Annotated in this window: 53 protein-coding genes and 1 other RNA gene (1 of these 54 only partly in view); 14 read left to right on the forward strand and 40 right to left on the reverse strand. The window is 65.2% G+C overall.

Annotation, left to right across the window (positions count from 1 at the left end; translation table 11 throughout):
• Positions 1-38: 38 nt before the first annotated feature.
• Positions 39-2,165, reverse strand: a complete 2,127-nt coding sequence (gene scpA / locus KUV26_RS05275) for a methylmalonyl-CoA mutase (RefSeq protein ID WP_222507599.1) — start codon at positions 2,163-2,165, stop codon at positions 39-41.
• A complete protein-coding gene (locus KUV26_RS05280; RefSeq protein ID WP_222507600.1) occupies positions 2,131-3,063 on the reverse strand; it encodes a hypothetical protein in 933 nt (310 codons plus the stop codon). The genes scpA and KUV26_RS05280 overlap by 35 nt, the downstream gene beginning before the upstream one ends.
• Before the next feature lie 177 nt (positions 3,064-3,240).
• Here KUV26_RS05280 and KUV26_RS05285 point away from each other — a divergent pair, with 177 nt between their 5' ends.
• Complete coding sequence (locus tag KUV26_RS05285; RefSeq protein WP_222502806.1) at positions 3,241-3,675, forward strand: DUF4174 domain-containing protein; 435 nt, start codon at positions 3,241-3,243, stop codon at positions 3,673-3,675.
• 22 nt (positions 3,676-3,697) lie between these two features.
• Here KUV26_RS05285 and KUV26_RS05290 read toward each other — a convergent pair whose 3' ends face one another.
• From KUV26_RS05290 to KUV26_RS05345, 12 genes are all read right to left on the reverse strand, one after another.
• The gene (locus tag KUV26_RS05290) at positions 3,698-4,201 is read right to left on the reverse strand and encodes a hypothetical protein (protein WP_222507601.1); all 504 of its coding nucleotides are present in this window, start codon (positions 4,199-4,201) and stop codon (positions 3,698-3,700) included.
• Between the two features lie 147 nt (positions 4,202-4,348).
• The gene (locus tag KUV26_RS05295) at positions 4,349-6,394 is read right to left on the reverse strand and encodes an acetyl/propionyl/methylcrotonyl-CoA carboxylase subunit alpha (RefSeq protein WP_222507602.1); all 2,046 of its coding nucleotides are present in this window, start codon (positions 6,392-6,394) and stop codon (positions 4,349-4,351) included.
• Between the two features lie 131 nt (positions 6,395-6,525).
• Positions 6,526-6,729, reverse strand: a complete 204-nt coding sequence (locus KUV26_RS05300) for a hypothetical protein (RefSeq protein WP_222502803.1) — start codon at positions 6,727-6,729, stop codon at positions 6,526-6,528.
• 472 nt (positions 6,730-7,201) lie between these two features.
• A complete protein-coding gene (locus KUV26_RS05305; protein ID WP_222502802.1) occupies positions 7,202-7,546 on the reverse strand; it encodes a hypothetical protein in 345 nt (114 codons plus the stop codon).
• Between the two features lie 69 nt (positions 7,547-7,615).
• Positions 7,616-7,756: a hypothetical protein gene (locus KUV26_RS05310; protein WP_222502801.1), complete on the reverse strand. Its 141-nt coding sequence runs from the start codon at positions 7,754-7,756 to the stop codon at positions 7,616-7,618.
• Between the two features lie 214 nt (positions 7,757-7,970).
• A complete protein-coding gene (locus KUV26_RS05315) occupies positions 7,971-8,465 on the reverse strand; it encodes a DUF6497 family protein (RefSeq protein WP_222507603.1) in 495 nt (164 codons plus the stop codon).
• Positions 8,462-8,884, reverse strand: coding sequence for a hypothetical protein (locus KUV26_RS05320; RefSeq protein ID WP_222507604.1), 423 nt, complete (start codon positions 8,882-8,884; stop codon positions 8,462-8,464). Before KUV26_RS05320 ends, KUV26_RS05315 begins: the two co-directional genes overlap by 4 nt.
• Positions 8,881-9,261 (reverse strand): hypothetical protein, encoded by a 381-nt coding sequence (locus tag KUV26_RS05325; RefSeq protein ID WP_222507605.1) that lies wholly within the window; start codon positions 9,259-9,261, stop codon positions 8,881-8,883. The genes KUV26_RS05320 and KUV26_RS05325 overlap by 4 nt, the downstream gene beginning before the upstream one ends.
• A gap of 8 nt (positions 9,262-9,269) precedes the next feature.
• The gene (locus KUV26_RS05330) at positions 9,270-10,802 is read right to left on the reverse strand and encodes an acyl-CoA carboxylase subunit beta (RefSeq protein WP_222502797.1); all 1,533 of its coding nucleotides are present in this window, start codon (positions 10,800-10,802) and stop codon (positions 9,270-9,272) included.
• A 167-nt stretch (positions 10,803-10,969) separates the two neighbouring features.
• Positions 10,970-12,184 carry a hypothetical protein gene (locus KUV26_RS05335; RefSeq protein ID WP_222507606.1) on the reverse strand — a complete coding sequence of 405 codons (1,215 nt, stop codon included), beginning with the start codon at positions 12,182-12,184 and terminating at the stop codon, positions 10,970-10,972.
• Between the two features lie 9 nt (positions 12,185-12,193).
• Positions 12,194-12,571, reverse strand: a complete 378-nt coding sequence (locus KUV26_RS05340; RefSeq protein WP_222507607.1) for a hypothetical protein — start codon at positions 12,569-12,571, stop codon at positions 12,194-12,196.
• On the reverse strand, positions 12,568-15,342 hold the full coding sequence (locus KUV26_RS05345; RefSeq protein ID WP_222507608.1) for a hypothetical protein: 2,775 nt from the start codon (positions 15,340-15,342) through the stop codon (positions 12,568-12,570). The genes KUV26_RS05340 and KUV26_RS05345 overlap by 4 nt, the downstream gene beginning before the upstream one ends.
• Positions 15,343-15,520: 178 nt before the next feature.
• Here KUV26_RS05345 and KUV26_RS05350 point away from each other — a divergent pair, with 178 nt between their 5' ends.
• The 3 genes from KUV26_RS05350 (at position 15,521) to KUV26_RS05360 (ending at position 19,063) form a co-directional block, all read left to right on the forward strand.
• Entirely contained in the window at positions 15,521-16,732 is a 1,212-nt protein-coding gene (locus tag KUV26_RS05350; RefSeq protein WP_222502793.1) for a multidrug effflux MFS transporter, read from the forward strand.
• Between the two features lie 75 nt (positions 16,733-16,807).
• Positions 16,808-18,196: a short-chain fatty acyl-CoA regulator family protein gene (locus KUV26_RS05355; protein ID WP_222507609.1), complete on the forward strand. Its 1,389-nt coding sequence runs from the start codon at positions 16,808-16,810 to the stop codon at positions 18,194-18,196.
• Positions 18,197-18,235: 39 nt separating this feature from the next.
• Complete coding sequence (locus tag KUV26_RS05360) at positions 18,236-19,063, forward strand: patatin-like phospholipase family protein (protein WP_222507610.1); 828 nt, start codon at positions 18,236-18,238, stop codon at positions 19,061-19,063.
• 76 nt (positions 19,064-19,139) lie between these two features.
• Here the strand turns inward: KUV26_RS05360 and KUV26_RS05365 are convergent, their stop codons facing one another.
• The 6 genes from KUV26_RS05365 to KUV26_RS05390 form a co-directional block, all read right to left on the reverse strand.
• Positions 19,140-19,400 (reverse strand): hypothetical protein, encoded by a 261-nt coding sequence (locus tag KUV26_RS05365; protein WP_222507611.1) that lies wholly within the window; start codon positions 19,398-19,400, stop codon positions 19,140-19,142.
• Between the two features lie 302 nt (positions 19,401-19,702).
• Positions 19,703-19,942, reverse strand: a complete 240-nt coding sequence (locus KUV26_RS05370; protein WP_222507612.1) for a YdcH family protein — start codon at positions 19,940-19,942, stop codon at positions 19,703-19,705.
• Positions 19,943-20,115: 173 nt separating this feature from the next.
• The gene (gene betA, locus KUV26_RS05375; protein ID WP_222502788.1) at positions 20,116-21,771 is read right to left on the reverse strand and encodes a choline dehydrogenase; all 1,656 of its coding nucleotides are present in this window, start codon (positions 21,769-21,771) and stop codon (positions 20,116-20,118) included.
• Positions 21,772-21,879: 108 nt separating this feature from the next.
• Positions 21,880-23,337, reverse strand: coding sequence for a betaine-aldehyde dehydrogenase (betB, locus tag KUV26_RS05380; RefSeq protein WP_222507613.1), 1,458 nt, complete (start codon positions 23,335-23,337; stop codon positions 21,880-21,882).
• Between the two features lie 57 nt (positions 23,338-23,394).
• Complete coding sequence (betC, locus tag KUV26_RS05385) at positions 23,395-24,903, reverse strand: choline-sulfatase (RefSeq protein WP_222507614.1); 1,509 nt, start codon at positions 24,901-24,903, stop codon at positions 23,395-23,397.
• A gap of 125 nt (positions 24,904-25,028) precedes the next feature.
• Positions 25,029-26,237 (reverse strand): BCCT family transporter, encoded by a 1,209-nt coding sequence (locus tag KUV26_RS05390; RefSeq protein WP_222502785.1) that lies wholly within the window; start codon positions 26,235-26,237, stop codon positions 25,029-25,031.
• Between the two features lie 159 nt (positions 26,238-26,396).
• Between KUV26_RS05390 and betI the strand changes: the two genes are divergently transcribed.
• Complete coding sequence (gene betI / locus KUV26_RS05395) at positions 26,397-26,972, forward strand: choline-responsive transcriptional repressor BetI (protein WP_222507615.1); 576 nt, start codon at positions 26,397-26,399, stop codon at positions 26,970-26,972.
• Positions 26,973-27,197: 225 nt separating this feature from the next.
• On the opposite strand, the gene KUV26_RS05400 is transcribed toward betI, so the two are convergent.
• From KUV26_RS05400 to KUV26_RS05410, 3 genes are all read right to left on the reverse strand, one after another.
• A complete protein-coding gene (locus tag KUV26_RS05400) occupies positions 27,198-28,118 on the reverse strand; it encodes a DMT family transporter (RefSeq protein WP_261398545.1) in 921 nt (306 codons plus the stop codon).
• 94 nt (positions 28,119-28,212) lie between these two features.
• Complete coding sequence (locus KUV26_RS05405; RefSeq protein ID WP_222507616.1) at positions 28,213-29,145, reverse strand: pirin family protein; 933 nt, start codon at positions 29,143-29,145, stop codon at positions 28,213-28,215.
• A gap of 83 nt (positions 29,146-29,228) precedes the next feature.
• Positions 29,229-29,831 carry a LysE/ArgO family amino acid transporter gene (locus KUV26_RS05410; RefSeq protein WP_222507617.1) on the reverse strand — a complete coding sequence of 201 codons (603 nt, stop codon included), beginning with the start codon at positions 29,829-29,831 and terminating at the stop codon, positions 29,229-29,231.
• A gap of 90 nt (positions 29,832-29,921) precedes the next feature.
• Between KUV26_RS05410 and KUV26_RS05415 the strand changes: the two genes are divergently transcribed.
• Both KUV26_RS05415 and KUV26_RS05420 read left to right on the forward strand, forming a co-directional pair.
• Positions 29,922-30,806 carry a LysR family transcriptional regulator ArgP gene (locus KUV26_RS05415; protein WP_222507618.1) on the forward strand — a complete coding sequence of 295 codons (885 nt, stop codon included), beginning with the start codon at positions 29,922-29,924 and terminating at the stop codon, positions 30,804-30,806.
• 26 nt (positions 30,807-30,832) lie between these two features.
• A complete protein-coding gene (locus KUV26_RS05420) occupies positions 30,833-31,693 on the forward strand; it encodes a hypothetical protein (RefSeq protein WP_222502780.1) in 861 nt (286 codons plus the stop codon).
• 131 nt (positions 31,694-31,824) lie between these two features.
• Here KUV26_RS05420 and KUV26_RS05425 read toward each other — a convergent pair whose 3' ends face one another.
• On the reverse strand, positions 31,825-32,565 hold the full coding sequence (locus KUV26_RS05425) for a YebC/PmpR family DNA-binding transcriptional regulator (RefSeq protein ID WP_222502779.1): 741 nt from the start codon (positions 32,563-32,565) through the stop codon (positions 31,825-31,827).
• A gap of 121 nt (positions 32,566-32,686) precedes the next feature.
• On the opposite strand from KUV26_RS05425, the gene KUV26_RS05430 reads away from it, so the two are divergent.
• The gene (locus KUV26_RS05430) at positions 32,687-34,462 is read left to right on the forward strand and encodes an SLC13 family permease (protein WP_222507619.1); all 1,776 of its coding nucleotides are present in this window, start codon (positions 32,687-32,689) and stop codon (positions 34,460-34,462) included.
• A gap of 42 nt (positions 34,463-34,504) precedes the next feature.
• On the opposite strand, the gene KUV26_RS23545 is transcribed toward KUV26_RS05430, so the two are convergent.
• The 5 genes from KUV26_RS23545 to mgtE form a co-directional block, all read right to left on the reverse strand.
• Positions 34,505-34,630 carry a hypothetical protein gene (locus KUV26_RS23545; RefSeq protein ID WP_261399751.1) on the reverse strand — a complete coding sequence of 42 codons (126 nt, stop codon included), beginning with the start codon at positions 34,628-34,630 and terminating at the stop codon, positions 34,505-34,507.
• 116 nt (positions 34,631-34,746) lie between these two features.
• Positions 34,747-36,525 (reverse strand): SLC13 family permease, encoded by a 1,779-nt coding sequence (locus KUV26_RS05435; RefSeq protein ID WP_222502776.1) that lies wholly within the window; start codon positions 36,523-36,525, stop codon positions 34,747-34,749.
• A 201-nt stretch (positions 36,526-36,726) separates the two neighbouring features.
• Positions 36,727-37,539: a TIGR00282 family metallophosphoesterase gene (locus KUV26_RS05440; protein ID WP_222507620.1), complete on the reverse strand. Its 813-nt coding sequence runs from the start codon at positions 37,537-37,539 to the stop codon at positions 36,727-36,729.
• Between the two features lie 115 nt (positions 37,540-37,654).
• A complete protein-coding gene (locus KUV26_RS05445; protein WP_222507621.1) occupies positions 37,655-38,218 on the reverse strand; it encodes a 5-formyltetrahydrofolate cyclo-ligase in 564 nt (187 codons plus the stop codon).
• A gap of 9 nt (positions 38,219-38,227) precedes the next feature.
• Positions 38,228-39,616, reverse strand: coding sequence for a magnesium transporter (gene mgtE, locus KUV26_RS05450; RefSeq protein WP_222502773.1), 1,389 nt, complete (start codon positions 39,614-39,616; stop codon positions 38,228-38,230).
• Between the two features lie 142 nt (positions 39,617-39,758).
• Between mgtE and guaD the strand changes: the two genes are divergently transcribed.
• Positions 39,759-41,054, forward strand: a complete 1,296-nt coding sequence (guaD, locus tag KUV26_RS05455) for a guanine deaminase (RefSeq protein WP_222507622.1) — start codon at positions 39,759-39,761, stop codon at positions 41,052-41,054.
• A 10-nt stretch (positions 41,055-41,064) separates the two neighbouring features.
• On the opposite strand, the gene KUV26_RS05460 is transcribed toward guaD, so the two are convergent.
• The 4 genes from KUV26_RS05460 to KUV26_RS05475 all read right to left on the reverse strand — a co-directional run bounded on the left by KUV26_RS05460 (position 41,065) and on the right by KUV26_RS05475 (position 44,253).
• Complete coding sequence (locus KUV26_RS05460; protein WP_222502771.1) at positions 41,065-41,505, reverse strand: CAP domain-containing protein; 441 nt, start codon at positions 41,503-41,505, stop codon at positions 41,065-41,067.
• A 15-nt stretch (positions 41,506-41,520) separates the two neighbouring features.
• On the reverse strand, positions 41,521-42,858 hold the full coding sequence (locus KUV26_RS05465) for an 8-oxoguanine deaminase (protein WP_222507623.1): 1,338 nt from the start codon (positions 42,856-42,858) through the stop codon (positions 41,521-41,523).
• A 108-nt stretch (positions 42,859-42,966) separates the two neighbouring features.
• Positions 42,967-43,767: a histidinol-phosphatase gene (gene hisN / locus KUV26_RS05470; protein ID WP_222507624.1), complete on the reverse strand. Its 801-nt coding sequence runs from the start codon at positions 43,765-43,767 to the stop codon at positions 42,967-42,969.
• A 114-nt stretch (positions 43,768-43,881) separates the two neighbouring features.
• Positions 43,882-44,253: a helix-turn-helix domain-containing protein gene (locus KUV26_RS05475; protein ID WP_019295723.1), complete on the reverse strand. Its 372-nt coding sequence runs from the start codon at positions 44,251-44,253 to the stop codon at positions 43,882-43,884.
• Between the two features lie 348 nt (positions 44,254-44,601).
• On the opposite strand from KUV26_RS05475, the gene KUV26_RS05480 reads away from it, so the two are divergent.
• Positions 44,602-45,567, forward strand: coding sequence for an NADPH:quinone oxidoreductase family protein (locus KUV26_RS05480; protein WP_222507625.1), 966 nt, complete (start codon positions 44,602-44,604; stop codon positions 45,565-45,567).
• A gap of 58 nt (positions 45,568-45,625) precedes the next feature.
• Here KUV26_RS05480 and KUV26_RS05485 read toward each other — a convergent pair whose 3' ends face one another.
• On the reverse strand, positions 45,626-46,507 hold the full coding sequence (locus KUV26_RS05485; protein ID WP_222502767.1) for a LysR family transcriptional regulator: 882 nt from the start codon (positions 46,505-46,507) through the stop codon (positions 45,626-45,628).
• 125 nt (positions 46,508-46,632) lie between these two features.
• Here KUV26_RS05485 and KUV26_RS05490 point away from each other — a divergent pair, with 125 nt between their 5' ends.
• From KUV26_RS05490 to KUV26_RS05500, 3 genes are all read left to right on the forward strand, one after another.
• A complete protein-coding gene (locus KUV26_RS05490) occupies positions 46,633-46,854 on the forward strand; it encodes a DUF1127 domain-containing protein (RefSeq protein WP_222507626.1) in 222 nt (73 codons plus the stop codon).
• Between the two features lie 197 nt (positions 46,855-47,051).
• Positions 47,052-47,828, forward strand: coding sequence for a Bax inhibitor-1 family protein (locus KUV26_RS05495; protein WP_222502765.1), 777 nt, complete (start codon positions 47,052-47,054; stop codon positions 47,826-47,828).
• An 86-nt stretch (positions 47,829-47,914) separates the two neighbouring features.
• Entirely contained in the window at positions 47,915-48,388 is a 474-nt protein-coding gene (locus tag KUV26_RS05500; protein ID WP_222502764.1) for a GNAT family N-acetyltransferase, read from the forward strand.
• A gap of 2 nt (positions 48,389-48,390) precedes the next feature.
• Here the strand turns inward: KUV26_RS05500 and KUV26_RS05505 are convergent, their stop codons facing one another.
• Positions 48,391-48,786, reverse strand: a complete 396-nt coding sequence (locus KUV26_RS05505; RefSeq protein ID WP_222502763.1) for a hypothetical protein — start codon at positions 48,784-48,786, stop codon at positions 48,391-48,393.
• Between the two features lie 210 nt (positions 48,787-48,996).
• Positions 48,997-49,164, reverse strand: a complete 168-nt coding sequence (gene rpmG / locus KUV26_RS05510; protein ID WP_008554190.1) for a 50S ribosomal protein L33 — start codon at positions 49,162-49,164, stop codon at positions 48,997-48,999.
• A gap of 258 nt (positions 49,165-49,422) precedes the next feature.
• Here rpmG and KUV26_RS05515 point away from each other — a divergent pair, with 258 nt between their 5' ends.
• Positions 49,423-50,988: an adenylate/guanylate cyclase domain-containing protein gene (locus tag KUV26_RS05515; RefSeq protein WP_222507627.1), complete on the forward strand. Its 1,566-nt coding sequence runs from the start codon at positions 49,423-49,425 to the stop codon at positions 50,986-50,988.
• Here KUV26_RS05515 and rnpB read toward each other — a convergent pair.
• From rnpB to gatA, 4 genes are all read right to left on the reverse strand, one after another.
• Positions 50,988-51,393: RNase P RNA component class A (gene rnpB / locus KUV26_RS05520), an RNA gene on the reverse strand. The two genes, KUV26_RS05515 and rnpB, sit on opposite strands and share 1 nt — an antisense overlap.
• A 182-nt stretch (positions 51,394-51,575) precedes the next feature.
• Positions 51,576-52,265: an N-acetylmuramoyl-L-alanine amidase gene (locus KUV26_RS05525; RefSeq protein WP_222507628.1), complete on the reverse strand. Its 690-nt coding sequence runs from the start codon at positions 52,263-52,265 to the stop codon at positions 51,576-51,578.
• A complete protein-coding gene (locus KUV26_RS05530; protein ID WP_222507629.1) occupies positions 52,265-53,044 on the reverse strand; it encodes a hypothetical protein in 780 nt (259 codons plus the stop codon). Before KUV26_RS05530 ends, KUV26_RS05525 begins: the two co-directional genes overlap by 1 nt.
• A gap of 41 nt (positions 53,045-53,085) precedes the next feature.
• Positions 53,086-54,017, reverse strand: partial view of an Asp-tRNA(Asn)/Glu-tRNA(Gln) amidotransferase subunit GatA gene (gene gatA / locus KUV26_RS05535; RefSeq protein ID WP_222507630.1) — the 3' portion only. The gene runs 556 nt beyond the window's last position; 932 of the gene's 1,488 nt are visible here — the last part of the coding sequence; its start codon lies off the right edge, out of view — the gene reads right to left on this strand; its stop codon occupies positions 53,086-53,088.

A 54,017-nucleotide genomic window follows, 5' to 3' on the forward strand; every position in this document is an offset into this window, starting at 1 on the left:
GGGAGGGCCTCCCCTGCCCCGCAGGCGCCGTGTCCGCGTCAGGCGCGCGCTTCGCGGATCAGGCGCAGGATGTCCTGGGCCGCTTCCGGGATGTTGGTGCCCGGGCCGAAGATCGCCTTGACGCCTTTGCTGTACAGGAACTCGTAATCCTGCTGCGGGATCACGCCGCCGCAGATCACGATGATGTCGCCGGCGCCTTTCGCCTTCAGCGCCTCGACCAGCTGCGGCGCGAGGGTCTTGTGGCCAGCCGCCTGGGAGGAGATGCCGATCACGTGGACGTCGTTGTCGATGGCGTCCTGGGCGGCCTCTTCCGGGGTCTGGAACAGCGGGCCGACGTCGACGTCAAAACCGATGTCGGCAAAGGCGGTTGCGATCACCTTGGCGCCGCGGTCGTGACCGTCCTGGCCCATCTTCACCACCAGGAGGCGCGGGCGGCGGCCTTCTTCCTCGGCGAACTCCTCGATCGATTTCTGGATCGCGGCAAAGCCCTCGTCGCCCTCATACGCCGCGCCGTAGACGCCGGCCAGGGTTTTCACCTCGGCGCGGTGGCGGCCGAATTCCTTCTCCATCGCCATGCTGATCTCTCCAACTGAAGCACGGGCACGGGCCGCCTCAATTGCGGCCTCCAGCAGGTTGCCGCCTTCCTTGGCGCGGCGGGTGAGTTCATCGAGCGCGGCGGTGCAGGCCGCCTCGTCTCGGGTCTCGCGCATCTTCTGCAGACGGGCGATCTGGGCGTCGCGCACCGCGTGGTTGTCGACATCCAGGATGTCGATCGGGTCTTCCTTGTCCTTGCGGTACTTGTTGACGCCGACCACCACCTCGTCGCCGCGGTCGATCATCGCCTGGCGGCGGGCGGCCGATTCCTCGATGCGCAGCTTGGGCATGCCGCTTTCGACGGCCTTGGTCATGCCGCCCATTTCCTCGACCTCTTCCATCAGCGCCCAGGCTTTCTCGATCAGGTCGTTGGTCAGGCTTTCGACGTAGTAGGAGCCGGCCAGCGGGTCGACCACATTGGTCACGCCGGTTTCCTCCTGCAGCACCAGCTGGGTGTTGCGGGCGATGCGGGCGGAGAAATCGGTGGGCAGCGCGATGGCCTCATCCAGAGCGTTGGTGTGCAAGCTTTGGGTGCCTCCCAGAACCGCGCTCATCGCCTCATAGGCGGTGCGGATCACGTTGTTGTAGGGGTCCTGTTCCTGCAAGGAGACACCCGAGGTCTGGCAGTGGGTGCGCAGCATTTTTGAACGTTCGGATTTGGCGCCGAATTCGGTCATCACCCGGTGCCACAGGGTGCGGGCGGCGCGCAGCTTGGCGATTTCCATGAAGAAATTCATGCCGATCGCAAAGAAGAACGACAGACGGCCTGCGAATTTGTCCACGTCCATGCCGGCATCCAGCGCCGCACGCACATATTCGCGCCCGTCAGCGATGGTATAGGCCAGCTCCTGCACCAGGTTCGCGCCGGCCTCCTGCATGTGGTAGCCCGAGATCGAGATCGAGTTGAACTTGGGCATCTCGTTCGAGGTGTATTCGATGATGTCCGAGATGATCCGCATCGAGGGTTTCGGCGGATAAATATAGGTGTTGCGGACCATGAACTCCTTCAGGATGTCGTTCTGGATGGTGCCCGCCAGCAGCGACTTGTCGTGGCCCTGCTCCTCGCCTGCGACGATGAAGGACGCCAGCACCGGGATCACCGCACCGTTCATGGTCATCGAGACGGAGACCTTGTCGAGCGGGATGCCGTCGAACAGGATCTTCATGTCCTCGACAGAGTCGATGGCGACGCCGGCCTTGCCGACATCGCCGACCACGCGCGGGTGATCGCTGTCATAGCCGCGGTGGGTGGCGAGGTCGAAGGCGACCGAGACGCCCTGCTGGCCGGCGGCCAGGTTGCGGCGGTAGAAGGCGTTGGATTCCTCGGCCGTGGAGAAGCCCGCGTACTGGCGGATGGTCCAGGGGCGGCCCGCGTACATGGTGGCCTTCACCCCGCGGGTGAAGGGACCGAAACCGGGGAGCGTGCCCATGTGGGGCAGCTCTTTGGTGTCTTCTTCGGTATAGAGCGGCTTGACCTCGATGCCTTCCAGCGTCTGCCAATTGAGGTCGTCAACCGCCCGTCCGCGCAGCTCTTTCTCAGCCAGAGCCCGCCATTCGTCTTTGTTTGTCATCAGGTCTTCCTCTTGTCAGTCGGGTATGGGGCGGGTTCTGGCCCGCCGCCGGTTTGTCGGGATCATGCGCCAGCGCCGCGAGGCCGTCCGCCCCGGCTGCCAGCCACATCATGTCGTCGGCATAAGCTTCGCGCAGGGATGCGGCCTGCGCGTCGTTGAAGGGGCGCCAGCGGCCCGCCCCCTCCGGCAGTTCCGCGGCCGCGGAGGACGGCAGTCCGGCGCGCAGGTCCTGAAGGCAGAGCGAGGCATTGAGGCGCACCCGCGCGTGGGCACGCGGCGCCTCGGCGCCTGTGAGGGCGGCCAGCGCCGCCTCCGGCCTTGACCCGAAGGTTTCAAACGGCAGCACGTGCAGGCGCGCGTCCGGCATCGCCGCAGCGATGTCGGTGATCACGTCGCGCCAGCTGCGCGGCGACTGCGCCAGCCTGTCGAGGCTGGTTTCCGAAGGCAGCTTGTGGCCGCGCGCCACCGCGTAAGCCAGCGCCGAGGTCCAGTAGCTGTCGAGGCTGCGGATGCTGAGTGCAACATCCGTGACCGCACCGCCGAAGGCCTGGTAAAAGCGGGCCATCCGCTCCCCCACGCCGCCGTAGAGATCGCCGAGCCGCAGATTCTGCCGCACCGAGCCGATCATGTTCTCCTCGCTCACCAGCAGCTTATGCGTGCCGTTTTCGCGGCTGGCGGCCATCTGGATCTGCAAGCGGCCCCGGGCGCGCTGCACCAGATCGCGGCCGGACACCGGCGCAGGCCCCGGCTGGATGCCGTGGAACAGCCCGTTGCGGGTGCGGTACGGCCCCCAGAAGCCGATGCCCTGTTTTTCCAGGGCTTGCGCATTGTGGCGCATGTATTCCTGGAACGAGGTGGTCGCGCAGCGGTGCGCGCCGGTATGCAGGATGACTTTCATAGCGTTACGGGACCTCTGATGGAGGGCCGCAGGCCGCAGCCCGGTCAAGGGGAATGGCACGATCATGGCCGGTAACCCCTCATTATCCCGTTAACGTTTATGTTTTTTCGCCAAGTGGCGGTTTTCACAGTCGCATTTGCCGCCGGCGCGCATATATTCAACACAACAGGAGAGATCATGAGAGCAATCCTTAGCGTTGTTTTGGCAGGGTTCCTGCCGCTGGCGGCCGCCGCGGCGGATGGCAGTGCGCCGGAGCTGATCCAGCCCGGATATGATGGCGAGCTGGCGGAGTTCCAGTGGACGCACCGCCCGGTGGTGGTGTTTGCCGACAGTCCCGAGGACCCGCGGTTCCATGAGCAGATGGAGCGGCTGATGGACGGACTGGAGGCGCTGAAGACGCGTGATGTGGTGGTGCTGACCGATACCGATCCGGCAGCCAAGTCCGCGCTGCGCAAGAAGCTGCGGCCCCGCGGCTTCATGCTGGTGCTGGTGGGCAAGGACGGCGGCGTCAAGCTGAGGAAGCCGCATCCCTGGACGGTGCGGGAGCTGACCCGGACCATCGACAAATTCCCCGAGCGGCTGCGCGAAGTGGAAGAGCGGCGCGGCGGGTGAGCAGCCCGCCCAGCAGAGCCGGTCAGCCGTTGCCGCGGACGTAGATCAGCGCCATTGCCTGCTTGTCCAGCACCACCATGGCGCCGCTGTCCGGCACGAAGACCAGGCTGGACGCCGGGTTGCGGATCGCCTGATAATAAACGGATTTGACCAGATCGGTCATGCAGCTGACACCAGCCAGCCCGGAGTTCAGCACCCCCAGCCCCTGCGGCAGATCGCGGGACATGATGTCCTCCGTCACCGCGTTGGGGGATTTGCCGGAAACCGCAAACATCACCGGCTTGCCGGCCTCGAGCATTTTCATGCCGGTGTTGAGCGAGCGCGCGCGGTCCACCAGCGAGGTGATGCGCGGGTTTTCCCCCGTGTGGAACACCGCTGCAGTGCAGCTCATCGAGCTTTCGAAGAAGAACGTCTCCCCCAGCTCGACCCAGGCCGAAAGCTGGGCGCGCAGCGCCTCCTCCTTGTCGAGCGCGCAGCCGGACAGAAGCGCCAGGGCGGTCAGCAGGCAGGTAAGAAGACGGGTCATGCGGCACCTTGGGGTCGTCAAACCGCGTCAGTGTCGCCGGAATTCCTGAAGATTCGGTGCACGGCACCCTGAGCCGCGGGGCAGGCACGGCGCCGGGGGCGGGTGAACCCGCCTGCCCGGCCGCGTATGCGCCTGCCCCCAAGCGCATTACTCGAATTCCATGATCACATCGTCGACCGCCAGGCTGTCGCCCGCGCTCGCGTTGATCTTGGACACCACGCCCTTCTTCTCGGCGCGCAGGATGTTTTCCATCTTCATCGCCTCGACGGTGCAGAGCGCCTGCCCCTCCTGGACCTCCTGACCCACTTCGACATCCACCTTCACGATCAGGCCGGGCATCGGGCACAGCAGCATCTTGGAGGTGTCGGGCGGCAGCTTCTCGGGCATCAGCCGGGCCAGTTCAGCCTGGCGCGGGGTGCGCACCTTGACGGCCAGGTCGGCACCGCGGGAGCGGACGCGGAAGCCCTGGGTCACCTTGCCCACCTTCAGCACCAGGATTTCGCCGTTCACCTGCAGGGTGGCCAGCTGATCACCCGGGGTCCAGTCCGAGGTGACCCGGTAGCTGCCGCCGCCCTCGAAGTTGACGGTGGCGCCCTCGCGGTCGGCGTCGATCACCACGCTGAACGACTGGCCCTGCAGCGCAACGACCCACTCGGTGCCGACCTTGCGCTCGTGGTTGTCCATCCGGCCCGACACGCGGGTGCGGCGGATTTCGGCAACCCGGTGCATCGCGGCGCAGGCGGCGGCGATCTTGCGCAGGTCGTCGCTGTGCAGTTCGACGCCGTCGAAGCCGTCCGGGTATTCCTCGGCGATGAAGGCGGTGGTCATGTCGCCGGAGATGAATTTCGGGTGGTCCATTACCGCCGACAGGAACGGCAGGTTGTGGCCGATGCCCTCCACCTCGAAGCTGTCGAGCGCGGTGCGCATGGCGCCGATCGCCTCCTCGCGGGTCGGCGCCCAGGTGCAGAGCTTGGCGATCATCGGGTCGTAGTACATCGAGATCTCGCCGCCCTCGTAGACGCCGGTGTCGTTGCGCACGGCGGTTTCGCCTGCGGGCGCATCGCCCTGCCATTTGCCGTTGACCAGCATCGGGCCAGCCGCGGTTTCCGCTGGCGGGCGGTAGCGGGTCAGGCGGCCGATGGAGGGCAGGAAGCCGCGGTAGGGATCCTCGGCATAAAGCCGGTTTTCAATCGCCCAGCCGGTGAGTGTCACGTCCTCCTGGCGCATCGGCAGCTCGGCCCCGTCGGCGACGCGGATCATCTGCTCCACCAGGTCGACGCCGGTGATCAGCTCGGTGACCGGGTGCTCCACCTGCAGGCGGGTGTTCATTTCCAGGAAGTAGAAGTTCTTGTCGCCGTCGACGATGAATTCCACGGTTCCGGCAGAGGAGTAACCAACGGCCTTGGCCAGTGCCACGGCCTGCTCGCCCATCGCCTTGCGGGTTTCCTCATCAAGGAAGGGCGACGGCGCCTCTTCAACAACTTTCTGGTTGCGGCGCTGGATCGAGCATTCGCGCTCACCCAGGTAGATGCCGTTGCCGTGCTTGTCGCACAGGACCTGGATTTCGATGTGGCGCGGCTGGGTGACGAATTTCTCGATGAAGATCCGGTCGTCGCCGAAGGAGTTCGCGGCCTCGTTCTTGGAGGACTGGAAGCCTTCGCGGGCCTCCTCGTCGTTCCAGGCGATGCGCATGCCCTTGCCGCCGCCGCCGGCGGAGGCCTTGATCATCACCGGGTAGCCGATCTGGTTGGAGATCTTCACCGCCTCGTCAGCATCGGCAATCAGGCCCATGTAGCCGGGTACGGTGGACACACCAGCCTCCTGGGCGATCTTCTTGGAGGTGATCTTGTCGCCCATCGCCTCGATCGCGCCTTTCGGCGGACCGACGAAGGCAACGCCTTCGGCCTCGAGCGCCTCGGCGAACTTGGAGTTCTCGGAGAGGAAGCCGTAGCCCGGGTGCACCGCCTGGGCGCCGGTCTGACGGATCGCCTCCATCACCTTGTCAATGACGATATAGGACTGGTTGGCGGGCGGCGGGCCGATGTGGACTGCTTCGTCGGCCATCTGCACATGCAGGGCCTGCTTGTCGGCGTCGGAGTAGATGGCAACGGTCTTGATTCCCATCTTCCGCGCCGTCTTGATGACGCGGCAGGCGATCTCTCCCCGGTTGGCGATCAGGATCTTATCAAACATAGGCAGTCCCTTGTTCCTTGGTATTCCGGAATGCAAAACGCCGCGCCTGGGGCGAGCCCAGGCACGGCGTATGCGCGATGTCACCAGCGGCCCCTGCGGGCCGGCTGTTCAGAAAATGAGCGGCAGGCGACTCAGCACCGGCGCGGGTTTTCCTGGCAATAGACGAGGTTGGCCGCAGCGCCGATTGCAGCACCGGTGACCAGGTTGCCATTGAGCAGCGCCGAACCGGCGGCACCGGCGCCTGCGCCGTAGATGAGCCGCTCGCCGGTGGTGTCGCCGCAGGCGGCAACCAGGCCGCAGAGCGAGAGCGCCGCGATGAGAGATTTTGCCCGCATGTCCATGTTCCTTCTTCCGGGGACGTGAGTGTCCCTGCGGAATTTGCAGGCCGGCAAGCCCGGCGCAACGCTGCACGGAGACCGGGCTTCAGTTGAGCGGAGGCTTGCCGCACCCGGGGGGAGATGCGGCAAGCTTCCGCCAATGCCTGAAGGGGATAAAAGACGGGCAGGCCGCGGATGGGGTCGCGTACCTGCCCGTTCAGGCGAAGGGGCCGGAACAGATGCTCGGCACAGCAGCGTGGCTGCGCTGCTTGGCCCACGATGCACGGGGCGGCGGCGGCTGTAAGCCCCTGAGATTCAAGGCCGCCCGTTTGGGCAAATTCCTGCTGAATCGCGCGCGGCCTGTGCAAGTTCACGCCGAAACCGCGGCTTTGCGGACGCGGAGCCGCGCCCTGGCGCGCCGGACGCAGGGCGGGGCTGCGCGGCGCAAAGCGCACCGCCCTGCCCGTGATATGCGTCCGGAGCCCCGGCATCAGTCGAACGCCTCCGGGAAGGACGCGCGGGCGGCCGCCTCGTCGATGACCAGCAGCGCCTCATAGCTTTCGGGATCAAAGGGATCTTCGGCCGGCACCACTTCGCGGCCGAACAGCCAGCTGAGCCGGCCTGCGTCGAGATTGCCGCGCTCGAACGGCTGATCGCCGAAATGCTCCCACAGCGCCTGCATGAAGGTCAGGTCGACGCGCTTGTCGACGTTCTTGCGGTCGCGGAAGCGCTCGCGCCGGATCAGCGGTGTCACCCCCTTCGGGTTGGGGCGGCGGATGGTGAATTGGAAATCGGTGCCGGGCATGCGGCCCGGGAACCCGCGGTGTTTCAGCATTTGGGTGCCTCCGGTCCGGCACCCCACGGGGCGGCGGGGGCCGGCCGCAGGGCCGGACCCCTGGTGTGTTTAGTTGTACTTGCCGGTGAAGACGGGCTCTTCGGAGACCGGCTGCGGTTCGACAACGACAAATTCCTCTTCCTGCTGGGCGCAGGCGGTGACGGCGGCCAGCAGGCCGGCCAGGGCGATAAGCTTGATGCTCTTGGACATTTCTGTCTCCTGATAAAAATAGTGAAACCTGCGGCGGCTGCACCGTCCGCACGCCTCAACCTCAATGCGAAGGCAGCCTGATGGCTGCCCGCGCCGAGGATAGCCGGGTTTGCCGCCGAGTCACATGCAAATCGCGGCAACCGGCTGTTCTGTGGCTGCAATGCCGCAAGAATCCGCCGGTCCGCCCCCTGGTCCGCAAGATATTGTGGAAGCATCAGAAAGCCTCCCACGTGCAGGCCGCGCCCTCGGGGCGGTAGGCTTCGAAGAACTGGGTCGCCTCCGGGTCCTGGGCGCCGAAGGGCACCGCCCGGTCGGACAGCGAGATCACCACCCGCGCGGCCTCCAGCCCGTGTTCGGCCAGATAGGGCAGCGCCAGGGTGTCGCAGAGATGATCCATGTCGGGCGCCGCGGCCTCATACGTGACGCTGCCGGTGCCGCGGGCGATCTGCGGCGCCAGGAAGCGGAACCGCGCCCAGGTCTTGCCGGGCTGGCCAGGGGCATCGTCCAGCAGAACCTCGGCCAGGGTGACGGCCTGGCCCGAGGGCACGGAAATCGCATCCGCCGCAGTGGCGGAGAGGGCGAACAGGGCAATGGGAACCGCTGCCAGATATCCGCAGCCCCGGCCCCTGGCGGACCAGGCTCCTCCGGCCGGAGCTGCAGGCGCTGCGCAAGTGGCGCGCGCTGTCTGATATCGGCTGGCGCAGATCATGACGCTGATTCGGCCTCCATGTCAATTTTTGCCGCGAATCTGTGCGAATCCTTCGCATCTGCCCGGGAATCGGGCTGAGCAGCGCGCCGGCTGGCGTGGCGGATCCAGCGGGCGCGGCGGGCGGGATCTTCCAGCACATCCGCGATCAGCCCGGCGGCATTGGCGGGCAGCCGGCCCATCACCTGGCCGCCGGCACGCACCCGCAGCCCCTGCCCCGCTGCGGTGATTTCCACCACCGGGGCGAAGCCGCGCAAGCGCTGCAGCTTGCGCCACATGTCCTGACGGATCTGATGCGCCAGACGCAGGGGATCAGCGGCGGGCAGCACCGTTTCCGCCGCCACGTCGAAACGCGCAGGCAGGCGGCGCGACAGCGTTAGGACGCTGTCTGTGCGGGTGATATGCCAGGAGGTGCGGGTCATTCAGACACTTCAATCCGGTTCAGATCGGCGGTTTGCCAGCTTTCGTTATCGAGGCCAAAGACCACCCGCCGCGTTGGCGGAATGGTCCGGTAGTCTGCCTCAGGTCCGTCTGCCAGCTCCACGAAGTAGTCGTCAGGAAGGCCAGCGTCGGTCGTAGCGGCAAGCTGCACCATGAGAGAGACGGTTTGGCGTATCGACGCCGCTTCCTGCGGAGATGGCTCACGGGCATTCAGTTTGCTGCCGAGATCAGAGCGGAACACGGCAAGCATAGCTTCGCGTGCATCGGACCCGTTGGAAATCTCAAAGAAATCAAGATACTCCAGCGGCGCACGATCTGCACCGAAAGCCACAGACTCGATTTCGCTCTGATCCGTCATTTACCCACTCACAGCGGAATGTTGTCGTGCTTTTTCCACGGGTTCTTCAGCTGCTTGCCCCGCAGCGAGGCAAAGGCGCGGCTGACCCGTTTGCGGGTGGACTGGGGCATAATCACCTCGTCGATGAACCCGCGTTCGGCCGCCACGAAGGGGTTGGCAAAACGGTCTTCATAGTCCGCCGTGTGGGCCGCGATCTTGTCCGCATCGCCAAGGTCGGCGCGGTGGATGATCTCGGTGGCACCCTTGGCACCCATCACCGCGATTTCGGCGGTCGGCCAGGCATAGTTGAAGTCGCCCCGCAGGTGCTTGGAGGCCATAACGTCATAAGCGCCGCCGTAGGCCTTGCGGGTGATCACGGTGACCTTCGGCACGGTGGCCTCGCCGTAGGCGAACAGCAGCTTGGCGCCGTGCTTGATGACGCCGCCATATTCCTGGGAGGTGCCCGGCAGGAAGCCCGGCACGTCGACGAAGGTCAGGATCGGAATCTCGAAACAGTCGCAGAAGCGCACAAAGCGGGCGGCCTTGCGGCTGGAATCGATGTCGAGGCAGCCCGCCAGCACCATCGGCTGGTTGGCGACGACGCCGACGGTCTGGCCCTCAAGCCGGATGAATCCGGTGATGATGTTCTTGGCGAAATCCTCCTGGATCTCGTAGAAGTCGCCCTCATCCGCAACCTTGGTGATCAGCTCCTTCATGTCGTAAGGCGTGTTCGGGTTTTCCGGGATCAGGGTGTCCAGGCTTTCCTCGATCCGGCCGGGCTGGTCGAAGAACGGGCGCACCGGGGGCTTTTCGCGGTTGTTCAGCGGCAGGAAATCGACCAGGCGGCGGACCTCGGCCAGCGCCTCGACATCGTTTTCAAAGGCGCCGTCGGCGACCGAGGATTTGCGGGTGTGGGTGGAGGCGCCGCCCAGCTCCTCGGCGGTGACCACCTCGTTGGTCACGGTTTTCACCACATCCGGGCCGGTCACGAACATGTAGGAGGTGTCCTTGACCATGAAGATGAAGTCGGTCATCGCCGGTGAATAGACCGCGCCGCCCGCGCAGGGGCCCATGATGACCGAGATCTGCGGGATGACGCCGGAGGCCATGATGTTGCGCTGGAAGATCTCGGCGTAGCCGGCCAGCGCGTCGACGCCTTCCTGGATGCGGGCGCCGCCGGAATCGTTGATGCCGATCACCGGTGCGCCGTTCTGCACCGCCATATCCATGATCTTGCAGATTTTCTGGGCATGGGTGGCGGAGACCGAGCCGCCCAGCACGGTGAAGTCCTGGCTGAAGACATAGACCTGGCGGCCGTTGATGGTGCCCCAGCCGGTGACCACGCCGTCGCCGGCCGGCTTGTTGTTTTCCATGCCAAAGTCGGTGCAGCGGTGGGCGATGAACATGTCGAATTCTTCGAAACTGCCCTCGTCCAGCAGCAGTTCGATCCGTTCGCGGGCTGTCAGCTTGCCGCGCTCGTGCTGTGCGTCGATGCGGCGCTGGCCGCCGCCCAGCCGCGCGTCCTGGCGGCGGTCTTCCAGCTCGGAAAGGATGTCTTTCATGGCTCATGTCCCCTGTCAATTTCACCGCGACCATATATTGCGCTGCGGCGAAGCCAAAGGACATTATCGCAAATTTGCAAACCGTTTGCATACGAGGTTGGCAAAGTTGAAAATCAGCAAAGCCAGGGCGCGGATCCGGGCCTTGCTGCGGAGCCGGGACGGCAGGATCAGGCCGCTTTGGCGATTTCCGCGATCTGCCGCAGCGCGGTGCCCAGCGGCAGCTTCACCGGCGCGGAGATGCCGAAGGGGTTGTCCTCGACCAGGGCAATCACCGGATCGCTCTTGAGAAACTTGCCATAGGCGGCGACCTGCGCCAGCAGCGCCTGCGCCGCTTTCTTGCGGGCATCGCCGGTAGCCGATCTCATCTCGAACAGCGCCTTCATCAGGGCGGTCTGATTGCCGTCGGCGGCACCGGCCAGCCCGGCATCGGCGATCTGCGCCAGCACAGGGTGATTCTGCGAGCGCAGCGCCGCCTGCAATTCGGAGATGCCGCGGTCGACGTCCTCCTTGGCGGCCTGCCAGATCTCCATCACGTCCGGCAGCGGCGCCTCCGCCTCTGCCTCCGCCGGGGCATCCAAGGCCTTCATCAGCGCCTTGAGGCCCTCTGCGGCCTGCGGCAGCGCACCGGATTTGAGGCTGGCGGCAACGGCGCGGGCCTGCTCGGCCAGCGGCGCGGCCTGCTGCGGCGGCAGAACCTTGATCCTTGCCGCCTGAGCGGCCAGCAGCTTGGAGAGCTTCGCGGCCTGCTCCGGGTCGGCCGGGGCCGCTTCCGGCCGGCTTTGCAATTTGGCCAGCGCCGCCTCCAGCCGGTCGAGCCGGGCAGCGCAGCCGTCGAGGCCGCCTTGCCCGAGCAGCTTGGCGGCGGCCTTCACTTCCACCGCCAGCTTGCCTGCAAGCTCAGTGCTGCCCAGCGCCCTCACCGCCTCCGCGGCGGCGGCAATGCGCTGTTTCAAGTCATCCGCGGCACCGTCATCCGCCTGCGCGGGGGCAGCGGTTTCGAGGTCTTCCGCGTCATCATCCGGCAGGCTGTCCTCGTCGATGATGCTGCCGTCGGGGCCGACCAGCACCGGCTTGAACTTGACCATGCCCTCCGCCTTGAACTTCTTTTTCAGCTGCTTGACGATGCCCTTCAGCGGCTTCTCGGGCTGCAGGAAAACCTCGTTCTCCTCCACCCGCAGCGTGCCGAAACAGGTTTTCCTGATTCCCGGCATCTTTTTCAGCTCGCCGCGCAGCACCTTGCCGGGCTTGCGCAGATCGATCATCAGGCCGCAGTTTTCCGGTTTGGCCGCAAGGCCGAAGGCAAAGGGCAACTCGTTGCCGGACGCCTTGGATTTTTTGATGAGCTTCAGGACGGCATCAGCATCAAAAGCCTGGTCGGACATGGCATTTCCCTAGGCGCCGGTAAAGGCGTCCCACTCCTCTGCGCTCATTTCCACGAATTCCAGATCCGCCTCGTCACCGGGCTCGGACAGTGGCTGATCCGGCCAGATCATCCCGTAGGCTCGGCGGAACAGCGCCTCCAGTTCCCGGTCGCTGAACGGGTACTGCTGGCCCGCGAACTGGCTGATGCGGCCCTCCGGGCCGGCGATCAGGGAATCCAGCGCCAGGCGCAGCCAGTCCAGGTTGCCTTCCTTGTAAGCGCGCTTGTGCATGGCGCGGATGTCGGCGTCGAACTGGGACAGATCCGCCATCGGATCAGGCGCGTTCACTGCCCGGCCCATGGTCAGCAGCCGCGTGTAGCCTTCGATCAGTTCCTTGCGGATCTTCATGGGATCATGTTCCCCGGATTGCCATTGGTGTAGGTCTTGGTTTCATTGTCCCAGCCATCGGCGACCGGGTATTGCTGCATCATCACCCAGCGGCCCGGGATCTTGGCCGGAGCGGCGCCGTGGCGGGCCGTGTATTTCGCGACGTAGTCGGCGTTGTCCTGCGCCTTTTCCTCATCATGATGCGTGTTGGGAGCGGGATGATTGGTGGTCTCAGCCGGCAAAAGCTCCGGCTCCCAGATAAAGTTCACGTAGGCGCGGGTCAGCCCCTCGATCTCTTCGAAGGTTTCATAGGTCTTGTCCGGGATCGGCTCGCCGCTGTCGTCCAGCCGCACATGTTTCTTGTGGCCGATGTAAGCCTTGTCGATCGGGCGGCCGTGCTCGACGGTGAAATCGGCGTTTTCCTCCGGGTCTGCCAGCGGATCGCCGGTGAAGGTCATTTCCGTCTCGGTGATGTCGATGCCCTTGGCCAGTGCCGCCTGGGCGGCCAGTTCGCGCCCTGCGAGCCAGTCCTGCGGGCTGTGGAATTTGGAGGACGCCCCGGTGTAGGAGCGTTCGTCGTCGGAATGGGCGTTCGGAGGCTTGCCGGTCTTCAGGCGGGTGATCAGATCCTCGTCGCTGACGTCCGGGCCATGGCGGTCCAGCGAGTGGCCTGCATTGCTGCCCGCGCCATCCGCGGCCTCGCAGTCCAGCGCTGCGCTGGCGCAGAGCGCGCCGAGATCGGTTCTGATGCTGTCGAAATCAGTCCTGGCCTTGGCAAAGTCCGGTTTCCTGGCCTCACTTTCAGCGGCGGAGACCCTGTCCTCAAAAGGAACCAGCTTGTCCGGCCCGGTGCCTGCGCGCTTCAGCGCCTTGATGATCCCCTGCACCTGATAGCGGGCGGTGGCCATCGGCTTGGCCTCTGCCAGCAGCCTTTGGTGCGTATCGAGCATCAGGAAGGCGTCACCGTATTCCCTGTCATTGTCCGCCCGGTCCGTGGCGGTCTTCAGCGAGGCATCCAGTGCCGCTTCCGCCTCAGGCAGCTTCAGATACTTTTTGGCGCGGGCATGCTCCTTTCCGACCTTGGCAAGCTTGGCGCGGTAGTCGGTCATTTCCAGCATCAGATTCAGGTAGTCGGTGCCGTCCAGCACCGCCCGCAGGTCCGCCGTTGCCTTGACCGGATCGCCGCCGCGGGCGGTGAGTTCTGCCGCCTGGATCGCGCCGTCCAGCGTGCTGCGCAGATCCGCCGGATCGCCGGGCAGCGCAGCCAGCAGGTCCTGGGCGGCCTGGCGCAGGGCCAGATACTCCGGCACCGCCTGCAAAAGCGCCAGCGCCGCGGGTGCGGCCGCGACTGCCTGCGGGTAATTTGCGGCGGCAAGGGCATCGGCCACCGGCTTGTGGAAATCATACCCCGCCGCCGCTGGATGCTTGCGCAGGATCGCGTCCATTTCGCGGCGGCTGTCGGTGATGGCTTCCAGCTTGAACAGCAGATCGAGCTTGGCGTGGTGCTGCGGCGCGCCGGTGTCCATGTCGAAATTCCCGGCCTCGGCCAGCAGCCTGTGAGCATCCCAAGTGGCGTTGAGGTCGCTCAGCTCCGGCTCTTTCAGCACTTGCTTCAGCGCATCATAGCGTTTCTGCAGCGCCTTTAGGATCTGGGTCGAATAGCTTTGCCCCATGATCGCGGGATGCGCCTTGACCCAGGACTTCAGGTCCCTGAGCGCCCTTTTCGGATCATTGTCGCCTGCCGCCGCCTGCTTTGTCTGGGCGGCCAGCACAGCGGTGCGGAAGTCTGCATTTGACATCATCGACATGTCAAAGCCGCGCAGGAACTTGGCCAGTGCCGCGCGCTCTTTGGTGCCATAGGCAATGAGGGCGTTCAGTTTGGCCTCGGCCTCCGGGAACTTGCTGTCGGTATAGGCCAGTTTCTTGGCATCTTTCAGGTGGTCCCGGAAATCCCTGGCATCGCGCAGCTGGCTGCTGAGGATGTTCTGGCAGCGTTTGTGGTGATTGGCTTCGTAGCCGCACAGAAGATTGTCGAAACTGACGGCAGCAGCCAGGTGGTCCTCGGTATCAAGGCTGGACTTCCAGGCTTCCAGCGCGGCTTTGGCGCCATCGAAATCCCCCGCCTTCGAAAGCGCCGCCGCAGCAGCCATCTGTGCCGCGCGTGCCGTGGCGGCGGCTTCCTTGGCCGGATCTTCCATCCGCTTGATCAGCACAAGCGTGGCGCGGGTCCAGTTGTCGAAGAATACGCCATAGGCTTTGGCCCCCTCCGCCTTGACGGAGATGGCCTTGGCCTGCGTTTCCACCGCCCCAAAATCACCGTCCGAGACAGCCGCGGCCATGGCCTGCTGCGCGGCTTTGATCAGGGCTTCGAGATAGGTGAAGGCGCCCTGGTCGAGACTGCCGCGCTCCTCGGCAAATTTCTCCTCCGCGGCAGCCAGGGCGGCCTGCGCCTCGCCGCGGGCCGCGGCAATGGCCAATTGCGCGGCAATCTGATCCTTCAGGTCGCGGATTTCGCCGTCGATCTGTTCGAACGCCTCTGCCGCGGCGGCGCTGAGAATTTCCTTCTTCAGCGCCTTGCGTCCGCCCGCGAGGCTGCGCCGGGCCCCGGAACTGAGCGCCGCAGGAACGGATATCTTGCTCAGCTCCTCCAGCGCTGCGGCACGGCGCAGATCGAGTGCCGCATCCCCGGCTTCCGGCATGTCCGGCATGGACCAGGCCTTGACCGCATAAAAGCGTTCCGCCCATTGCCGGATGGCCGGGTTATTGGCAAGCGGATCGGGGGTGTTCGCCATATGTCACCTCGGCAGCAAATAAGGTCGGGCCTGAAAAACAAGAAAAAATGCTGATCTTGGCCCAGCATAGGCGGCGCCTTGTTTTCCGCGCAAGTCTCTTCTGACGCGGCGTCCCCCCTGTGCGCCGCTGCACATGCGGCAGATGGACAACGCGGGCGGACTGCTCTAACCGGATAATATGTCCACATATGATACCCGGGCCGCCGGCCAGCGGACGCCTCCGCGCATCTTCACTCTGATCCTGCTGGCAGGCTTGTCGGCGCTTGGCATGAACCTGCATCTGCCGTCGCTGGCGGGGATGGCCGACTACTATGCGGTCGACTACCGGGTAATGCAGCTGTCGGTGGCGCTGTACCTTGCGGGCAATGCGGTGGTGCAGATCTTCGTCGGGCCGATCTCCGACCAGATGGGGCGGCGGCCGGTCATTCTGGGCAGCATCGTGCTGTTCCTGCTGGCGACGCTTGGGTGCATCTATGCGCCGACCGCAGAGCTGTTCCTGATGTTCCGGGTGGCACAGACGGCGGTGGCCGCAACCATGGTGCTGAGCCGCGCCGCGGTGCGCGACATGTACGACACCAACGAGGCTGCCAGCATGATCGGCTATGTCACCATGGGCATGGCGGTTGTGCCGATGATCGGCCCGGCAATCGGCGGCTTCCTGGACCAGTGGATGGGCTGGACCGCCAATTTCTGGCTGCTGTTCCTGCTCGGTGCGGCAACGTTTTTCATCACCTTCACCGATTTCGGCGAGACCGCGCACAAAAGCGGCAAGACGCTGATGGCGCAATTCCGCGAATACCCGGAACTGCTGCGCTCGCCGCGGTTCTGGGGCTATTCCCTGTCCTCCGGCCTCGCCTCGGGCGCCTTCTTCGCCTATCTCGGCGGCGCGCCCTTTGTCGGCACCGAAGTCTACGGGCTGAGCACGGCGGAACTGGGCATCTACTTTTCTGCGCCGGCGGTGGGTTATTTTGCCGGCAACTTCCTCTCCGGCCGCTATTCCACCCGGCTCGGGATCAACCGAATGGTGCTGTGGGGCTGCGTCATCAATGGCGCCGGGGTGCTGCTGTCGCTGCTGATCGCGATGGCGGGCGCAGACACGGTGTGGACGTTTTTCGGCCTGATGTGCTTTGTCGGGCTGGGCAACGGCATGGCGATCCCCAATGCCACCGCGGGCGCCATTTCAGTGCGGCCGCATCTGGCGGGCACCGCCTCCGGCCTTAGCGGCGCCATCATGATCGGCGCGGGCGCCGCGCTCAGCGCCTTTGCAGGCATGCTGCTGGTGCCGGGGTCCACCGCGGTGCCGCTGCTGGCGATCATGTTCGGCACCGCCATGTGCGGGCTGGTGGCGATCCTGCTGGTGGTCCTGCGGGAGCGGCAGATCGGCGCATAGGACCAGAGGCGGGCTTGCGGGCGCAACTTTGCAATTATACCATTCGCAGGAATTGTATTTGCAAAGGCGCGCCCCATGGCCACCCAGAAACTATACGCCGGCGCCAAGCTGCGGGAGATGCGGCAGCGGCTGGAGCTGACGCAGAAGGATTTCGCCGCCAAGCTGGGCGTCTCGCTGCCCTATCTGAACCAGATGGAGAACAACAACCGCCCGGTGTCGACCACGGTGGTTCTGGCGCTGGCGCAGGAATTCGGCATGGATGTGACCGAGCTGAGCGCAGGCGACAGCGAACGGCTGGTGAGCGATATGCGCGAGGCGATGGCGGACCCGGTGTTTGCCGATGATGCGCCGCCGCTGGCGGACCTGCGGCTGACCGCCTCGAACGCCCCGGCGCTGGCGCGCGCCTTCCTGTCCTTGCACCGGGCCTACCGGCAGACCCACGAGCGGCTGGCCTCATTGGATGAGGCGCTGGGGCGGGAGGACGCCCGCATTCAAGCCTCCCCCTGGGAGGAGGTGCGCGATTTCTTTCATTACTGCGACAACTACATCGACGCGGTGGACCATGCGGCGGAACGCTTTGCCTCCACCAGCGACATCCGCGCCGCCGCCGTTGCCGAGCTGGAGCGCGGCGGCATCAAGGTGCGGCAGACCGAGATGGAAGGCCTGCGCCATTACGATGCCGAGGCGCAGGTGCTGCACCTCTCGAACCGCTCTGCGCCGCAGACGCAGCTCTTTCAGATGCTATTGCAGGTGGCGCTTTTGCGGCAGAATACGCTGCTGGAAGCCACCCTCGATTTTGCAAAGTTCCAGAGCGATGAGGCCCGCGCCATCGCCAAGATCGGCCTAGCCAACTACTTCGCGGGCGCGGCGCTGATGCCCTATACGCGGTTCCTGGAGGCGGCGCAGGCCTGCCGCCACGACCTGGAGCTGCTGGCGATCCGCTTCGGCGCCTCGATCGAGCAGATCGCGCACCGGCTGTCGACGATGCAGCGGCCCGGCGCCAAGGGCGTGCCGTTCTTTTTCGTGCGGGTGGATCAGGCGGGCACCATCACCAAGCGCCACTCGGCCACGCGGCTGCAGTTTGCCCGCTTTGGCGGCGCCTGCCCGCTGTGGAACGTGCACCGGGCGTTCGAGACCCCTGGCCGGTTCCTGCGGCAGCTGGCGGAAACGCCGGACGGGGTGCGCTATATCTCGCTGGCGCGGGATGTGTCCAAGCCCGGCGGCTCCTTCGGCGCGCCGGTGCGCCGCTATGCGATTGCGCTGGGATGCGAGGTGCGCCATGCGGATGCGCTGGTCTATGCCGACGGGCTGGATGTGAGCCAGGACAGCGCCTATGAGCCGATCGGCATCTCCTGCCGGATCTGCGAGCGCAAGGACTGCCACCAGCGTTCGGTGCCGCCGCTGGAGCGGCGCCTGACCATCAACACCGACCAGCGCGGCGTGCTGCCCTACGAGGTGAGCTGAGGCTGGCCGGCGGCAGCCGGCTGTCCTAAGTTCGGACCCATGGCTGCATTTGAACAACTGGTCCTGTCCGGCGGCGGCTGCCGCTGCTTCTGGCAGGGCGGCTTTCTGCATGTTGTGAAGGATGCGCTGCCGCTGCGGCCCGCCCGTGTGACCGGGGTTTCCGGCGGCGCGCTGACGCTGGCCGGGTTCCTGGCGGGGCGCGGCGAGCGGGTGCTGGCGGAGATGAAACAGGCGTTCCGGGCGACCGGCAGCAATATCGACTGGCACCGGCCGGACGCTGGCAGGGTGACACCGCATCAGCGGATTTATGACGAAGTGGTTGCCCGGTCGCTGGACGGCGGTGCGCAGAACCGGGTGGCGGCGGGGCCGCAGGCGCAGATCCTGCTGGGCCACCCGCCGTCCGGACGCTGGGCGCGCCTGAGCGGCAGCCTGGCCGCCCTTGCCTACGAGGCCGAGCTGCACCTGATCGGATCGCCGCATTTCAACTGGGCGGAGCGGCTGGGCGTTTCTTCCAGCCTGGCGGATGCCCGCGCCGCTGCGCGGGACGGCAGGCTGGCTGACCTGGTACGGTTCGCCGCCGCTATTCCGCCGGTGTTCGAGCCGCCGCTCTGGAAGGGCCGCGCGGTGATTGACGGCGGCATGGCGGACCAGGCGCCGATGCCGGAACCCGACAATGGCCGCACGCTGGTGCTGCTGACCCGCCGTTACAAGCGCCTGCCGGAAGTGGCGGGGCGGCGCTATGTCTGGCCTGCGGAAGAGGTGCCTGCCGACAAGATCGACTTCACCGACCCCGAAAAGATCCAGGCAACCTGGGACGCCGGGCTGGCCGCTGGTGAAGCGTTTTTGCGAAAAAGCGCGGCGGAGTGACAGCCATCACTGGCAAACGCGGCAACCTGCGCATTCGGGTGAGCGGAGGGATGGCGGCGCGGAACCTGGCTGCCGTTCAGCCGCGCAAGCGGTCCAGCAGGCGGAGCATCAGTGCGCGTTCTGCCTTGGCGGCCGCTTCCGGCGGCTGTTTAGGCTGCCCTGCCGGAGCCGGCTGCCACTGGCTCACACGGGCGGGCGCCGGATCTTCCTGCGGCGCCGGGACCGCGGTTTCCGCCCGGACCACATTCCGGATCGCTGCAAGGATTTCGGAATCGGAGGCCTCTGACGGCACCCCTTCGATCTCCTGCCACCGGCCCGGCTGATAGATCTGTCCCATTGGGTTACTCCTTCGCTCACTACGCCGCAGCTTCTGGTCTGAGAACAATTTCAGGCTGCAGTCTGTAGATAGGGCGCCCGGCCACAATTTTGACGAATTTGCCTTAAATTCATCAAAATTACCCGGTTTCGCGGGGAAGCTCCTCAACAGTTTGGCGGGATGCGCAAAACCGTTTCCGGCTCAGGATCAATACGGCGACCGCGAATCCCTGTGCTGGCGGCACGCAAATGGGACGGCCCGCGTGCGGGATGCGAAAAAGGGGGCGCTGCCGGCCCCCTTCCCCGCCGCGCCTAAAGGCGGCGTCATGCCTTGGACAGGATCCCCCAGATCTCGTCCTTCAGCGCGGCGCGCTGTTTGCGCATTTCGGTCTCGGCCTGTGCGCTGACCGGCTCCACATTGGTTTCCGCCCGGTGCACGGCGCGGTTCACCGCGTGGTAGTCTTCCGACAGCTTGGCGAAATGCGCGTTAGACTGCTTCAGCCGGCTCATCAGCGCCGCTTTTTCCGGGAATTCCTCGGCCAGTTCATGGGGGGTATTGGACACCTGCTCGCTCCTTCTTCCTAGGGTCGGTTGCAGGGTATTGCCTTCCCTGCCCCGCCGCTTTGACGCGGATCAAAAGATGAGCGCGGCGGGAGGGTTTTCGCAAAGAAACCGGCAGAAAAAAGCCGCCCGCACAAAGGGGAGGTGGCGGGCGGCTTGCTGGCAGCGCAACAGGATCAGCGTTGCGCCTGGCGCCAGTTCGGGTTGAACCACGGCTCTGCGTTCGACGACGGCAGGCGGCGGCCCAGGATGTGGTCGGAGGCTTTCTCGCCGGTCATGATCGAGGGACCGTTGAGATTACCGTTGGTGATGCGCGGGAAGATCGAGCTGTCAGCGACCCGCAGGCCCTCGACACCGATCACCCGGCATTCCGGGTCCACAACGGACATCGGGTCCTCAACGGCGCCCATCTTGCAGGTGCCGCAGGGGTGATAGGCGCTTTCCACATGCTCGCGGATAAAGCCGTTCAGCTCTTCGTCGGACTGCAGCGCGTCGCCGGGCTGGATCTCGTGCTTGACGAAGGGCTTCATCGCATCCTGGTTAAAGATCTCGCGCGTCAGGCGGATGCATTTGCGGAAGTCTTCCCAGTCCTTCTCGGTCGACATGTAGTTGAACAGGATCTTGGGCGCGTCCTTGGGGTCGCTCGAAGCCAGGGTGATCTCGCCGCGCGAGTCCGAGCGCATCGGGCCGACATGGGCCTGGAAGCCATGGCCCTCTGCCGCCGCCTGGCCGTCGTAGCGCACCGCGATGGGCAGGAAATGGTACATGATGTCCGGGTAATCGACGCCTTTGTCAGAACGGATAAAGGCCGCGCTTTCGAACTGGTTGGAGGCGCCGAGGCCGGTCTTGGTGAACAGCCACTGCGCCCCCACCCAGGCCTTGCCGAACAGGTTCCAGTATTTGAACAGGGTGATCGGTTGCTTGGAAGCGAACTGGAAGTAGAATTCCAGATGGTCCTGCAGGTTCTGGCCGACGCCGGGGCGGTCTGCGACCACTTCGATGCCGTGCTCTGCCAGATGTTTTGCCGGACCGATGCCGGACAGCATCAGCAGCTTGGGCGAGTTGATGGAGGACGCCGCCAGGATCACTTCCACGTTGGCGCGGATCACTTCGATCTTGCCGCCGCGCTCCACTTCGACGCCCACGGCGCGGCCCTCTTCGATCACCACTTTGCGGGCGAAGGCGCGGATCAGGTTGCAGTTGTCGCGCTTCAGGGCCGGCTTCAGATAGGCATTGGCCGCTGACCATCGCTGGCCCTTGTAGACGGTCATTTCCATCGGGCCGAAGCCCTCTTGCTGCTCGCCGTTGTAGTCATCGGTGACCGGATAGCCGGCCTGCTCGCCCGCCTTGACGAAGGCGTCGTGCAGCGGGTTGTCGCGGGGGCCGCGGGTCACATGCAGCGGGCCGTCCTTGCCGCGCCAGTCCGGGTCGCCGCCATGGCCGCGGTCATTCCAGGTTTCCATGCGCTTGAAATAGGGCAGCACATCGGCATAGTCCCAGCCCTGCGCGCCGCTTTCGGCCCAGTGCTTGTAGTCGCCCGCGTGGCCGCGCACGTAAACCATGCCGTTGATCGAGGAGGAGCCGCCGATCACCTTGCCGCGCGGAGTGACCAGTTCACGGCCGCCCAGATGTGGTTCCGGCTGGGATTTATAGCCCCAGTCATAGAGCGGCATGTTCATCGGGTAGCTGAGCGCCCCCGGCATCTGGATCAGCGGCCCTGCATCGGTGCCGCCATGTTCGATCACCAGGACCGATCGGCCGGCCTCGGACAGCCGGTAGGCCATTGCACAGCCGGCTGACCCGGCCCCGACAATCACATAATCCGCGTTCATTTCTTCTCTCCATCCGGCAGCCGGAAGATCTGGACTGCTGCCGTTTTCTTCAGATGGGGCGGGCGCACGCGGCGCCCTGCCCGGCCGTTGCTTTCAGGCGGGTGCCGATCAGAACGCCGCTTCGACGTCGCCCATGCGGACGTAGACCGACTTCACCTGGCTGAAGTGCTTGATCGCCTCTTTCGAGTTTTCACGGCCAACACCCGATGCCTTGACCCCGCCGAACGGTGCTTCGACCGGCGCGTCGTTGTAGGAGTTGATGAAGCAGCTGCCCGCCTCCAGCTGGCCGATCACCCGGTGGGCACGGCTGAAGTCGTTGGTGAAGACGCCGGCCGAGAGGCCGAACTCGGTGTCATTGGCGCGGGCGATCACCTCCTCCTCGGTGTCGAAGTCGAGGACGGACATCACCGGGCCGAAGATTTCCTCGCGCGCGATGGTCATATCGTCGGTCACATCGGCGAACACGGTGGGTTCGATGAAGAAGCCGTTCTTGTCTGCGCGCTTGCCGCCGCAGATCAGGCGGGCGCCCTCTTCCTTGCCTTTCTCGATGTAGCCCAGCACGATGTTCATCTGGTTCTCCGACACCATCGGGCCAAAGCTGGTGGCCTCATCCATCGGGTCTCCGATGATGGCGTTGCCGGTGCGCTCCGCCAGGCGGGCGAGGAACTTTTCCTTGATGCCCTTCTGCACGAAGACGCGGGTGCCGTTGGAGCAGACCTGGCCGGAAGAGTAGAAGTTGCCGTTGATGGCGCCGCCAACGGCGTTGTCGATGTCGGCGTCGTCGAAGATGATCAGCGGCGACTTGCCGCCCAGCTCCATGGTGACGTGCTTCATGCCCTCGGCGGCGGCGGCATAGACCTTCTTGCCGGTCGGCACCGAGCCGGTCAGCGAGACCTTGTCGACGCGCGGGTCGGTGACCAGCGCGCTGCCGACCTCGCCCATGCCCTGAACGACGTTGTAAAGCCCCGCAGGCAGGCCGGCCTCATGCAGGACCTCGGCCACTTTCAGGGCGCAGAGCGGCGTGGTTTCCGAGGGTTTGAACACCATCGAGTTGCCGCAGGCCAGCGCCGGGGCGCCTTTCCAGCAGGCGATCTGGGTCGGGTAGTTCCAGGCGCCGATGCCGACGCAGAGGCCCAGTGCCTCGCGCACGGTGTAGACCCAGTCCTCGCCCATCGGGATGTGCTCGCCGGTCAGCGAGGCGGCGAGGCCACCGAAGTATTCCAGCGCGTCGGCGCCGGAGGTGGCGTCAGCGACCAGGGTTTCCTGCAGCGGTTTGCCGGTGTCGTAGGTTTCCAGCACGCTGAGTTCATGGTTGCGCTCGCGCATGATGTCGGCGGCGCGGCGCAGAATGCGGCCGCGCTCGGTGCCGGTCATTTTGGCCCAGGCCTTCTGCGCGGCTTTGGCGGTGGACAGTGCCTGTTCGACGATCGCGGGCGTTGCGGCGTGGACGGTGGCGATCTGCTCACCGGTGGCGGCGTAGATCACCGGGATCGGGGTGCCAGAGGTATCCTCGACGTATTCGCCGTTGATGAAGTGGCTGGCCTTGGGCTGTGCGGGATGTGTCATGTTGCGTGTCTCCAGCGGGGGTCTTCAGCAGGGGGAGATGCTGAGTGGTTGCTAAGGTTATTCGCCGCGGGGAAAGCGTTTGCTTTCCTCGAGGTTGTCGAGATTCATGTGGTTGCGCATGTAGCGCTCGGAGGCCTTTTGCAGCGGCTGGTAATCCCAGGGGTAATAGCCGCCCTGGCGCAGCGCCTCGTAGACGACCCAGCGGCGGGCCTGGCTGGCGCGCACCTCTGCGTCGAAGATTTCCAGGTTCCAGCGGGCCTCTGACTTGGCGCGCAGGGTCTGCAGGGTGCCGGCATGGGCCGGGTCGTCTGCCAGGTTGGTCAGCTCGTGCGGGTCGGACTCCAGATCGAACAGCTGATCGGGGTCCAGCGCGCAGCGGTTGTACTTCCACTTGCCATAGCGCAGCGACACCAGCGGCGCATAAGACGCCTCCGCCGCGTATTCCACGGCAACAGGTTCGGTGCGTTCCGTTCCGTTGGCCAGCGGCACCAGGTTCTGGCCGTCGGTCCAGGGTTCAATTTCAGCCATATCGACACCGGCCAGCGCACCCAGTGTCGGGGTCACGTCCAGCGTGGACACAGGCGTTTCGATGAGGCCGGCGGGCAGATCCGGCGACGAGATCATCAGCGGCACGCGGGAGGAGCCCTCAAAGAAGCTCATCTTGAACCACAGGCCCCGCTCACCCAGCATGTCGCCGTGGTCGGAGACAAACAGGATGATCGCCTCCTGCCGGGTGGTTTCCAGCACGTTCAGGATTTCGCCGATCTTGTCGTCCAAGTAGGAGATATTGGCGAAGTAGGCGCGCCGGGAGCGTTTGATGTTTTCTTCGGTGATGTCGAAGCTGCGCCAGTCGTTGGCGTCGAAGATCCGCTTGGCGTGGGGGTCGTGGTCCTCGTAGTCCATCGCAGGAACTTCAGGCAGCAGGTGCTCGCAGTCCTCATAGAGGTCCCAGTACTTGCGGCGCGCCACATAGGGGTCGTGCGGATGGGTGAAGGAAACGGTCACGCACCAGGGGCGGTCGTCCAGCCCGCGCGACAGCTCATAGAGCTTGGCGGTGGCGTTGTAGGCGACCTCATCGTCGTATTCCATCTGGTTGGAGGTTTCCGCCACCCCTGCCCCGGTGACGCTGCCCATGTTGTGATACCACCAGTCGATGCGCTCGCCCGGTTTGCGGTAATCCGGGGTCCAGCCGAAATCGGCCGGGTAGATGTCGGTGGTCAGCCGGTCCTCGAACCCGTGCAGCTGGTCGGGGCCGACGAAATGCATCTTGCCGCTGAGGCAGGTGTAATAGCCCGCGCGGCGCAGGTGGTGGGCGTACGTGGGAATGTCGCTGCGGAACTCGGCGGCGTTGTCATAGACGCCGGTGCGCGAAGGCAGCTGGCCGGACATGAAGGAGGCGCGGCCCGGCGCGCAGAGCGGCGACGCGGTATAGGCGTTTTTGAATCGGGTGGAGCGTTCCGCCAGCTTCTTCAGGTTCGGCGCGTGCAGCCAGTCGGCCGGGCCGTCCGGGAAGAGTGTCCCATTCAACTGGTCAACCATCAGGATCAGGATATTCGGGGCACTCATCGCGGACCTCCCAGTTTAGGCGATGTATCTCTGCAAAGGCGCCCGGCAGGCCCGAGGGCACCGCCAGGCAGTTAGTGGCTGGACCGACTATTCGGGGAAACAGGGGTCCAGCCGGGAGACCGCCCTTAGTGGGCTGTCTTGATCTTTTCGAAGTCGAGCGTGTTTTCCTCGGGCGAGGCGTCGATGCTCATCACTTCGCTGCGCTTGGCGATCAGGATGTAGGCCAGGCAGGCCACATAGATGGCGATCACGATGGTGCCGATCCACTGGATCTGCAGCCACTGGCTCTGGAAGGCCAGGGTCAGGCCGAACAGCACAACCGCGTTGCCCAGGACATAGGGGATGGTGCCGAAGCGTTTGACGGTCAGGTTCAGGTTGTCGGTGTAGAGCCGGATCAGCGAGTCAAACGAGTTGATCACGAAGATGATGCCCACCGCGACCATCGAGACGTTGATCAGCAGCGTCGTTTCGATGCTGTTCAGGTGGTAATAGTACAGGACCGAGAACCACACGCCCAGCGGGATCGACGGGAACACCAGCAGCGCTGCCAGGACCTGCCAGGTCTTGAGGCCGCCGACAAAGCGCGAGGTGAACTGGCCGATCATGATCGACCAGGCGAACCACCAGAACAGGTAGAACTCGTGGTAGTCGGTCAGCGGCAGGACGAATTTGTGGATGTTGGCGAAATAGCCGCCAATGTTGGAAGCGGTGTCCGCGAAGGCGCCCAGCCCCATGCCGGCATAGGCCCACATGCCCAGGATCAGCGCCGCGAACAGCACGGTGGATCCGATTGACAGGATGCGGACGTATTTGATGTCGGTGGAGGAGAAGGCGGCAAACAGGATCACCAGGAAGGTGATGACATAGAAGGCCGGGATCACGGTTTCACCGTCGCCCATGAAGGTGGCGTAATACGGCAGGTAGATCAGGAACAGCGCGCCGGTGAAGGCGCAGGTGCCGATGATCACGATGTTGTTGATCCATTTCACCAGCGGGATTTCAAAGAACTTCACCCGCGGCTCGATCACGCAGAAATAGAAGGTCGTCAGGAAATAGAAGCCCCAGATCAGGAAGCCCCAGAAGCCGAACTCCAGCGCCAGCGGGTTGGTGAAGCCATAGGCCGGTTCCGCCGCGGTGTCCGCATAAAGCGGGAAGTCCCAGGCCAGCGGGAACATGATCAGGCCCACGTCCAGACCGGAGGTGAACAGGATTGCGATGAAGGTGAAAAGGTGAACCGGGGTCACGCCGACGTTGCGGACGTTCCACCACTTGATCACGCAGAACGCCACCAGCGCAAAGGCCAGCAGAATCCCGAACGAGATGATTGTTGTCATATGTCCCTCCCATTTCCGGGCGCAGCGCGCCCATAGACATGGAATGAGGACATAACACATGCGGCTGATCGGCCAAACGATTTTTTAAACAGCCATTCAAGTTTTCATTTCGCGCTAACAGGAGTTGAAACGGCCGCCCAATTGCCGCACAACTTTGTCATGAGCAGGAAACGCATCCGGGACATCCGCAACGAAGAGCTGATCGAAGCCACCATCGTCGCCGTGCACAAGCGGGGCTATGGGGTTGTAACCATGGCGGAAATCGCGCGGGAGGCCGGGGCATCCGCGGCCTCGATCAACTACTATTTCGGCTCCAAGGAGGGGCTGATGGAAGCCACCATGCTGCATCTTCTGGGCAAGTTGCGGCAGGCGATGAGCGCAGGCTATGCCACCGCGGGCAGTCCGCGGGAACGGCTTTATGCGGTGATGGATGCGAACTTTGCCGATGATCTGTACACCGTTCCCCAGTGCAGCATCTGGATGCAATTCTGGGCAAATGCGCCTTATTCGCCGCGGCTGAGCCGCCTGCACCGAATCAACCGGGCCCGGGTGCGCAGCCATTTCCTGGCCGAACTGAAGGCGCTTCTGCCGCCGCAACGGATCGAGACCGCGCGCCAAGCGCTGCAATGCTACATGGACGGGGTATGGCTGCAGGCGGCGCAATCCGAAGAGCCGCTGGATCCGGAAGCCGCGCGCGCCGCGGCGCACCGGGTGGTGGATCTGGTGATCCCCTGACGATGCAACCGGCACCGGGCCTGCCCTGCCAGGCATCCGCTGCCCCATGAAGCTACGGCCAAGGGAAGCACAGCATCCGCATACAGGAGTTCCGGGGTTTCGCCCGGACTTCCGGCCCGGCCGCAAGCAGCTATACCTTCCGTCAAAAGCTCTCCTGCCGTCACGGCGCCGGCTAGTGCCGGAGCAGGAAGGCCCTCTATAGCCCGAGGAGCATCCGTATCCCGGTCAAAGACCGGATGCGTTTCCGGCCGGCGTAAGTGCTCTTTTCCTGATCCTGGCTTCACGCCAGGAAATGAAGCTCACCGCCGCCAGGATCAGCCCGCCGCCGGAGATCACCCAGATGTCGGCCGGCTCGCCGAAGGCCAGCGCCCCCAGCAAGGTGGCCCACAGCAGCTGCAGGAAAGTGACCGGCTGGGTGACCGCCACGGGCGCCGCGGCAAAGGCCAGTGTCATGGTGTAGTGCCCTGCGGTGGCGAAACAGGCGACGCCGAACAGGATCGCAATTTCCGCCGGTGTCGGGGTCACCCAGGCCGCCAGGGCAAAGGGTGCGAGGCCGATGGTGACGAAGACCGACAGCATCGCCACCACCACCGCCGGACTGTTGCTGCCGACGGTAAACTTGGCGATCAGGTAGGAGGCGCCGAAGGAGATTGCGGTGAACAGCATGGCGATATGGCCGGGAGAAACTTCGCGGAAGCCGGGACGCAGGATGATCAGCGCTCCCACCAGGGCGACGGCGATGGCGGAGATGCGGCGGAAGGCCAGCTTTTCGCCCAGGAACAGCGCCGCACCAAGGGTGACATAGACTGGCGACAGGTAATTCATCGCGGTGACCTCGGCCAGCGGGATCTGGGTCATGGCGTAGAACCACAGGATCACCCCTGCGGTGTGCACCACGCCGCGGCCGGCGAACAGCGCCCAGAGCCGCGGGGTCAGATGCGCCTTGCGCAGCGCGCCGGCCATCGGGATCAGGAACACCAGCCCCAGCAGGTAGCGCAGAAAGGCGCTTTCTGCGGGCGGGATGCGGGTGCCGAGCGATTTGACAAGCGCCGTCACCGCCACGAAGCAGAGGCCGGTCACAACCATCCAGAACACGCCCTTGAGCGGGTTCTGCGTTTGCGGGACGGGGGCGGCGGTCTGGCTCATGACGGTCACAGAACACCCGTTCGGGCGGCGGCACAAGAGTTCACATGTGAATTATTTTTAGGCGGACAGCTTTCTGTCCGGAAACGCTAAGGCGTCACGGCAGCGGGATGAACTCCTGATCATCGCCCGGCGGCAGCTGGAAGCGGCCGTGCTGCCAGTCGCCCGCGGCCCAGGAGGCCTTCGCATCCTCGATCCGGTCGCGGGAGGAGGCGACGAAATTCCACCAGATGTAGCGCGGCCCGTTCAGCGTCTCGCCGCCCAACGCCATCAGCCGGGCACCCTCAGGCCCTGCGGTCACGGTGATCTCATCGCCGGGGCGGAACACCATCATGCGGCCCGCTTCAAAGGTCTCACCCGCGATCTCCACCGAGCCTTGCGTGACATAGAGCCCGCGGTCCTCGTGGTCGGAAGGCAGCGGCAGCTTGGCGCCCGGGTGCAGCACCACATCGGCATAAAAGGTTTCGGAATAGAGGGTTGCGGGGGCTTTCTCACCCCAGGCGGAGCCAAGGATCAGGCGCACGGTCTTGCCCTCGCCCTCCAGCACCGGCAACGCCTCCTTGCCGTGGTGCTCAAAAGCCGCCGGAACATCCTCGTGGCTGTCGGGGAGCGCGATCCAGGTCTGGATGCCGAACAGGCTGCTTTTGCCCTGGCGGGTGGCGGCGGAGGTGCGCTCGGAATGGGTGACGCCCTGCCCGGCCACCATCCAGTTCACCTCGCCCGGGTAGATCATCTGGTGGGTTCCGAGGGAGTCGCGGTGTTCGAATTCGCCCTGGTACAGGTAGGTGACGGTGCCGAGACCGATGTGGGGATGCGGGCGCACGTCGATGCCCTGGCCGGTCAGGAATTCGGCAGGCCCGGCCTGGTCGAAGAAGATGAACGGCCCGACCATCTGACGGCGCGGCGCGGGCAGCGCACGGCGGACCTCAAAGCCGCCGAGGTCGCGGGCGCGCGGGATGATCACCGTTTCGATCGACTCAAGATCACCCGCATCGGGGCATTGCGGTTCCAGTGCCGGATTCCAGCTCATATTTCCCTCCTGTCTGCTGTCATGGGGGAAAGGTAGGGCATTTCTGCGCAGGCGATAGGCTTGCCTGCTCAAAACGCCCTTCGTCACATCAGCAGCAGCTTGGCGGCAATGGCCCACATGGTGAGGCCGACGATGGCATCCAGCACCTGCCAGGCGCGCGGGCGGGCAAAGACCGGGGCCAGCAGGCTGGCGCCGTAGCCCAGCGAGAAGAAGAAGGTGAAGCTGGCGATGGCGGCCCCGGCGGCAAAGATCAGCGGCTGCGGATACTGGGCGGAAATCGAGCCCAGCAGCACCACTGTGTCAAGATAGACATGCGGGTTCAGCCAGGTGAGCGCCAGAACCGTGGCCAGCACCGGCAACAGGGCAGCGCCTGCGCCTTCCTCCGCCGCTTGCAGCGCCTCCCCGCCCTGCCAAGCGGACCGCAGGGCGCGGGCGCCGTACCAGACCAGGAAGGCCGCGCCGCCCCAGCGCATCGCCTGTTCGAACCAGGGCAGCGCCAGAGCCAGCGAGCCAAAGCCGAAGACGCCCGCGGTGATCAGCACCGCGTCGGAGCCGGCGCAGGTGAGGCAGATCCAGAACACATGCTGGCGCCGCAGCCCTTGGCGCAGGACAAAGGCGTTCTGGGCGCCGATCGCCATGATCAGGCTGAGGCCCAGAGCAAATCCGGCAAGCAGGCTGGGGGGCATGGGGGTCTCCTCGTATCCGTTTGAGGTTTGACTAACGGCCGCCCAAGCATTAATCCAGTTAAAGAGGTTTAGCCTAGATTAGAGATACTAATGAGAATGGATCCCAGCCAGCTGGCAGCGCTGAGCGCGGTGCTGCGCCTTGGCACGTTTGAGGCGGCGGCGCATGCCCTGACGGTGACGCCGTCGGCCATCTCGCAGCGGATCAAGGCGCTGGAGGACCGGACCGGCACCGCGCTGGTGCTGCGGGGCTCCCCCTGCACCGGCACCGCCGCAGGCTTGAGAATCGCCAAGCACGCGGAGGATATTGGCCTGCTGGAGGCGCAGCTGGCGCGGGAACTGGCGCTGGAGGCGGATCACGGCCCGGTGCGGCTGCGGATCGCGGTCAATGCCGACAGCCTGGCGAGCTGGTTCATCGGGGCGATGGCAGAGGTGGAGGGGGTGCTGTTCGACCTCCTGGTGGACGATCAGGACCACAGCGCGGAATGGCTGAAACGCGGTGAGGTTTCCGCCGCAGTCACCGCCAGCTCCAAGCCGGTGACCGGGTTCGATGCCCATCCGCTGGGCAGGCTCGACTATGTGGCCACCGCCAGCCCCGGGTTCATGGCGCGCTGGTTTCGTGATGGGGTGACAGCAGAGGCGGCGGCCCGCGCGCCCTGCCTGATCTTCAACGCGAAGGACAACCTCCAGCGGCTGTGGCTGGAGCGGAACGTGGCGGCGGGACTGGCGCCGCCTGCGCATTACCTGCCTTCGGCCCAGGCGTTCATTGATGCCTCTGCCGCCGGCTTGGGCTGGGGGATGAACCCGCTGGCGATGGTGGAACAGGACATCCGCTCCGGCCGGCTGGTGCCGCTGGTCCCAAAGACCACGCTGCCGGTGCCGCTGACCTGGCAGGTGGCGCGGGTGATGGCCCCGGCCCTTGCCGAAGTGACCCGCGCCGTGCAGAAATCAGCGAGACAGTATTTGACGCAAGACTGATCCGACGCGCATGAAGGCCCGCACTGATGCTTCACCGCCCGCCTGCCCCGCCGCCCTCTCTGCCCCGCAGCCTGGCGCTGCAGGTGGTGCTGCCGCGGGCGGCCGTGTTGCTGGGGTGGCTGGCGCTCAACCACTGGATCCGGCTGCCGGTACCGCTGGTGTTTGCGCTGATCTCGGCGGACGGGCTGTTCCTGCTGTGGCAGTCGCGCGCCCTTCTGCGCAGCGCTGACGCCCATGTGCAAAGCACCGGGGCCATGGCCCCGGTCTGGGGCGGCTACCTGCTGATGCTGTTTGCAGGGTTCGCAGCGCTGACGCAGTGGTGGGACGCGCTGCTGATCGCCCGCGCCATTGAGGAGCCGGCCTATGCCGAGCAGCGGCGGATGGAGCGCGAAGCGCTCTACAGCCTGAGCGTTTCCGGGGATGGCCGCTCGCTCCGCCTTCGCGGCGAGATCACTTATGGCCTGACCAAGCGGCTGCGGCGGCTGGCAGCGGACAATCCGAGCCTGGTGCAGGTGGATCTGGCCGGCCCCGGCGGCCTGATCGCCGAGGCCCGCGGTGCAGCGCAGCTGATCCGGCAAAGGGGCTGGGACACCCGTGCGGACGGGCTGTGCGCCTCCGCCTGCACGCTGGTTTTTGCCGCTGGCCGCCGGCGCACATTGGGGTCCGGCGGTCAACTGGGGTTTCACAGCTATACCCTGATGTTCGGCAGCGGCCTGCCGCAGGTCGATCTGCAGCGGGAACAGGAGAAGGACCGCGCCTTTCTGCTGGGTCAAGGGGTGAGCGCGGAGTTCGCCGCCAGGATCTTTGCGGTGCCGGGCACCGAACTGTGGCTGCCCGGAAGAGACGAGCTGCTCGGCGCGGGGCTGATTGGACCGGAACCGCAGTAAGGGGCGCTGCCCTCTCGGCCCACGGAGCCTCACCTCCGGCATATCTCCGGCCAAATGAAGCGGTCACGTAATTGCAAACGAAGAAGGCCCGCCGGAATGGCGGGCCTTGATGGGACAGGCCGGACCGCGGCTCAGAGCTGCGCCATGACTTCGTCGGTGGCCTCGAAGTTGGTGGTGACGCGCTGCACGTCGTCGTCATCCTCCAGCGCATCGACCAGCTTCATCAGTTTCTGCATGCCCTCCAGGTCCAGCTCGGTGGTGGTGGTCGGCTTCCAGACCAGCTTGGTCGACTCGGATTCGCCCAGCTCCGCTTCCAGCGCGTTCGACACATCGTTGAGGTCGCTGTCGGCGCAATAGATGATGTGGCCGTCCTCGGAGCTTTCGACATCCTCGGCGCCGGCTTCGATCGCTGCCATCATCACAGTGTCGGCGTCGCCGACGGAGGCCGGGTAGGTCACTTCGCCCTTGCGGTCGAACATGAAGCCGACCGAGCCGGTCTCGCCCAGGTTGCCGCCGTTCTTGGAGAAGGTCGAGCGCACGTTGGAGGCGGTGCGGTTCTTGTTGTCGGTCATCGCCTCGACGATCACCGCAACGCCGTTGGGCCCATAGCCCTCGTAGCGGATTTCATCGTAGTTCTCGGCGTCGCCGCCGATGGCCTTCTTGATGGCGCGTTCGATCACGTCCTTGGGAACGGATTGCGACTTGGCTTCCTTGACGGCCAGGCGCAGGCGCGGGTTCTTGTCGGGATCGGGGTCGCCCATCTTGGCGGCCACGGTGATCTCCTTGGCCAGCTTGGAAAACAGTTTCGACCGCGCCGCGTCCTGACGGCCCTTGCGGTGCTGAATGTTAGCCCATTTTGAATGGCCTGCCATGGTGCATCCTTGCTGCTGTAACTTTGAATTGGCGCCCATATAGCCCCGCAAGGCGGGGGCTTTCAAGCGCCCTGCCCTGCTTTGCCCTTGTTCCGCAGGGTTTCGGAGCTAAGCTGGCGCCATGACATATGATCAAGCCGTTTTGTTTGCGTTATTTGCTGCCGTCTTTGCCCTGCTGCTGTGGGGGCGTTTCCGCTATGACCTGGTTGCCTTTGCCGCGCTGATGGCGGGCGTGGTGCTGGGGGTGGTGCCCGCCACGGACGCCTTTGCCGGCTTCGGCCACCCGGCGACGCTGGTGGTGGCGCTGGTGCTGGTCGTCTCGGCCGGGCTGGTGCGGTCAGGCGCGGTGTTCCTGATCACCCGAACGCTGGTCGACAGCGCCCGCGGCCTCGGCGGCCATATCGCGCTGATGGGCGGAGTTGGCGCGGTGCTGTCGGCCTTCATGAACAATGTGGCCGCGCTGGCTCTGCTGATGCCGGTGGACATCCAGACCGCGCGCAAGGCAGGCCGCGCGCCGGGGCTGAGCCTGATGCCCTTGTCCTTTGCCACCATTCTGGGCGGCATGGTGACCCTGATCGGCACCCCCCCGAATATCATCATCGCCGCGATCCGCGGCGAGACCCTGGGCGAGCCGTTCCGGATGTTCGACTTTGCCCCGGTGGGGGGGCTGGCTGCGCTTGCGGGCCTTGCCTTTGTGGCGCTCGTCGGCTGGCGGCTGATCCCAGCGCGGAAAAACGCGGCAGGCGCGTCGGAGGCGCAGCTGGCGCCTTATATTGCCGAACTGACGGTGGGCGAAGGATCGGAGCTGATCGGCAAGCGGCTGGGGGAACTGGACGAGGAAGCCGAGAAAGCGGATGTCGCCATCCTGGGCCTGATCCGGGACGGCAAGCGGCGTTACGGACGGGCCACCGCGGCGCTGCTGCGGGCCAGCGATACGCTGGTGATCGAGGCCGAACCGGAAGCGCTGGACGAGTTCCGCAGCGCGCTGAAGCTGGAGTTCGCCGATGCGGCCCGGCAGGAGAAGCTGACGGCGGCGGGCGAAGGGCTGGAGCTGACGGAGCTGGTGGTGCCCGAAACCGCCCGCATTCGGGGCCGGACGGCGCAGTCCATCGGCCTTGCCTGGCGCCAGAGCGCGGTGCTGCTTGGGATTTCCCGCCAGGGCACCCGGATCACCCGCCATATCCGCCAGACCGAAGTTCAGGCCGGCGACATCCTGCTGCTGCTGACCCCCCGCGGGCGCAGCGCCGATGTGGCCGAGTGGCTGGGTTGCCTGCCTCTGGCCGAGCGCGGACTGGCCGTGACCGCCAATGACAAAACCTGGGCCGCCATCGGCTTGTTTGCCGCCGCGGTGCTGGCCGCGTCGCTGGGGCTGATCTATTTGCCGGTCGCGCTGGGGCTGGTGGCCATCGGATATGTGCTGCTGAAAATCCTGCCGGTGGCGGAGATCTATGACCATGTGGAATGGCCGGTGGTGGTGCTGCTGGGGTCGATGATCCCGCTGGGGGCGGCGCTCGACAGTTCCGGCGGCACCGCGCTGATAGCGAACGCGCTGACGGGGCTGACAGCGGGTCTGCCTGCCTGGGCGGTGCTGACGGTGCTGATGGTGGTCACGATGACGCTGTCGGATGTGCTGAACAACACCGCAACCGCGATTGTGGCGGCGCCGGTGGGCATTCAGATGGCGGAGACGCTGGATGTCTCCCCCGACCCGTTCCTGATGGCGGTGGCGGTTGCCGCCTCCGCCGCGTTCCTGACGCCCATCGGCCATAAGAACAATACGCTGGTGCTGGGGCCGGGCGGCTACCATTTCGGGGATTACTGGCGCATGGGCCTGCCGCTGGAGGCGCTGGTCATCGCTGTTTCCATCCCGGCCATTCTGGTGTTCTGGCCGCTTTAACTGCCTGCCGCCGGAACCGCAGCGGACGGCCGCAGATGCCCCTTATCGCGGCTGATCCTGATACGCCGGCAGCGCGCGCGCCGCGCCGCTGGTCTGCACCTGGGACACCAGGGCAATCGCTGTCGAGCCTGCCAGGACAACGAACAAGAACGCTTTTCTGAAACTCATGGCCTTTGACCTTATGAAGAACCTGCTCTTCCTCATATGGGCGGCACTTTAACATTTTCATGTAACCGTGGCTTTTGAAGGCGGATTTTTGCCGGCCGCACCGGCTTTCCGCCTGCTCAGAGCGGCCAGAGGAAGGGGATTATCAGAGAGGCAACCATGCCGACCGTGAGGTTCAGCGGGATGCCGACACGGAGGAAGTCGGTGAATTTGTAGCCGCCGGGGCCGTAGACCAGCGTGTTGGTCTGATAGCCGATCGGCGTGGCGAAGGACGCCGAGGCCGCGACCATAACCGCCACCACCAGGGGGCGCGGGTCCACCCCCATCGCCTGGGCCAGGCCGATGGCTATCGGGGTGACAACCACTGCAACAGCGTTGTTTGACACCAGCTCCGTCAGCACCGAAGTCAGCAGGTAGACCGCCCAGACCAGCAGGAACGGCGGCAGCATCGACAGCGCCGGGGCGATGGCGTTGACAATCAGGCTGACGGCGCCGGAGCTTTCCAGCGCCGCGCCGATGGCCAGCATGGCGAAGATCAGGGCCAGAAGCCGCCCGTCGACAAATGAAAACGCCTCGTCCGCATCGATGCAGCGGGTGATGAAGACCAGCGACACCATCAGCAGGGACAGCATCAGAATCGGCGCGACGCCCAAGGCGGCCAGCAGCACGATGCCGAGCAGCGCGGCAACGGCGATCGGCGCATGACTGCGGCGGTAGGCGCGCTGTGTCGGCTGCGACACGTCAGCCAGGTCCATATCGGAGGCCAGCCGCTGGATATCGGCAGGCGCGCCCTCCAGCAGCAGGGTATCGCCGATGCGCACGACCAGGTCATCGAGCTGAACGCCAATGTTCTGGTTCCGCCGGTGCACCGCCAGCGTATAGACGCCGTAGCGGCGGCGCAGGCGCATGGCGCCGAGGCTGCGGCCCACCATGCGGCAGCCGGGGGTGATCAGCACCTCGACGGTCTGGGTTTCCACCGCGGAAACCTGATCGACCCGCTTTAGCTCCTTGTTCGACTGCAGGCTCAGAAGCTCGGTCATCCTGGTCCGCAGCACCACCCGGTCGCCGACCTGAAGCTCCACCCCCTCGAGGTTGCGGCGCAGCGAGGCATCGCCGCGGATCACGTCGATCAGCCGCACGCCAGGGCGCTTGAACAGCTGCACACCGGTCACCTCGCGGCCGATGAGGTTGCTTTCCGGCGGGATCACCGCCTCGGTGAAGAATTTCATCTTCGACTTATCGCTGAGCATCGCCGCCATGCTGTCACGCTCCGGCAGCAGCCGCGGCGCGATGAAGCGCAGATAGACCATGCCGTAGGCGACCAGGATCAGGCCCAGCGGGGTGACCTCGAAAATGGTGAAGGGCTGCAAGCCTTGGGCCCGTGCCACACCGTCCACCAGCAGGTTGGTCGAGGTGCCGATCAGCGTCAGCGTGCCGCCCAGGATTGCCGCGTAACTCAGCGGGATCAGCATCTTGGAAGCGGAGACATTCAGGGTCCGGGCAATCTGGATGAAGACCGGGATCATCACCACAACGACCGGCGTGTTGGAGACCACGGCTGAGGCCGTCACGACAAAGGCCATCAGCAGGGCGATGGCGAGCTTGGGGCTCACCTCCGCCTGCTTCTTGGCAATCTGGGTGAAGGCGTCCAGCGCGCCGGTGCGCACCAGCGCCCCCATGATGATGAACATCGCCGCAATGGTCCAGGGCGCCGGGTTGGCAAGCACCGGCAGCGCCTCATCATAGGGCAGTACGCCGGTTGCCAGCATCGCCGCAACGCCGGTGAGCGCCACGACTTCGGTCGGGTAGGTTTCCCGCAGGAACGCCACGAACATGGCCAGGACAATTGCCAGCGCCAGAAACGCGCTGCCGGTATCACCAAATTGGAAGTACTGCATATGCCGTGGTATTGCCCATATTGTTCAAGGCGGAGCCCGCGCCCCGCCATCGCGCAGTTTCCCTGAAACCGCCGGACACGGCAAGGTTCTTCGGAACCGCGCTGGCCAGGAGGTGCAGAAAGGGCGGTTTGCCCCGGCGACAGCAGCTTTGCGCGGCTGTTCTTCCATTTCACGGCGGCGTGCTGGGACCGCCGGCCCGGTTCAGGGAGCCGCCTCCTCCAGCAGCCCGCCATTGCGCACCATGCGAATCCGCTTGGCAGCGCCCGTGCGGTCGTCGGTTTCGACAAACACGCCGGACAGGGTAGCCTCTCCGTTCGCCGGGGTGAAGCGCGCTTTGGGCATGCCGGTCAGGAACCGGCGCATCGGCTCAGCCTTGTCCATGCCGATGACCGAGTTGTAATCGCCGCACATGCCCGCATCGGTCAGATATCCAGTGCCTTCGGACAGGATTTGCGCATCCGCGGTCGGGACATGGGTATGTGTGCCCGCGACCAGCGAGGCCCGGCCGTTGCAGAAATGGCCCATTGCCATTTTCTCGGAGGTGGCCTCGCAATGCATGTCGACGATGACCGCCTGCGCCAGCCCGCCGCGCGGGTGCGATTTCAGCACCGCCTCAACCGCACCGAACGGGTCGTCAAAGGCGCGCTTCATGAACACCTGGCCCAGCACCTGGACCACCAGCACCTTACGCCCGCCGGGAGCATCGAACAGCCGGTAGCCGCGGCCCGGCGCGCCCTTGGCAAAGTTCAGGGGCCGGATGATGCGCGGCTCCTTCTCGATGAACTGCAGCATGTCCTTTTGATCAAAGGCATGATCGCCCAGCGTCAGGCAGTCGACACCCGCATCCAGCAGCAGCTTGGCGTGCTCGCCGCTCAGTCCCATGCCGTTGGAGGCGTTTTCGCCGTTCACCACAACAAAATCGAGCCGCCACTCGTCACGCAGCCGCGGCAGGTTTTCGGTGACGGCGCGGCGCCCTGCGCGGCCCATCACATCGCCTAGAAACAGAATTCGCATTGCGGCGTGGTACCCGCAGGCGCGCTGCAGAACAAGTCCCGCCGCCGCCGGACAAAACTTTTCTGAAAAGTTTTGCCGGGATTTTTCAGAAAAATCTTGGGTCGGACCGCTGGCTTTAGCGGGTGAACTGCAGAATCCGGCTTTCCGTGACGATCATGTCGAGGGGCTGGTCGGTGGGCTCCAGCGGCAGGTCTTCGGCCTCTTGGGCGTCGAAGGCAAAGCCGATGGCCAGAGTGGCACGCTTGCCGCGCAACAGTTCCAGCGTGCGGTCATAAAACCCGCCGCCGTAACCCAGCCGGCCGCCGCCGGCATCAAAGGCAACCAGCGGCACAACCAGGATTTCCGGCTCGAAGAAATCATCCACCTCAGGCACCATGGCGCCGAAGGGGCCGTCGCGCAGCGGGCCTTCGGGCTGCCAGCGGCTGAACTTCAGCGGCTGGCCTGCTCCCATGATGACCGGCACCCCGACGGGGCCGTGCGCAGCGGCCTCGGCCATCGCGGGCACCGGATCAATCTCGGTGCGGATCGGCAGGAACCCCGACAGCGGCACGCCGCGGTAGCCAGCCAGAACCTCTGACAGGTGGCCTGCGGCGCCGGGGATGTTGCGGGCATGCGCCGCCTTGCGGCGGGCAAACGCGGCCTTGCGGGCGGCGGCCTTGATTTCAGTCAGATCCGTCATCGCGGTCTCCTACAACAGAACAATGGCCGCAAGGCCCAGGAAAGCGAAAAAGCCGACCACATCGGTCACCGTGGTCACGAAGGCGCCGGAGGCCAGCGCCGGGTCAATCCCGGCTTTCTCCAATAGAACCGGGATCACGGTTCCTGCCAGCCCGGCCACGACCAGATTGATCACCATCGCGACGGCGATCACCCCGCCCAGCGCCGGCGAGCCGAACCAGACGATGCCAACAACCGCCATCACCACCGCAAAGATCACCCCGTTGACCAGGCCCACCAGCACCTCGCGGCGGATCACCCGCCACACGTTGGAGCCGGTGAGGTCGCGGGTGGCGATCGCGCGCACTGCCACCGTCAGCGACTGGGTGCCGGCATTGCCGCCCATCGAGGCGACAATCGGCATCAGAACCGCCAGAGCGACGAACCGGGCAATGGTCTCTTCGAACAGCGCGATCACCAGCGAGGCCAGCACCGCCGTCACCAGGTTCACCGCCAGCCAGGGGAAGCGGCGTTTGGTGGTCTCGATCACCTTGTCGGCCAGCGAGCTTTCCTCGCCGACACCAGCCAGGCGCAGGATGTCCTCCTCGTGCTCCTCATCGAGCACGATCATGGCGTCGTCGATGGTGATGACCCCGACCAGGCGCCCTTCCCCGTCGACCACCGGCGCGGAAATCAGGTGGTACTGGTTGAAGGCATAGGCCACATCTTCCTCGTCCTGATCCGCCGGGATGACCTGAAAGGTGTCTTCCAGAAGATCGGTCAGCGGCACCTCGCGCCTGGAGGCCATGATCCGCCCAAGGGTGACATTGCCGATCGGATGCGCCCGCGGATCGACCACCACCACGTGGTAGAACTGTTCCGGCAGGTCCTCGGAAGCGCGCATGTAGTCAATGGCCTGGCCGACATTCCAATGCTCCGGCGCCATCACCACCTCGCGCTGCATCAGGCGGCCGGCGGAGCTTTCAGGATAGCTCAGCGACTGCTCGACCGCGACCCGGTCGGCGTCCTCCAGCACATCGAGGATGGCTTCCTGCTGCGGCTCCTCGAGATCTTCCAGCAGGTCGACGACGTCGTCGCTTTCCAGCTCCCGCACCGCCTCGGCCAGAACCGCGGGGTTGAGGATGGAGATCACTTCCTCGCGGATGCTTTCGTCCAGCTCCGACAGGATTTCGCCGTCGAATTCGCGGTCGTAGAGATGGATCAGCCGGGTGCGCTCAGTGGAATCGATTTGTTCCAGAAGGTCAGCGATATCGGCGGCATGCAGATCTTCCAGAAGCTCGGTCAGGGTCTGCTGGTCGCCCTGCTCCACGGCCTCCAGAATCTGGGCCACCAGCTTGCGGTCCAGGTCGTAGGCGTCGTCCTGAGGCAGTTCGCCGGTGATGTTGTCGCCGCTGCTCATGTGATGCCCCCGGTTTTTCTATGCGATTGCCTGCAAGTTAGAAGACGCCGCTACCGGAAAACAATGGCAATGCCGCAATTTACCAGCGCTGCTCCGGCGGGTATCCTGAGCCGAGCCATTTTGCAAGGAAAGGGTTGGAAGAATGAGCACCGGAATCATCCTGAAGGGGCAAGTGCTGTCCTTCAGCCGCTCTCCCTTTTCCGGGGGCCGGCCGGAAGAGGCCGCCCGGCTGCAGGAGGCGGTGGCAGTACGGGACGGCAAGGTTGCCGGCGCCGGAACGCTGGCGGAGATGCAAGCGCTGCTGCCGGCGGCCGAGGTCGCCGATCACGGCCGGAAGCTGATCCTGGCCGGATTTGTCGACGCCCATGTGCACTACCCGCAGACAGCGATTATCGCCAGCTGGGGCAAGCGGCTGATCGACTGGCTGAACAGCTACACCTTCCCGGAAGAGATTCGGTTCGGCGACCGGGCCTACGCGGATGAGATCGCCAACCGGTATCTGGACCTGACCGCGGCGCATGGCACAACCACGGTGTGCAGCTATTGCACCATCCACCCCGAAAGCGTGGATGCGTTTTTCGCCGCTGCGCAGGCGCGCGGGCAGCGGGTCGCGGCGGGCAAGACCTGCATGGACCGCAACGCGCCGGAGGAGCTTCGGGACACCGCGCAGTCGGCCTATGACGACAGCGAGGCGCTGATCACGCGCTGGCACGGGGTGGACCGGCTCGACTATGCGATCACCCCGCGGTTCTCGCCCACATCGACACCGGAACAACTGGAGGTGATGGGCGCGCTTTGGGCCAAGCACCCGGAATGCCTGATGCAGACGCATCTCAGCGAGCAGACCGATGAGATCGCCTGGGTGCGGGAGCTGTTCCCGCAGGCGCGGGACTATTTGGACACCTACGAGGAATTCGGACTGCTGGGGGCAAAGGGGCTGTACGGCCATGCCATCCACCTGGAGGAGCGCGAGCGGCACCGGCTGCGCGAATACGGCGCGGCGCTGATCCATTGCCCGACATCGAACACCTTCATCGGCTCCGGCCTGTTCGACATGGCCGGCCTGATGGCGGAGGGGCAGCGGATCGGGCTGGCCACCGATACCGGCGGCGGCTCCAGCTTTTCGATGCTGCGCACCATGGCCGCGGCCTATGAGGTCGGCCAGCTGCGCGGCACGCCGCTGCATGCGGCACAGCTGTTTTGGCTGGCGACCCAAGGCTCGGCAACGGCGCTGCGGATGCAGGACAAGATCGGCAATATCGCCCCCGGCATGGAGGCGGATCTGGTGGTGCTGGACCTCGCTTCGACCCCGGCGATCGCGCAACGCAGCGCACGCGCCGAGGATCTGTGGGAAGCGGTGTTTCCGACCATCATGATGGGCGACGACCGCGCGATTGCCGAGGTCTGGATCGGCGGTAAGCCGGTCACGGGCGGATAGCGGCGCGGCCTCAGCAGCCTGGACGCGCCAGCACCATCACCCAGAGGTTGCCTTTGCTGCGCGCCAGTGCAAATTCAGTGACTTTTCGGTGCAGCATATTCTTGCGGTGGCCACGCGACTCTTCCCAGCCGGTCATCACCTCCGCCAGGCTGCGCTGCCCCTTGGCAATGTTCTCGGCTGCGTTGCACCAATTGTATCCGGCGTATTTCAGCCGCTTGCCAACATTGCTGCCGTCGCTGCCGGTGTGTGAGAAGAACCCCTTGCGCCTCATATCCTCGGCATGCATCAGCGCGGCCTTTTCCAAATTGGCAGAGTAGCGCAACGGCGGCAGGTCGCGGCTGGCCCGCAGCGTGTTGATGCTCGCCAGGGCGGCGCGGCGGTCCACATTCGCAGCAAGGGCTTGCGTTCCGCACAGCAGGGTGCAGACCAAAAAGGCCAGCAGTCGTTTCATGCTCTCAGTCCTCAATCAATCCTCAATCAGCTTGCGCGCCAAACTGCGATGGCGCTCAAGCAGCCGGGGCAGATCAAGCGTGGTGACTTCACCATTGCGGACAATCTGCCTGCCCTCGACAAACAGATGCTTAACCTGAATCGGCCCTGCCAGCAACAGCGCCGCCGGATCCCAGCTGCCGCTCGAGGCGACGCCGGTGGTGTCCCAGATGGCGACGTCGGCGCGCTTGCCCGGTTCCAGCCGGCCGCAATCCGGCCGGCCCAGCACATCGGCGCCGCCGCGCGTAGCGATTTCCAATGCCTCATAAGCGCTCATTGCGTCGGCGCCGTTTGCAACCCGCTGCAGCAGCATCGCCTGGCGCGCCTCGGCGCTGAGGGTGGCCATGTCGTTGCTGGCGGAACCATCGACCCCGAGGCCCACCGGCACGCCTGCGTCGCGCATCGCGCGGACCGGCGCAATGCCGCTGCCCAGGCGGCAGTTGGAACAGGGGCAATGGGCAACCCCGGTGCGGGTTCTGGAAAATAGATCAATCTCTTGAGCGTCTAGCTTCACGCAATGGGCGTGCCAGACATCGTCCCCGGTCCAGCCCAATTCCTCGGCATACTGGCCGGGGCGACAGCCGAATTTCTCCTGTGAATAGGCAATGTCCTCATCGTTTTCAGCCAGGTGGGTGTGCAGCATCACGCCCTTGTCGCGCGCCAGCAGCGCCGCGTCGCGCATCAGCTCACGGCTGACTGAGAAGGGCGAACAGGGCGCGAGGCCGACCCGGCACATCGAGCCCTCGGACGCGTCGTGGAAGCCGTCCACCACCCGGATCATGTCGTCGAGGATGGCGCTTTCATTCTCGACAAGGCTGTCGGGCGGCAGGCCGCCGTCGCTTTCGCCGATGCTCATGGCGCCGCGGGTCGGGTGAAAGCGCAGGCCGATCTCGCGGGCGGCGTGAATGGTGTCCTCGAGCCTCGAGCCGTTTGGGTAAAGATACAGGTGGTCTGAGCTGAGCGTGCAGCCCGACAGCGCCAGTTCCGCCAGCCCCAGCTGCGCGGAGACGAACATCTCGTCCGGGGTGAAGCGCGCCCAGATCGGGTAGAGCCGCTGCAGCCAGCCGAACAGCAGCGCATCCTGTGCCCCCGGCACCGCACGGGTGAGATTCTGGTAGAGGTGATGGTGGGTGTTCACCAGCCCCGGGGTCAGAACGCAGCCGCGGCCGGAGACCACTTCTCCGCCGGTTTGCAGCCCCTGCCCGACCGCGGCAATCTCCCCGCCGCGGATCAGCACATCAGCACCGTGCAGCACACGCCGGTCGTCGTCCATGGTCAGGACGGTATCAGCATTTTGGATCAGGATCTCTGTCATATCCACACACTCCTTGAGACAGCCCGCTTCATAGGAATGTGTGATTGACCGATGGAAAACGGGCGAAGAACCGGCCTGCGGCGAACTTACAGGCCGGGACCGCCGATTTCAACCCGTCCGTGTCTGGCGCAGCAGCTCCAGCGCTGCGGCATGGAGGGTTGCATTGGCCGCCGCCAGAACACGGCCGCCGTTGTGGGCCGGGTTGCCCTGCCAGTCGGTGACAATACCGCCTGCCGCCTGGATCACCGCAATCGGCGCCTGGATGTCATAGGCGTTCAGCCCGGCCTCAATCACCAGATCCGCCTGCCCGGCCGCAACCAGCGCATAGGCGTAGCAGTCCATGCCGTAGCGGGTCAGCCGGGCGCGGGCTGCAACGCGTTCAAAACCGGCGCGCTCTTCTGCGGTACCGACCTCAGGGAAGGTTGTGAACAGGATTGAATCCGCCAACGCCGCGGTGCCGCGGGTCTGCAGAGGCTTCTTCCCGAGCGGCCCGGTCATGGCGGCGATCTCCGCCCCGCCCCAGAACCGTTCGCCGGTATAGGGCTGGTCGATCACGCCGAGGAAGGGGCCGGACTCATCCGACAGAGCGATCAGCACCCCCCAGGTCGGGGTGCCGCTGATGAAGCCGCGGGTGCCGTCGATCGGGTCCAGCACCCAGGTGCGGCCGGACCTGCCGGGATCCGCGCCGAATTCCTCGCCGAGGATACCGTCATCCGGGCGCAGTTCCGCCAGCACCGCGCGCATCGCCTGCTCGGCGGCGCGGTCGGCCACGGTTACCGGATCAAACCCGCCTGCGAGCTTGTTCTCGGCATTTAATGAAGGGGTTCTGAAATGCGGCAGGATGGCAGCGCGGGCCGCGTCTGCCATCCTGTTCGCTACGTCGAGATCCGTGAGTGCTGCCTGTGTCATACGTGAACGGGTGCCACCCGGACGCTTTCATTGCAAGCGCAAACCTCGCCATTCGCAGGGTCTGCGCTGCGACTTCCGGTCAGGCCCGGAAGTCGACCGGGGCCTGCCGCGGTCTTAGGCGACGTCGCTCAGCACCCGGGCCAGTTCGAACAGGCGCCGCCGCTGATTTTCCGGGATCGAGTAATAGGACCGCACCAGGTCCAGCGCTTCCTTGTCCCCCATCAGATCCTCCGGTACGGAGGCCTTCTCCGCCGGGGCCTTCCCCTCTTCCTGCAAGCCTTCGAAGAAGAAGCTCACCGGAACTTCCAGCGCGTCGGAAATGTCCCATAAGCGGGAGGCGCTGACCCGGTTGGCACCGGTTTCATACTTCTGAATTTGCTGGAACTTGATGCCGACCTGCTCGGCGAGCTGCTGCTGCGTCATGCCAATCAGCCACCGGCGGTGACGGATGCGCTTTCCCACATGCACGTCTACGGGATGAGCCATGCGTTTCTCCTAACTGTCATTGTGGCCAAACCCGGACCGCTCAACCAATAACCCGTTCCGGCAGCTGTAGATGCCTGCCGGAAACACGTTTCCCCATCAGAGCGATCAGACTTCAACCTCTGAGCAAAAGTGTACAACCCTTGCGGTTGATTGCAAGGCTGCCGTCGCCCCTGACGGGGCCTTGTAACCCAAGCGCATGATTTCGCGAAGCATTTTCCCAAACGTTTTATTGCCAATCAGCTGCGGATCGCGTACCTCCCCAGAAATAGCGAGGTGTAACCCCCGGCAGCACCCCGACAGTGTGGCAGCGCGAATCACGCTGATTCCCGCAAAAGGTGAGGAAAACACATGCAGGCCTTCCAAATCTCCGCTGCCGGCTGCGCGCCGGCCCTGACCGAAACGGACTGCCCGGCGCCCGGCCCGGGCGAAGCGGCCGTTGCCTTGCGCGCCTGCGGCCTGAACTTTGCCGATCTCCTGATGATGAAGGGGACTTACCAGGACACTCCCGAACCGCCGTTCACCCTGGGGCTGGAGGCCGCCGGGGTGGTAACTGCGCTCGGGGACGGCGCGGAAGGGTTTGCCGTTGGCGACCGGGTGGCGGTGTTCGGCGGCTCCGGCGGCCTGGCCGAGGCCGGGGTGTTCAGCACCGAGCGGCTGATCCGGATCCCGGATGCGATGAGTTTCGAACATGCCGCAGCCATGCAGATTGCCTACGGCACCAGCCACATGGCGCTGGATCACTGCGCCCGGCTGCAGCCCGGCGAGACCCTGCTGGTCACCGGCGCCGCTGGCGGCGTCGGACTGACGGCGGTGGAAATCGGCAAGCTGATGGGCGCAACGGTGATCGCCCAGGCCCGCGGTCAGGACAAGCTGGACGTGGCTGCGGCAGCCGGCGCAGATCATCTGATTGACGCCAGTGAGGATCTGCGCAGCGCGGTGAAGGCGCTTGGCGGCGCTGATGTGGTATATGATGCGATTGGCGGCGATGTGTGGAAAGCGGCCTTCCGCTCCGCCAACCCGGGCGCGCGGCTGCTGCCGGTGGGCTTTGCCGGAGGCGAGGTGCCGCAGATCCCGGCCAACCACCTGCTGGTCAAGAACCTGACGGTGATCGGCTTCTATCTGGGCGGCTACATGAAGTTCCGTCCCGAAGCGGTGCGCCGGTCCTTCGAGACGCTGTTCGCCTGGCACGGCGAAGGGCGCATCAAACCGCACATCAGCCACACACTTCCGCTGGCGCAGGCGGCAGAGGGGCTGGAGCTGCTGCGCAGCCGCAAATCCACCGGCAAGGTGGTGATCACCATGGGCGGCAGCTGACAGGCCGCCCCGCCCCGGCCCAAGGGCGCTTTCCAGGGGCGGCTTTCCCGCCTGCTTGTCAGCTGGCAGCGCGCAAAGGCGCAGCCCACAACCCCTGGAAGCCTTGCCGGATGAACTCGGCGAGTTCCTCGACATAGGGCGCCCGCACGCGCTCTGCCCCGTAGAGATTGATGTGCTGCATCGGCAGTTCAGGCAAGCCGCAGCCCTGGCCGATCAGCTCCTGGTATGACGGCTGGGTGCCTTCCAGCAGCACGCCCACCGCCAGATCGGCGCTGACGGTGGCCTCAACCGTTCGGTCGGAATCGCTGTCCAGCGCCATTTCCCACTCGATGCCCGCCTGATCCAGCGCCGCGGTCGCCACCGGGCGGAAGCTGCAGTTGCGGCAGAAGCCAAGCCGCAGGGGACGCTGCCGCCAGACCGCCCCGTCCGGCGCACCGACCCAGCGCAGCGGCATGCTATGGATCGTCTCACCACCCTCGCCCGCCCCGGTTTCTGTGGTCAGGATCAGGTCGAAGGCGCCGCGCGAGAACTCGGTCTTGAGGTCGCGGGTATTGGAGGTGCAGAGGTTCACGTTGACCCGCGGATAGCTGAGGCTGAACCGCTTCAGCACCTGCGGGATGACCGGGTGCACAACATCATGCGGCACTCCCAGCAGAACCTCGCCTTCAAACGCCTGATCGGTCAGCCGGCTGATCACCTCATCGTTCAGCGCCACCATCTTGCGGGCATAGCCCAGCATCTGCTCGCCCTCGGCCGTCAGCGCGATGGTGCGGCCCGAGCGGTCCAGCAGTTCCAGCCCCAAAAGCTCCTCCAGCCGCTTCATCTGCATGGAGACCGCCGACTGGGTGAGGTGCAGGAAACCGGCGGCGCGGGTCACGCCGCCGTATTCGGCCACCGCCACAAAAGAGCGGAGCGTGGTGATATCAAGATTTCTTACCATCACGGAACCTGATTCATTGGATCAAAAACATTCGTTTTCAAAATATGCCACACCGGTCCATATTCATCAACACAATTGATCGCCCAAAAGGGAAGCATCACAAACACAACTGAAGGACCACAGCCATGACCCTCGCAACCTCCTCCTGCTCCGCCCCCTGCGCCCCTGGCAAGCCGCAGCTGTCCCTGACCGCGCGCCTGAGCCTGCACCTGGCCGCCTGGCGCCAGCGCCGCCAGCTGGCGCGGCTGGATGCGCGCGCCCTGGAGGATATCGGCGTGACCCGCGCCCAGGCTGACGCGGAGGCCCGCGGCGGGTTCTGGAAAGCGCCGGATCACTGGCGCAGCTAAGGCAGCCCGGCCTCTCCCGGCAGCCACTTTCCGGACGGGCCGCCGCAGCGCGGCCCGTTTGGTTGTTTTTCATGCATTTCTTTGCTCGAAATACTTGAACCGAACTGCGCTTCACCCGATATTTGGCAGGAAAGCTGCGGCCCGCGGTCCCATTCGTGTGCCGGCAGCGAGGGAGTAGATTACGGAGACCATTCCAAATGGCACAATTCGACACCATCCGCTCTGCCGCAGGCGCCCGCGCTGCGCAGATTGATGAGGGCCTCCGCGCCCATATGAACAAAGTGTATGCCACCATGTCGGCAGGCACGTTCATCACCTTCCTGGCCGCCTGGGCGATTGCCGGGCTGTCGGTCACCTCGGACCCGGCCAATGCCGTGGCCCAGCTGAGCGCAGACAAGTATCTGACCAACGTCGGCTATGCGCTTTATGCCTCGCCGCTGAAGTGGGTCATCATGTTCGCACCGCTGGCCTTCATCTTTGGCATCGGCGCCGCCGCCAACCGCATGTCCGCGGCCGGCGTGCAGCTGCTGTTCTACGTCTTCGCGACCGTGATGGGCCTGTCGATCAGCTCGATCTTCCTGGTCTTCACCGGCGAGAGCATCGTGCAGGTGTTCCTGGTCACCTCCATCGCCTTTGCGGGCCTGTCGCTGGTGGGCTACACCACCAAGAAGGACCTCAGCGGCATGGGCTCCTTCCTGATCATGGGCCTGATCGGCCTGATCGTGGCGTCGATCGTCAACATCTTCCTGGCGTCTTCCGCCATGGCGTTTGCGATCTCCGTGATCGGCGTGCTGATCTTTGCGGGCCTGACCGCCTATGACACCCAGCGCATCAAGAACGACTACCTGCAGCACGCCCACATGGGCGACCAGGAGTGGCTGGCGAAATCCGCGATCATGGGCGCGCTGAGCCTGTATCTGGACTTCATCAACATGTTCATGATGCTGCTCCAGCTGCTTGGAAACCGCGAATAACCGCAGGCCACATTCCAAAACAGCGAGGGGCGGATCTCAACGATCCGCCCCTTTTCATTTGAACAACAATAACAGGGAAAGCACCCATGAAAATTATTGAGATTCCGGCGGCAGAGGCAGGCCGCCTGCTGCCGCTTCTGCAGGACCTGCACGCGCTGCACGCACAGCATCAGCCGGAGCGGCATATTCCAGCCCCGGGCAGCGACGATCTGGCCGCCTGGCTGCAGGACTGGCTGCAGGAGGACAACGTCTTCGCGCTGGCGGCAGAAAGCCCTCAGGGCGCACTGCTGGGCTATCTGATCTATGAGCTGCAGGACCGCCCGGCCCTGCCCGTCCGCCCGGCTGAAACCCGGGCCATGCTGCACCATATCTCGGTGACCGAAGCCTGGCGCCGGATGGGCGTCGGCAAGGCGCTGGTGGAGGCGATGAAGACGCGGGCGCTGGCGGCGGGCGCCACGGTGGTTGCGGCCACCTATGCGCCGTTCAACAGCGCCTCCGCCGCGCTGATGCAGGGCATGGGCATGTCGCCGGTGCTGACCATGGCGGAGTGGCGGGCCTAGGATCAGGAGCCTGAGCAGTCGAGGGCGGCGGAAACAGCGACCGCCCCCTGCCGGCCTGCAACCGTGCGGAAGCTTCCCTCCACGCGGCAGCCTGAGGCGCTGCGGAGCATCTCCAGCAGCTCAGCCCCGGCAATGTCGGGCAGGACGGGCACCAAGCTGGTTTCAGGCACGCTCAGCACCGCCACACCGGCACTCCCGGAGCGCACCAGGCTCAGCGCCAGCTTCCGGCCGTTCAGGCGCACAAATATTGCTTCGGCCGCCTCTGCCCGCCAAGAGGCCGCAGCCGCAGCCGGCAAAGGCTCAGAATGAACGGGCGGCGGCAGCGGCACGGCCACCTTAGCCTCATAGAAACCGGATACCGGCACCCCGGCCACTGACAGTACCGCTGCCAATACCAATACTCTCACAGCACATCCACCTGCTTTCATTGCAACCCACGGCTGTCAGGCTAGAAAGCAAATGGGGCGACAAGATGCCGGGCTGCCGGGTAATCCATGCGGCATTTTCGGACAATTGCGGACAGCGGGCAGAACCAGCCGTCCGGCCCCAAAAGAAAACGGGCCGCGCATTGCGCGACCCGTTTCCGGAATTCGGTCTGTAAGGAAGGCTTACTTGATTTTGCCTTCTTTGTACTCGACGTGCTTGCGCACGACCGGGTCGTATTTGCGCACGACCATTTTCTCGGTCATGGTGCGTGCGTTTTTCTTGGTCACATAGAAGTGGCCGGTGCCCGCGCTCGAGTTCAGGCGGATCTTGATGGTGGTCGGCTTCGCCATGGTGCTTCTCCTGCGTCCGAAAAGGCAGGGGCCTCTCGGTAAATTCCTATCTGAAGCCCGGCTTTTACCTGCCCTGCGCCCCAAGTCAACAGCAGAATTGCCCGGAAACCGCCCCGGAAGGCCAATTCGGCCAGCGAGGCGGCTGAACAGGGCCATTAAACCGCATTGCGCCCGGCAAGGCGCGGTGAAACGTAGCCTCAGCACCCGTTTGCCCCATTTCAATGCATGAACGCCCGCCCCTAGCCCGAAAGCCTGCCGATGCCCGAGAACAGGGAATCCAGCCGAGCCGAGCCGCAACCGAATCTTCTGGTGCGCGCGGTGGCCCGCCTGGCAGTTTCGTTGCGGTACAAGCTGCTGACAGCCTTCCTGACCGGGACGGGCCTTGTGATAGTGCTCGCCCTGCTGGGCCTGCAAACCCTACAGCAGGCGAATGAACGGACCCGGCAGCTGATCCGCGACCAGCAGCAGATCGCGGCCTATAACCGCATTTATCAGAGTGCAGGCGACGCCTTGGTATTTGCCATGGCCAGCATATCCGAAGCCCCGGGCCGCATGGGGCTGCCTTTGGCCCAGGCGCTGAATGAAGCCAATGACCTGACAGTCATTGTCGCCCGCTATGCCCGGCAGGTGGATCGGCAGAACCTGCCCAGGGATCCCCGGCTGGCCGCATTACAGCGGACTGTGGAACGGCTGCCGCCTGCCGCATCGGCCCTTGCACAGGCGCGGCAAAGCGGCGGCACCGCAGGTGTTGCCGAACTGGTAGAAAGGCAGTTCACCCCAATCGCCCTGAGCATTCAGCGCGACGCCTACACGATCGCCAAAGACATCGAAGCCCGGATGAACCTGCGCGCACAGGAGACCGCCCAGGCCTCCGTGCGCGCCCGCGCCCTGGTCATCGGGGCGAGCGTGGCGGCGGTTCTTCTGTCGTTGCTGGCCGGCTATGCAATTTCTTCCTCGGTGCTCTGGCCGGTGAAGCAAATCGGCAAGGCGGTCTCGTCTGTAGCCTCCGGAAACTTCCGCGCCAGAGCAAGCGTTCCCAACCGGGATGAATTCGGCGGGCTGGCACGGAACGTAAACAGCATGAGCCGGGAGCTGGGAGCGCTTTACGAGGAGGTCAATGCGCAGAAGGAGGAACTGCAATCCTGGAACAGCCAGCTGGAACGCAAGGTGGCGCAGCAGGTCGCCGAACTGGAACGGACCAACCGGCTGCGCCGCTTCCTGCCCGAGCCAGTGGCACAGATGATCGTGGAGGCGGGCAGCGGCAGCACCCTGCTGAACAGCCAGCGCCGCACCGTGACGGTCCTGTTTGCCGACCTGCGCGGCTTTACCGCCTTTGCCAGCGCCGTTGCCCCGGAACAGGTGATTGCCGCGCTCAACGCCTTCCACCGGGTTGCAGGGCCGCTGATTGAACAGGCTGGCGGCACGCTGGAGCGGTTTCTGGGCGATGGGCTTCTGGTGCTGTTTAACGCACCGCTGCCCTGCGATGACCCGGCCGGCCGGGCGCTGACGCTGGCGCAGCAAATGCAGGCAGCCTTTCCGGCCGCCGTGCAGCCGTTTCAAACCGGAAACAGCCGGATCGGGCTGGGAATCGGGATTGCCACCGGCGAGGCGACGCTGGGCCAGATCGGTTTCGAGGGGCGGCTGGACTATGCGGCAATCGGCGCAGCGCCAAATCTTGCTGCACGGCTTTGCGAGCAGGCGCAAAGCGGCCAGATCCTGCTGTGCGAAGCCACCGCCCTGGCCATTGGTGCCGGGTTGCAGAAAGCAGGCAGGTTCGAACTAAAGGGTATTCCCGGTCCAGCCATGGCCTATGAGCCTGTGTAACGCGCAGAAGGCCTGTAAGCCGGATCCTGTCCCCCCTGCCCCGAAAAGCAGGGATCGATGACCATTCATCTAGGCGGCGCATTGCTGCGCCGCTCAAGCTGCCAACCCGGTCCCTCTCGGCTGAAGCGAACCTAGCGGCGGTTTTCCGGCGGACCGGAACCTGCCCGCGCGGGGACCCTATTTGGCATTGCTCCCGGTGGGGCTTGCCGTGCCGCCCCTGTTGCCAGGGGCGCGGTGGGCTCTTACCCCACCGTTTCACCCTTACCAGCCCGGGGGCTGGCGGTCTGTTTTCTGTGGCGCTTTCCGTCGGGTTTCCCCGCCCGGGCGTTACCCGGCACCGCTGCCTCATGGAGTCCGGACTTTCCTCGCGGAGCTGACGCTCCCCGCGGCCATCCAGCCTTCTGCGCGAGGGGAGGCGTAGGAACAACTGGGGGCGGCGTCAAGCGGATAGTGCGGCGGCAGGGGGCCTTGCCCCTCTTGCTTCCCGCCCGATCCTCGGAAGGTGCCGCAGGCAAGAAGAACGGCAGCCGCGTCCTGTTGCCTCAGGCGCCCCGGAGCGAAAGGCAGATCCGCTCAGCCGTCCGGCCTCAGCAGCCGCGCGGGCGCAAAGCCGCAAAGTCCGCTGCCGAGAGCGGCCCGCGCGCCCAGGGCCGGAATCGCAGCCTGACCGCCGCCAGAAGCGTTGCGTCATCCGCGGGCGCCGTGAAGCCCGCGGCATGCGCAGCCTCGCGGAATCGGGCTGCAGAGGGCGCAACCGGCACGCCCCCTTCCCTGGCGCCGGCGGCCAGCCCCTGCCGGGCCAGGCGCGCCCAGTCAAACCGCGGTCCGGGATCAGATTTGCGCCCCGGCGCCATGCAGGAATGGCCGATGACCCCCTCTGACGGAATGCCCCAGCGCTGCATCGCGCCGCGCATCAGCGCCTCGAGCGACGTCATCAGTGGCGCGCTGAAAGGATGGGTGCCGCGGTTGTCGAGCTCAATACCAATGGAACGGGAGTTGATATCGCTCTGCCCGGCCCATTCGCCGGCGCCGGCGTGCCAGGCACGGTCGCTTTCCGCCACCATCTGCCACAGCGTTCCGTCCGCGCCGATCAGATAGTGGGCGGAAACCTCTGCCTGCGGATCGCACAGCCGTTCCAGCGCGGCTTCCGCATTGTCCATGGCCGTGTAGTGCAGAACAATCAGGGACGGCGTCAGACCGTCCCTGCGCGGCCCTGAATTCGGGCTGGGGTGCCAGATGGCCCCTGTCTGATCAGGCTTGCGCTGATCGGGCGCCATCAGTTCTGAACGGCCAGCCGGTAAGGCGCAGGGTCCCAGCCGCAGGCGAAACCGTCCCCATCGGGGTCCAGCGCCTTGCGGTCGCGCTCTGGCCCGCCGCTTTCGAGGAAGGCGGTCTGGGCCTGATCAGGCGACGCGAATTCGGCACAGTTGCGCGCGCTGCGCGCCTGCAGATTGATGCCCGCGCGGGTATAAAGGCGCACGCCTTTGGGGTTGGAGGTGCTGAGCGCGTATTTCACGATATTCGGCCCGGTGTCGACGGAGCGTTCCGGCACCGCGGTCGGCTGCACCATCTGGTATTGCGACCGCTGGCGCTGCAGCCGGGCGGCATCGCTTTCGATCGACTGTCGGGAAGATACCGCCTCAAAGTCGTTCTCGTCCGAGATGTCCGCGTTGCCGGTCATCTGCGGCGCCTGGTTGGACGGGCTGGCATCCACCGGCGCCGCGCCTGCGTCGGCGCGGGAGGCTGCCAGGGCCGCCTCGGTCTGCCGCGCGATGTCCGCATCGCTGGACGCGGCCGCGGCAGTGCTGAAGGCGCCGGCCGTGGCGGTGGAAGCGGCGCTGCGCGCTGCGGCCGGTGCCGGGTAGGACACGGGCTCAGTGGAGACCCGCGCCGGCGGCACCAGCGGATCGCCATTGATGGTGGTGCCCGCGGCGGGCGGCGGTGCGAAGGGGTCGCCGTCGATGCCAACGCCGGCGGCGCTGTCTGGAACCTGAGGGGAACAGGCAGCCATGACCAAAAGGCTGCCTGCGGCGGCGTAGGATGCGAATGCGCGCATGGGGTTACCTGTCTGCTCTGCTCAATTGCTGAGGCAGAGGTTTACCACCATTGCTGCGGCTTGGCTACAAAGCCGGCCGCATTCTCCAGCGCATAGGCAGTGTTCAGCAGATCGCCCTCTTCCCAGGGCTTGCCAATCAGCTGCAGACCCAGCGGCAGGCCCTGGGAATCCAGACCCGCAGGCACCGCAACCCCCGGCAGGCCTGCCAGATTCACGGTGACGGTGAAGACATCGTTCAGGTACATTTGCACCGGATCCGCCTCGGTCATCTCGCCCAGGCCAAAGGCCGCGGAGGGGGTGGCCGGGGTCAGGATCGCGTCGACACCCGCAGCAAAAGCGTCCTCGAAGTCCTTCTTGATCAGGGTGCGGACACGGCGGGCGCGGTTGTAGTAGGCGTCGTAGAAACCTGCCGACAGCACGTAGGTGCCGACCATCACGCGGCGCTGCACCTCGTGGCCGAAGCCCTCGGCGCGGGTCTTCTCGTACATCTCGGTGATACCGTCGCCCGCCTCCAGCGCGGCACGGCGGCCGTAGCGAACGCCGTCATAGCGCGCCAGGTTCGACGACGCCTCAGCCGGGGCAATCACGTAATAGGCGGGCAGCGCATATTTGGTGTGCGGCAGCGAGATATCGACGATCTCGGCGCCGGCGGCCTTCAGCATCTCGGCGCCATCGGCCCAGAGCTTGCTGATTTCCTCAGGCATGCCATCCATGCGGTATTCTTTCGGGATACCGATCTTCTTGCCGCGGATGTCGCCGGTCAGCATCGCCTCGAAATCCGGCACCGCCAGTTCGGCAGAGGTCGAATCCTTGGGGTCATGGCCGCACATGGCTTCCAGCATGATGGCGGCGTCGCGCACCGATTTGGTCATCGGGCCGGCCTGGTCCAGCGAGGAAGCAAAGGCGACAATGCCCCAGCGCGAGCAGCGGCCGTAGGTCGGCTTGATGCCGACGGTGCCGGTGAAGGCGGCAG

The sequence above is a fragment of the Leisingera daeponensis genome (assembly GCF_019801465.1).
Classification (GTDB): Bacteria; Pseudomonadota; Alphaproteobacteria; order Rhodobacterales; family Rhodobacteraceae; genus Leisingera; species Leisingera daeponensis_A.

What these genes read in the sequence shown, in the direction of transcription:
- scpA (WP_222507599.1), bottom strand. Translation starts at nt 2,165, where the DNA reads ATGACAAACAAAGACGAATGGCGGGCTCTGGCTGAGAAAGAGCTGCGC.
- KUV26_RS05280 (WP_222507600.1), bottom strand. Translation starts at nt 3,063, where the DNA reads ATGAAAGTCATCCTGCATACCGGCGCGCACCGCTGCGCGACCACCTCG.
- KUV26_RS05285 (WP_222502806.1), top strand. Translation starts at nt 3,241, where the DNA reads ATGAGAGCAATCCTTAGCGTTGTTTTGGCAGGGTTCCTGCCGCTGGCG.
- KUV26_RS05290 (WP_222507601.1), bottom strand. Translation starts at nt 4,201, where the DNA reads ATGACCCGTCTTCTTACCTGCCTGCTGACCGCCCTGGCGCTTCTGTCC.
- KUV26_RS05295 (WP_222507602.1), bottom strand. Translation starts at nt 6,394, where the DNA reads ATGTTTGATAAGATCCTGATCGCCAACCGGGGAGAGATCGCCTGCCGC.
- KUV26_RS05300 (WP_222502803.1), bottom strand. Translation starts at nt 6,729, where the DNA reads ATGCGGGCAAAATCTCTCATCGCGGCGCTCTCGCTCTGCGGCCTGGTT.
- KUV26_RS05305 (WP_222502802.1), bottom strand. Translation starts at nt 7,546, where the DNA reads ATGCTGAAACACCGCGGGTTCCCGGGCCGCATGCCCGGCACCGATTTC.
- KUV26_RS05310 (WP_222502801.1), bottom strand. Translation starts at nt 7,756, where the DNA reads ATGTCCAAGAGCATCAAGCTTATCGCCCTGGCCGGCCTGCTGGCCGCC.
- KUV26_RS05315 (WP_222507603.1), bottom strand. Translation starts at nt 8,465, where the DNA reads ATGATCTGCGCCAGCCGATATCAGACAGCGCGCGCCACTTGCGCAGCG.
- KUV26_RS05320 (WP_222507604.1), bottom strand. Translation starts at nt 8,884, where the DNA reads ATGACCCGCACCTCCTGGCATATCACCCGCACAGACAGCGTCCTAACG.
- KUV26_RS05325 (WP_222507605.1), bottom strand. Translation starts at nt 9,261, where the DNA reads ATGACGGATCAGAGCGAAATCGAGTCTGTGGCTTTCGGTGCAGATCGT.
- KUV26_RS05330 (WP_222502797.1), bottom strand. Translation starts at nt 10,802, where the DNA reads ATGAAAGACATCCTTTCCGAGCTGGAAGACCGCCGCCAGGACGCGCGG.
- KUV26_RS05335 (WP_222507606.1), bottom strand. Translation starts at nt 12,184, where the DNA reads ATGTCCGACCAGGCTTTTGATGCTGATGCCGTCCTGAAGCTCATCAAA.
- KUV26_RS05340 (WP_222507607.1), bottom strand. Translation starts at nt 12,571, where the DNA reads ATGAAGATCCGCAAGGAACTGATCGAAGGCTACACGCGGCTGCTGACC.
- KUV26_RS05345 (WP_222507608.1), bottom strand. Translation starts at nt 15,342, where the DNA reads ATGGCGAACACCCCCGATCCGCTTGCCAATAACCCGGCCATCCGGCAA.
- KUV26_RS05350 (WP_222502793.1), top strand. Translation starts at nt 15,521, where the DNA reads ATGTCCACATATGATACCCGGGCCGCCGGCCAGCGGACGCCTCCGCGC.
- KUV26_RS05355 (WP_222507609.1), top strand. Translation starts at nt 16,808, where the DNA reads ATGGCCACCCAGAAACTATACGCCGGCGCCAAGCTGCGGGAGATGCGG.
- KUV26_RS05360 (WP_222507610.1), top strand. Translation starts at nt 18,236, where the DNA reads ATGGCTGCATTTGAACAACTGGTCCTGTCCGGCGGCGGCTGCCGCTGC.
- KUV26_RS05365 (WP_222507611.1), bottom strand. Translation starts at nt 19,400, where the DNA reads ATGGGACAGATCTATCAGCCGGGCCGGTGGCAGGAGATCGAAGGGGTG.
- betA (WP_222502788.1), bottom strand. Translation starts at nt 21,771, where the DNA reads ATGAACGCGGATTATGTGATTGTCGGGGCCGGGTCAGCCGGCTGTGCA.
- betB (WP_222507613.1), bottom strand. Translation starts at nt 23,337, where the DNA reads ATGACACATCCCGCACAGCCCAAGGCCAGCCACTTCATCAACGGCGAA.
- betC (WP_222507614.1), bottom strand. Translation starts at nt 24,903, where the DNA reads ATGAGTGCCCCGAATATCCTGATCCTGATGGTTGACCAGTTGAATGGG.
- KUV26_RS05390 (WP_222502785.1), bottom strand. Translation starts at nt 26,237, where the DNA reads ATGACAACAATCATCTCGTTCGGGATTCTGCTGGCCTTTGCGCTGGTG.
- betI (WP_222507615.1), top strand. Translation starts at nt 26,397, where the DNA reads ATGAGCAGGAAACGCATCCGGGACATCCGCAACGAAGAGCTGATCGAA.
- KUV26_RS05400 (WP_261398545.1), bottom strand. Translation starts at nt 28,118, where the DNA reads ATGAGCCAGACCGCCGCCCCCGTCCCGCAAACGCAGAACCCGCTCAAG.
- KUV26_RS05405 (WP_222507616.1), bottom strand. Translation starts at nt 29,145, where the DNA reads ATGAGCTGGAATCCGGCACTGGAACCGCAATGCCCCGATGCGGGTGAT.
- KUV26_RS05410 (WP_222507617.1), bottom strand. Translation starts at nt 29,831, where the DNA reads ATGCCCCCCAGCCTGCTTGCCGGATTTGCTCTGGGCCTCAGCCTGATC.
- KUV26_RS05415 (WP_222507618.1), top strand. Translation starts at nt 29,922, where the DNA reads ATGAGAATGGATCCCAGCCAGCTGGCAGCGCTGAGCGCGGTGCTGCGC.
- KUV26_RS05420 (WP_222502780.1), top strand. Translation starts at nt 30,833, where the DNA reads ATGCTTCACCGCCCGCCTGCCCCGCCGCCCTCTCTGCCCCGCAGCCTG.
- KUV26_RS05425 (WP_222502779.1), bottom strand. Translation starts at nt 32,565, where the DNA reads ATGGCAGGCCATTCAAAATGGGCTAACATTCAGCACCGCAAGGGCCGT.
- KUV26_RS05430 (WP_222507619.1), top strand. Translation starts at nt 32,687, where the DNA reads ATGACATATGATCAAGCCGTTTTGTTTGCGTTATTTGCTGCCGTCTTT.
- KUV26_RS23545 (WP_261399751.1), bottom strand. Translation starts at nt 34,630, where the DNA reads ATGAGTTTCAGAAAAGCGTTCTTGTTCGTTGTCCTGGCAGGCTCGACA.
- KUV26_RS05435 (WP_222502776.1), bottom strand. Translation starts at nt 36,525, where the DNA reads ATGCAGTACTTCCAATTTGGTGATACCGGCAGCGCGTTTCTGGCGCTG.
- KUV26_RS05440 (WP_222507620.1), bottom strand. Translation starts at nt 37,539, where the DNA reads ATGCGAATTCTGTTTCTAGGCGATGTGATGGGCCGCGCAGGGCGCCGC.
- KUV26_RS05445 (WP_222507621.1), bottom strand. Translation starts at nt 38,218, where the DNA reads ATGACGGATCTGACTGAAATCAAGGCCGCCGCCCGCAAGGCCGCGTTT.
- mgtE (WP_222502773.1), bottom strand. Translation starts at nt 39,616, where the DNA reads ATGAGCAGCGGCGACAACATCACCGGCGAACTGCCTCAGGACGACGCC.
- guaD (WP_222507622.1), top strand. Translation starts at nt 39,759, where the DNA reads ATGAGCACCGGAATCATCCTGAAGGGGCAAGTGCTGTCCTTCAGCCGC.
- KUV26_RS05460 (WP_222502771.1), bottom strand. Translation starts at nt 41,505, where the DNA reads ATGAAACGACTGCTGGCCTTTTTGGTCTGCACCCTGCTGTGCGGAACG.
- KUV26_RS05465 (WP_222507623.1), bottom strand. Translation starts at nt 42,858, where the DNA reads ATGACAGAGATCCTGATCCAAAATGCTGATACCGTCCTGACCATGGAC.
- hisN (WP_222507624.1), bottom strand. Translation starts at nt 43,767, where the DNA reads ATGACACAGGCAGCACTCACGGATCTCGACGTAGCGAACAGGATGGCA.
- KUV26_RS05475 (WP_019295723.1), bottom strand. Translation starts at nt 44,253, where the DNA reads ATGGCTCATCCCGTAGACGTGCATGTGGGAAAGCGCATCCGTCACCGC.
- KUV26_RS05480 (WP_222507625.1), top strand. Translation starts at nt 44,602, where the DNA reads ATGCAGGCCTTCCAAATCTCCGCTGCCGGCTGCGCGCCGGCCCTGACC.
- KUV26_RS05485 (WP_222502767.1), bottom strand. Translation starts at nt 46,507, where the DNA reads ATGGTAAGAAATCTTGATATCACCACGCTCCGCTCTTTTGTGGCGGTG.
- KUV26_RS05490 (WP_222507626.1), top strand. Translation starts at nt 46,633, where the DNA reads ATGACCCTCGCAACCTCCTCCTGCTCCGCCCCCTGCGCCCCTGGCAAG.
- KUV26_RS05495 (WP_222502765.1), top strand. Translation starts at nt 47,052, where the DNA reads ATGGCACAATTCGACACCATCCGCTCTGCCGCAGGCGCCCGCGCTGCG.
- KUV26_RS05500 (WP_222502764.1), top strand. Translation starts at nt 47,915, where the DNA reads ATGAAAATTATTGAGATTCCGGCGGCAGAGGCAGGCCGCCTGCTGCCG.
- rpmG (WP_008554190.1), bottom strand. Translation starts at nt 49,164, where the DNA reads ATGGCGAAGCCGACCACCATCAAGATCCGCCTGAACTCGAGCGCGGGC.
- KUV26_RS05515 (WP_222507627.1), top strand. Translation starts at nt 49,423, where the DNA reads ATGCCCGAGAACAGGGAATCCAGCCGAGCCGAGCCGCAACCGAATCTT.
- KUV26_RS05525 (WP_222507628.1), bottom strand. Translation starts at nt 52,265, where the DNA reads ATGGCGCCCGATCAGCGCAAGCCTGATCAGACAGGGGCCATCTGGCAC.
- KUV26_RS05530 (WP_222507629.1), bottom strand. Translation starts at nt 53,044, where the DNA reads ATGCGCGCATTCGCATCCTACGCCGCCGCAGGCAGCCTTTTGGTCATG.